Source organism: Streptomyces sp. NPDC053665, assembly GCF_055585285.1.
Genome location: NZ_JBVJKK010000006.1, coordinates 1 through 55,719 on the forward strand (window position 1 = coordinate 1; position 55,719 = coordinate 55,719).

The 55,719-nt window shown below is 73.7% G+C and carries 52 protein-coding genes (1 of these 52 only partly in view); 35 read left to right on the forward strand and 17 right to left on the reverse strand.

Annotated features, from left to right (window positions below; translation table 11 throughout):
- From ACZ6ZN_RS23195 to ACZ6ZN_RS23215, 5 genes are all read left to right on the forward strand, one after another.
- Window positions 1–437, forward strand: a 437-nt coding sequence (locus tag ACZ6ZN_RS23195; protein ID WP_469648989.1) for an alpha-glucosidase C-terminal domain-containing protein, incomplete at its 5' end; no start/stop codon positions are given.
- The gene (gene treS / locus ACZ6ZN_RS23200) at window positions 434–2,152 is read left to right on the forward strand and encodes a maltose alpha-D-glucosyltransferase (protein WP_469648991.1); all 1,719 of its coding nucleotides are present in this window, start codon (window positions 434–436) and stop codon (window positions 2,150–2,152) included. The genes ACZ6ZN_RS23195 and treS, both read left to right, overlap by 4 nt.
- 28 nt (window positions 2,153–2,180) lie before the next feature.
- Window positions 2,181–3,551: a maltokinase N-terminal cap-like domain-containing protein gene (locus ACZ6ZN_RS23205; protein WP_451879191.1), complete on the forward strand. Its 1,371-nt coding sequence runs from the start codon at window positions 2,181–2,183 to the stop codon at window positions 3,549–3,551.
- Window positions 3,552–3,554: 3 nt separating this feature from the next.
- Window positions 3,555–5,762 (forward strand): 1,4-alpha-glucan branching enzyme, encoded by a 2,208-nt coding sequence (glgB, locus tag ACZ6ZN_RS23210; protein WP_469648994.1) that lies wholly within the window; start codon window positions 3,555–3,557, stop codon window positions 5,760–5,762.
- Between the two features lie 111 nt (window positions 5,763–5,873).
- Window positions 5,874–6,962 (forward strand): glutamate--cysteine ligase 2, encoded by a 1,089-nt coding sequence (locus ACZ6ZN_RS23215; RefSeq protein WP_469648997.1) that lies wholly within the window; start codon window positions 5,874–5,876, stop codon window positions 6,960–6,962.
- Between the two features lie 27 nt (window positions 6,963–6,989).
- Here ACZ6ZN_RS23215 and ACZ6ZN_RS23220 read toward each other — a convergent pair whose 3' ends face one another.
- The gene (locus tag ACZ6ZN_RS23220; RefSeq protein ID WP_398108230.1) at window positions 6,990–7,223 is read right to left on the reverse strand and encodes a DUF6480 family protein; all 234 of its coding nucleotides are present in this window, start codon (window positions 7,221–7,223) and stop codon (window positions 6,990–6,992) included.
- A gap of 151 nt (window positions 7,224–7,374) precedes the next feature.
- Here ACZ6ZN_RS23220 and ACZ6ZN_RS23225 point away from each other — a divergent pair, with 151 nt between their 5' ends.
- Complete coding sequence (locus ACZ6ZN_RS23225) at window positions 7,375–9,273, forward strand: AMP-dependent synthetase/ligase (protein WP_469648999.1); 1,899 nt, start codon at window positions 7,375–7,377, stop codon at window positions 9,271–9,273.
- 117 nt (window positions 9,274–9,390) lie between these two features.
- Window positions 9,391–9,825 carry an ATP-binding protein gene (locus tag ACZ6ZN_RS23230; RefSeq protein ID WP_333930237.1) on the forward strand — a complete coding sequence of 145 codons (435 nt, stop codon included), beginning with the start codon at window positions 9,391–9,393 and terminating at the stop codon, window positions 9,823–9,825.
- A gap of 154 nt (window positions 9,826–9,979) precedes the next feature.
- Here ACZ6ZN_RS23230 and ACZ6ZN_RS23235 read toward each other — a convergent pair whose 3' ends face one another.
- Window positions 9,980–10,351: a PRC-barrel domain containing protein gene (locus ACZ6ZN_RS23235; RefSeq protein WP_398108232.1), complete on the reverse strand. Its 372-nt coding sequence runs from the start codon at window positions 10,349–10,351 to the stop codon at window positions 9,980–9,982.
- Between the two features lie 348 nt (window positions 10,352–10,699).
- Here ACZ6ZN_RS23235 and ACZ6ZN_RS23240 point away from each other — a divergent pair, with 348 nt between their 5' ends.
- The 8 genes from ACZ6ZN_RS23240 to ACZ6ZN_RS23275 all read left to right on the forward strand — a co-directional run bounded on the left by ACZ6ZN_RS23240 (window position 10,700) and on the right by ACZ6ZN_RS23275 (window position 19,920).
- The gene (locus tag ACZ6ZN_RS23240) at window positions 10,700–11,092 is read left to right on the forward strand and encodes an STAS domain-containing protein (RefSeq protein ID WP_398108233.1); all 393 of its coding nucleotides are present in this window, start codon (window positions 10,700–10,702) and stop codon (window positions 11,090–11,092) included.
- Window positions 11,093–11,356: 264 nt separating this feature from the next.
- Window positions 11,357–12,244, forward strand: a complete 888-nt coding sequence (locus ACZ6ZN_RS23245; RefSeq protein WP_398108234.1) for an STAS domain-containing protein — start codon at window positions 11,357–11,359, stop codon at window positions 12,242–12,244.
- Window positions 12,241–12,660, forward strand: coding sequence for an STAS domain-containing protein (locus ACZ6ZN_RS23250; RefSeq protein ID WP_398108235.1), 420 nt, complete (start codon window positions 12,241–12,243; stop codon window positions 12,658–12,660). Before ACZ6ZN_RS23245 ends, ACZ6ZN_RS23250 begins: the two co-directional genes overlap by 4 nt.
- Window positions 12,660–13,100: an anti-sigma regulatory factor gene (locus ACZ6ZN_RS23255; protein ID WP_451879194.1), complete on the forward strand. Its 441-nt coding sequence runs from the start codon at window positions 12,660–12,662 to the stop codon at window positions 13,098–13,100. Before ACZ6ZN_RS23250 ends, ACZ6ZN_RS23255 begins: the two co-directional genes overlap by 1 nt.
- Window positions 13,100–14,290 (forward strand): SpoIIE family protein phosphatase, encoded by a 1,191-nt coding sequence (locus ACZ6ZN_RS23260; RefSeq protein WP_469649008.1) that lies wholly within the window; start codon window positions 13,100–13,102, stop codon window positions 14,288–14,290. The genes ACZ6ZN_RS23255 and ACZ6ZN_RS23260 overlap by 1 nt, the downstream gene beginning before the upstream one ends.
- A complete protein-coding gene (locus tag ACZ6ZN_RS23265; protein WP_469649011.1) occupies window positions 14,287–16,011 on the forward strand; it encodes a PP2C family protein-serine/threonine phosphatase in 1,725 nt (574 codons plus the stop codon). The genes ACZ6ZN_RS23260 and ACZ6ZN_RS23265 overlap by 4 nt, the downstream gene beginning before the upstream one ends.
- A 217-nt stretch (window positions 16,012–16,228) precedes the next feature.
- A complete protein-coding gene (locus tag ACZ6ZN_RS23270) occupies window positions 16,229–17,599 on the forward strand; it encodes an NAD(P)/FAD-dependent oxidoreductase (RefSeq protein WP_451879193.1) in 1,371 nt (456 codons plus the stop codon).
- 83 nt (window positions 17,600–17,682) lie between these two features.
- Window positions 17,683–19,920: an FUSC family protein gene (locus ACZ6ZN_RS23275; protein ID WP_469649014.1), complete on the forward strand. Its 2,238-nt coding sequence runs from the start codon at window positions 17,683–17,685 to the stop codon at window positions 19,918–19,920.
- A 13-nt stretch (window positions 19,921–19,933) separates the two neighbouring features.
- Here the strand turns inward: ACZ6ZN_RS23275 and ACZ6ZN_RS23280 are convergent, their stop codons facing one another.
- From ACZ6ZN_RS23280 to ACZ6ZN_RS23305, 6 genes are all read right to left on the reverse strand, one after another.
- Window positions 19,934–20,368 carry a hypothetical protein gene (locus tag ACZ6ZN_RS23280; RefSeq protein WP_398108241.1) on the reverse strand — a complete coding sequence of 145 codons (435 nt, stop codon included), beginning with the start codon at window positions 20,366–20,368 and terminating at the stop codon, window positions 19,934–19,936.
- Between the two features lie 28 nt (window positions 20,369–20,396).
- Entirely contained in the window at window positions 20,397–21,230 is an 834-nt protein-coding gene (locus ACZ6ZN_RS23285; protein ID WP_451879184.1) for a DUF1206 domain-containing protein, read from the reverse strand.
- A gap of 56 nt (window positions 21,231–21,286) precedes the next feature.
- A complete protein-coding gene (locus ACZ6ZN_RS23290) occupies window positions 21,287–22,141 on the reverse strand; it encodes an ANTAR domain-containing protein (RefSeq protein ID WP_469649017.1) in 855 nt (284 codons plus the stop codon).
- Between the two features lie 105 nt (window positions 22,142–22,246).
- Window positions 22,247–22,516 (reverse strand): DUF5133 domain-containing protein, encoded by a 270-nt coding sequence (locus ACZ6ZN_RS23295; protein WP_469649020.1) that lies wholly within the window; start codon window positions 22,514–22,516, stop codon window positions 22,247–22,249.
- A 31-nt stretch (window positions 22,517–22,547) separates the two neighbouring features.
- The gene (locus ACZ6ZN_RS23300; RefSeq protein ID WP_398108245.1) at window positions 22,548–23,411 is read right to left on the reverse strand and encodes a SigB/SigF/SigG family RNA polymerase sigma factor; all 864 of its coding nucleotides are present in this window, start codon (window positions 23,409–23,411) and stop codon (window positions 22,548–22,550) included.
- A 213-nt stretch (window positions 23,412–23,624) separates the two neighbouring features.
- Window positions 23,625–24,107, reverse strand: coding sequence for an ATP-binding protein (locus ACZ6ZN_RS23305; RefSeq protein ID WP_469649024.1), 483 nt, complete (start codon window positions 24,105–24,107; stop codon window positions 23,625–23,627).
- Window positions 24,108–24,393: 286 nt separating this feature from the next.
- Between ACZ6ZN_RS23305 and ACZ6ZN_RS23310 the strand changes: the two genes are divergently transcribed.
- The 3 genes from ACZ6ZN_RS23310 to ACZ6ZN_RS23320 all read left to right on the forward strand — a co-directional run bounded on the left by ACZ6ZN_RS23310 (window position 24,394) and on the right by ACZ6ZN_RS23320 (window position 27,121).
- Window positions 24,394–24,615, forward strand: coding sequence for a hypothetical protein (locus ACZ6ZN_RS23310; protein WP_398108247.1), 222 nt, complete (start codon window positions 24,394–24,396; stop codon window positions 24,613–24,615).
- Window positions 24,616–24,884: 269 nt separating this feature from the next.
- A complete protein-coding gene (locus ACZ6ZN_RS23315) occupies window positions 24,885–26,375 on the forward strand; it encodes an aminotransferase class I/II-fold pyridoxal phosphate-dependent enzyme (RefSeq protein WP_469649027.1) in 1,491 nt (496 codons plus the stop codon).
- Between the two features lie 290 nt (window positions 26,376–26,665).
- Window positions 26,666–27,121, forward strand: a complete 456-nt coding sequence (locus ACZ6ZN_RS23320; RefSeq protein WP_398108249.1) for a cyclic nucleotide-binding domain-containing protein — start codon at window positions 26,666–26,668, stop codon at window positions 27,119–27,121.
- Window positions 27,122–27,125: 4 nt separating this feature from the next.
- On the opposite strand, the gene ACZ6ZN_RS23325 is transcribed toward ACZ6ZN_RS23320, so the two are convergent.
- Both ACZ6ZN_RS23325 and ACZ6ZN_RS23330 read right to left on the reverse strand, forming a co-directional pair.
- Window positions 27,126–28,421 (reverse strand): MFS transporter, encoded by a 1,296-nt coding sequence (locus tag ACZ6ZN_RS23325; RefSeq protein WP_469649030.1) that lies wholly within the window; start codon window positions 28,419–28,421, stop codon window positions 27,126–27,128.
- An 81-nt stretch (window positions 28,422–28,502) separates the two neighbouring features.
- Window positions 28,503–29,120: a LysE/ArgO family amino acid transporter gene (locus tag ACZ6ZN_RS23330; RefSeq protein WP_469649032.1), complete on the reverse strand. Its 618-nt coding sequence runs from the start codon at window positions 29,118–29,120 to the stop codon at window positions 28,503–28,505.
- Window positions 29,121–29,189: 69 nt separating this feature from the next.
- Between ACZ6ZN_RS23330 and ACZ6ZN_RS23335 the strand changes: the two genes are divergently transcribed.
- Window positions 29,190–30,089, forward strand: coding sequence for a LysR family transcriptional regulator ArgP (locus ACZ6ZN_RS23335; RefSeq protein WP_469649826.1), 900 nt, complete (start codon window positions 29,190–29,192; stop codon window positions 30,087–30,089).
- A gap of 24 nt (window positions 30,090–30,113) precedes the next feature.
- Here ACZ6ZN_RS23335 and ACZ6ZN_RS23340 read toward each other — a convergent pair whose 3' ends face one another.
- Window positions 30,114–30,830, reverse strand: coding sequence for a TetR/AcrR family transcriptional regulator (locus ACZ6ZN_RS23340; RefSeq protein WP_451879176.1), 717 nt, complete (start codon window positions 30,828–30,830; stop codon window positions 30,114–30,116).
- A 114-nt stretch (window positions 30,831–30,944) separates the two neighbouring features.
- Here ACZ6ZN_RS23340 and ACZ6ZN_RS23345 point away from each other — a divergent pair, with 114 nt between their 5' ends.
- Window positions 30,945–32,162, forward strand: a complete 1,218-nt coding sequence (locus tag ACZ6ZN_RS23345) for a saccharopine dehydrogenase family protein (RefSeq protein ID WP_469649034.1) — start codon at window positions 30,945–30,947, stop codon at window positions 32,160–32,162.
- Between the two features lie 102 nt (window positions 32,163–32,264).
- A complete protein-coding gene (locus tag ACZ6ZN_RS23350; protein ID WP_369194178.1) occupies window positions 32,265–32,516 on the forward strand; it encodes a WhiB family transcriptional regulator in 252 nt (83 codons plus the stop codon).
- Between the two features lie 34 nt (window positions 32,517–32,550).
- Here ACZ6ZN_RS23350 and ACZ6ZN_RS23355 read toward each other — a convergent pair whose 3' ends face one another.
- Window positions 32,551–32,994: a DUF6098 family protein gene (locus ACZ6ZN_RS23355; protein WP_398108254.1), complete on the reverse strand. Its 444-nt coding sequence runs from the start codon at window positions 32,992–32,994 to the stop codon at window positions 32,551–32,553.
- Window positions 32,995–33,144: 150 nt separating this feature from the next.
- Here ACZ6ZN_RS23355 and ACZ6ZN_RS23360 point away from each other — a divergent pair, with 150 nt between their 5' ends.
- Window positions 33,145–33,495 carry a DUF488 domain-containing protein gene (locus tag ACZ6ZN_RS23360; RefSeq protein ID WP_451879174.1) on the forward strand — a complete coding sequence of 117 codons (351 nt, stop codon included), beginning with the start codon at window positions 33,145–33,147 and terminating at the stop codon, window positions 33,493–33,495.
- 22 nt (window positions 33,496–33,517) lie between these two features.
- On the opposite strand, the gene ACZ6ZN_RS23365 is transcribed toward ACZ6ZN_RS23360, so the two are convergent.
- Together ACZ6ZN_RS23365 and ACZ6ZN_RS23370 are read right to left on the reverse strand one after the other, a co-directional pair.
- Window positions 33,518–35,191, reverse strand: coding sequence for an FAD-binding dehydrogenase (locus tag ACZ6ZN_RS23365; protein ID WP_469649037.1), 1,674 nt, complete (start codon window positions 35,189–35,191; stop codon window positions 33,518–33,520).
- Window positions 35,192–35,208: 17 nt separating this feature from the next.
- Window positions 35,209–35,880 carry a TetR/AcrR family transcriptional regulator gene (locus ACZ6ZN_RS23370; protein WP_451879172.1) on the reverse strand — a complete coding sequence of 224 codons (672 nt, stop codon included), beginning with the start codon at window positions 35,878–35,880 and terminating at the stop codon, window positions 35,209–35,211.
- Window positions 35,881–35,963: 83 nt separating this feature from the next.
- On the opposite strand from ACZ6ZN_RS23370, the gene ACZ6ZN_RS23375 reads away from it, so the two are divergent.
- The 3 genes from ACZ6ZN_RS23375 to ACZ6ZN_RS23385 all read left to right on the forward strand — a co-directional run bounded on the left by ACZ6ZN_RS23375 (window position 35,964) and on the right by ACZ6ZN_RS23385 (window position 38,728).
- Window positions 35,964–36,587: an alpha-ketoglutarate-dependent dioxygenase AlkB gene (locus ACZ6ZN_RS23375; protein WP_469649040.1), complete on the forward strand. Its 624-nt coding sequence runs from the start codon at window positions 35,964–35,966 to the stop codon at window positions 36,585–36,587.
- 120 nt (window positions 36,588–36,707) lie between these two features.
- Window positions 36,708–37,454 carry an MBL fold metallo-hydrolase gene (locus tag ACZ6ZN_RS23380; protein WP_469649042.1) on the forward strand — a complete coding sequence of 249 codons (747 nt, stop codon included), beginning with the start codon at window positions 36,708–36,710 and terminating at the stop codon, window positions 37,452–37,454.
- Window positions 37,455–37,495: 41 nt separating this feature from the next.
- Window positions 37,496–38,728 (forward strand): DUF4032 domain-containing protein, encoded by a 1,233-nt coding sequence (locus tag ACZ6ZN_RS23385; protein ID WP_469649044.1) that lies wholly within the window; start codon window positions 37,496–37,498, stop codon window positions 38,726–38,728.
- Between the two features lies 1 nt (window position 38,729).
- On the opposite strand, the gene ACZ6ZN_RS23390 is transcribed toward ACZ6ZN_RS23385, so the two are convergent.
- Window positions 38,730–39,623: a universal stress protein gene (locus tag ACZ6ZN_RS23390; RefSeq protein WP_469649047.1), complete on the reverse strand. Its 894-nt coding sequence runs from the start codon at window positions 39,621–39,623 to the stop codon at window positions 38,730–38,732.
- 182 nt (window positions 39,624–39,805) lie between these two features.
- On the opposite strand from ACZ6ZN_RS23390, the gene ACZ6ZN_RS23395 reads away from it, so the two are divergent.
- The 4 genes from ACZ6ZN_RS23395 (at window position 39,806) to ACZ6ZN_RS23410 (ending at window position 46,394) form a co-directional block, all read left to right on the forward strand.
- The gene (locus ACZ6ZN_RS23395) at window positions 39,806–41,482 is read left to right on the forward strand and encodes an NAD(P)/FAD-dependent oxidoreductase (RefSeq protein ID WP_469649050.1); all 1,677 of its coding nucleotides are present in this window, start codon (window positions 39,806–39,808) and stop codon (window positions 41,480–41,482) included.
- Window positions 41,479–42,924, forward strand: a complete 1,446-nt coding sequence (locus tag ACZ6ZN_RS23400) for an ATP-binding protein (protein ID WP_451879166.1) — start codon at window positions 41,479–41,481, stop codon at window positions 42,922–42,924. Before ACZ6ZN_RS23395 ends, ACZ6ZN_RS23400 begins: the two co-directional genes overlap by 4 nt.
- Complete coding sequence (locus ACZ6ZN_RS23405) at window positions 42,921–43,274, forward strand: UBP-type zinc finger domain-containing protein (RefSeq protein WP_398108264.1); 354 nt, start codon at window positions 42,921–42,923, stop codon at window positions 43,272–43,274. Before ACZ6ZN_RS23400 ends, ACZ6ZN_RS23405 begins: the two co-directional genes overlap by 4 nt.
- A 183-nt stretch (window positions 43,275–43,457) precedes the next feature.
- Window positions 43,458–46,394, forward strand: coding sequence for a helix-turn-helix transcriptional regulator (locus tag ACZ6ZN_RS23410; protein WP_469649053.1), 2,937 nt, complete (start codon window positions 43,458–43,460; stop codon window positions 46,392–46,394).
- A 30-nt stretch (window positions 46,395–46,424) separates the two neighbouring features.
- Here ACZ6ZN_RS23410 and ACZ6ZN_RS23415 read toward each other — a convergent pair whose 3' ends face one another.
- Window positions 46,425–47,672, reverse strand: a complete 1,248-nt coding sequence (locus tag ACZ6ZN_RS23415) for an SGNH/GDSL hydrolase family protein (RefSeq protein ID WP_469649056.1) — start codon at window positions 47,670–47,672, stop codon at window positions 46,425–46,427.
- Window positions 47,673–47,876: 204 nt separating this feature from the next.
- Between ACZ6ZN_RS23415 and ACZ6ZN_RS23420 the strand changes: the two genes are divergently transcribed.
- From ACZ6ZN_RS23420 to ACZ6ZN_RS23440, 5 genes are all read left to right on the forward strand, one after another.
- A complete protein-coding gene (locus tag ACZ6ZN_RS23420) occupies window positions 47,877–48,554 on the forward strand; it encodes an AIM24 family protein (protein ID WP_469649059.1) in 678 nt (225 codons plus the stop codon).
- 185 nt (window positions 48,555–48,739) lie between these two features.
- Window positions 48,740–49,795: a tetratricopeptide repeat protein gene (locus ACZ6ZN_RS23425; protein WP_469649063.1), complete on the forward strand. Its 1,056-nt coding sequence runs from the start codon at window positions 48,740–48,742 to the stop codon at window positions 49,793–49,795.
- A 164-nt stretch (window positions 49,796–49,959) separates the two neighbouring features.
- Window positions 49,960–50,481: a DUF3291 domain-containing protein gene (locus ACZ6ZN_RS23430; RefSeq protein WP_469649065.1), complete on the forward strand. Its 522-nt coding sequence runs from the start codon at window positions 49,960–49,962 to the stop codon at window positions 50,479–50,481.
- A 71-nt stretch (window positions 50,482–50,552) separates the two neighbouring features.
- A complete protein-coding gene (locus ACZ6ZN_RS23435; RefSeq protein ID WP_451879161.1) occupies window positions 50,553–51,512 on the forward strand; it encodes a threonine/serine dehydratase in 960 nt (319 codons plus the stop codon).
- A 338-nt stretch (window positions 51,513–51,850) separates the two neighbouring features.
- Complete coding sequence (locus tag ACZ6ZN_RS23440; protein WP_469649068.1) at window positions 51,851–53,494, forward strand: protein kinase domain-containing protein; 1,644 nt, start codon at window positions 51,851–51,853, stop codon at window positions 53,492–53,494.
- Here ACZ6ZN_RS23440 and ACZ6ZN_RS23445 read toward each other — a convergent pair.
- Entirely contained in the window at window positions 53,486–54,925 is a 1,440-nt protein-coding gene (locus ACZ6ZN_RS23445) for a serine hydrolase domain-containing protein (protein WP_469649071.1), read from the reverse strand. The genes ACZ6ZN_RS23440 and ACZ6ZN_RS23445 overlap by 9 nt on opposite strands.
- Window positions 54,926–54,998: 73 nt before the next feature.
- Here ACZ6ZN_RS23445 and ACZ6ZN_RS23450 point away from each other — a divergent pair, with 73 nt between their 5' ends.
- Window positions 54,999–55,719: the 5' portion of an LLM class F420-dependent oxidoreductase gene (locus tag ACZ6ZN_RS23450; protein ID WP_398108273.1), read on the forward strand. The gene runs 251 nt beyond the window's last position; 721 of the gene's 972 nt are visible here — the first part of the coding sequence; the start codon lies at window positions 54,999–55,001; its stop codon lies off the right edge, out of view.

Here is a 55,719-nt window from a genome sequence, read left to right on the forward strand (position 1 = left end):
CGGAGAAGTACCAGCTGCGGCCCCGCGACTGGGAGGCGGCCGAACGCGAGGGACGCAGCATCGCCCCGCTGATCACCCGCCTCAACACCGTCCGCCGGATCCACCCCGCGCTGCACCAGCTGCGCGACCTGCACTTCCACCACACCGACAACGACGCGCTCCTCGCCTACAGCAAGCGCAGCGGAGACGACGTCGTCCTGGTGGTGGTCAATCTCGACCCGCATCGGGCCCAGGAGGCCACGGTCTCGCTCGACATGCCGCGACTCGGCCTGGACTGGCACGCGTCGGTGCCGGTGCGCGACGAGCTCACCGGCGAGACCTACCACTGGGGCCGGAACAACTACGTGCGCCTCGAGCCGGGGCGGGCTCCCGCGCACGTCTTCCACCTCCAGTCCCCGCCCGCCGCGCAAGGTAACGGAGGGGCAGGAACGTCATGACCGTGAACGAACCCGTGCCGGACACCTTCGAGGACACCCCGGCCAGGGACCGGGATCCCGACTGGTTCAAGCGCGCCGTCTTCTACGAGGTGCTGGTCCGCTCGTTCCAGGACAGTAACGGCGACGGCGTCGGCGACCTCAGGGGCCTGACCGCCAAGCTGGACTACCTCCAGTGGCTCGGCGTCGACTGCCTGTGGCTGCCGCCGTTCTTCAAGTCGCCCCTGCGTGACGGCGGCTACGACGTCAGCGACTACACCGCCGTGCTCCCCGAGTTCGGCGACCTCGCCGACTTCGTGGAGTTCGTCGACGCCGCCCACCAGCGCGGCATGCGCGTGATCATCGACTTCGTCATGAACCACACCAGCGACCAGCACCCGTGGTTCCAGGAGTCCAGGAAGGACCCCGACGGCCCCTACGGCGACTTCTACATGTGGGCCGACGACGACAAGGGCTACCCGGACGCGCGGATCATCTTCGTCGACACGGAGACCTCGAACTGGACGTTCGACCCCGTGCGCGGCCAGTACTTCTTCCACCGCTTCTTCTCGCACCAGCCGGACCTCAACTACGAGAACCCGCGCGTCCAGGAGGAGATCCTGGCCGCGCTGAAGTTCTGGCTGGACCTGGGCATCGACGGCTTCCGGCTGGACGCGGTCCCGTACCTCTACGCGGCCGAGGGCACCAACTGCGAGAACCTGCCCGCCACGCACGCCTTCCTCAAGCGGGTGCGCAAGGAGATCGACGCCCAGTACCCGGACACCGTGCTGCTGGCGGAGGCCAACCAGTGGCCCGAGGACGTCGTCGACTACTTCGGCGACTACGCCGCCGGCGGCGACGAGTGCCACATGGCGTTCCACTTCCCGGTCATGCCCCGCATCTTCATGGCCGTCCGCCGCGAGTCCCGCTACCCGGTCTCCGAGATCCTGGCCAAGACACCGGCGATCCCGTCGAACTGCCAGTGGGGCATGTTCCTGCGCAACCACGACGAGCTGACCCTGGAGATGGTCACCGACGAGGAGCGCGACTACATGTGGGCCGAGTACGCCAAGGATCCCCGCATGCGGGCCAACATCGGCATCCGCAGGCGCCTGGCGCCACTGCTGGACAACGACCGGCACACCATCGAGCTGTTCACCGCGCTGCTGCTGGCCCTGCCCGGCTCGCCGATCCTGTACTACGGCGACGAGATCGGCATGGGCGACAACATCTGGCTCGGCGACCGCGACGCGGTGCGCACCCCGATGCAGTGGACCCCGGACCGCAACGCCGGCTTCTCCACCAGCGACCCCGGCCGGCTGTACCTGCCGGCCATCATGGACCCGGTCTACGGCCACCAGGTGACCAACGTCGAGGCGTCGATGTCGTCGCCGTCGTCGCTGCTGCACTGGACCCGGCGCATGATCGAGATCCGCAAGCAGAACCCCGCGTTCGGCCTCGGCTCCTACACCGAGCTGCCCTCGTCCAACCCCGCCGTGCTGGCCTTCCTGCGGGAGTACGAGGACGACCTGGTGCTGTGCGTGAACAACTTCGCCCGCTTCGCCCAGCCCACGGAACTCGACCTGCGCGAGTTCGCCGGGCGGCACCCGGTGGAGCTGTTCGGCGGGGTCCGCTTCCCCGCGATCGGTGAACTGCCGTACCTGCTCACCCTCGGGGGCCACGGCTTCTACTGGTTCCGGCTCACTCGAGTCGCATCCCGCATCGGCCGGCGACTGTGAGCGTGCGCCGACGAAAGGAGGCGTGACCATGCCGAAGACCGCATCCCTCCGCCCGGACCTCACGCGCCTGGCCGAGCCCATGGAGTCGCTCGGGGCGCTGCTGCGCGACTGGCTGCCCCGGCAGCGCTGGTTCGCCGGCAAGGACCGGCCCGTCACCGAACTCGGTCTGCTGTCGATGACCGAGCTGTTCCCGGGGTGCCTGCACCTGCTGGTGCACGCCGGGCACGCGGGGCACACCGGCGTGCCCTCGCCCGGCGGCGCGCCCCCGGCCGGCGACTGCTACCAGCTGCTGCTCGGTGTGCGCGAGCACCCGTCGCCACGGCTGGGCCGGGCGCTGATCGGGCAGGTGCAGGACGGGCCGCTGGCCGGCACGACCGTCTACGACGCCCTGCACGATCCGCGCTCCGCGCAACTGCTGCTGGAGCGGCTGCGCCGGCCGGGCACCGCGGGCCCCCTGCGCTTCGACTGCGACCCGGAGCAGGAGGTCCCCGCCGGGCTCGTGCCGCGGCTGCTGGACGCCGAGCAGTCCAACTCCTCGCTGGTGTACGGCGACGAGTACATCCTGAAGGTCTTCCGGCGCATCCAGCCGGGCGTCAACCCGGACCTGGAGGTGCCGGGCGCGCTGGCCCGCCAGGGCTGCCACCGCGTCCCCGCGCCGGTGGCCTGGTTCCAGACCAGGCACCCCTTCACCGCGACCCTGGGCGTGCTCCAGCCCTACCTCCAGGGGGCCTCCGACGGCTGGACGCTGGCCCTGGAGGCGCTGGCCGCCGGGGACGACTTCACCGTCCAGGCCCGGGCGCTGGGAGCGGCCACGGCCGAGGTGCACCTCGCGCTGGCCTCGGCGTTCCCCGTCGGGGCGCCCGGGGAGAACGCGCGCACGGCGTCGGCCATGACCGAGCGGCTGGACGCCGCCGCGCACTGCGTGCCCGCGCTCCAGCCCCACGTACCGGGACTGCGCACCGCGTTCGCCGCGCTCACCACCTGCGACCCGGGCCCGCCCGCCCAGCGCATCCACGGCGATCTGCATCTGGGACAGGTGCTGCGGGCCGGGCGCGACTGGTTCGTCATCGACTTCGAGGGCGAGCCGTCCCGGCCGCTCTCCGAACGGCGCAGCGCCCACTCCCCCGTGCGGGACATCGCCGGGATGCTGCGCTCCTTCGACTACGCCGCCCGGCAGCGCCGCCCCTGGCGCCCGGAGTGGGCCCGCCGCTGCCGGGAGGCCTACTGCGCGGGCTACGCCGCCCGCGCCGGCTGGGACCCACGCAAGAAGCACGGACTGCTCCGGGCCTACGAGACGGACCGGGCCGTGTACGAGGTGCTGTACGAGGCACGGCACCGCCCCGACTGGCTGCCTGTACCGATGGCGGCGATCGAGCGCCTCGCCGTGAGAGGAGACTGAGCCGTGGCCCTGCGAGACACCTCAATCCCGGAGCCGTCCGGCCCGGTCACGACGGCACCCGCGCCCGCCCTGAGCGCGGAGGACCGCGGGCGGCTGCTGGCGGGCGCCCACCACGACCCGCACGCCCTGCTGGGCGCCCACCCGGTGCCCGGCGGAGTGGTCTTCCGGGCGCTGCGCCCGTTCGCCCGCTCGGTGTCCGTCGTGACCGGCGGCAGGAGCGTGCCCCTGGTCTCCGAGGGCGAGGGGCTCTTCTCGGGCGTGCTGCCGCTGGCGGACGTCCCCGACTACCGGCTGCACGTGGTGTACGAGGCGGGTGAGATCGAGACGCACGACCCGTACCGGTTCCTGCCCGCGCTCGGCGAGCTCGACCTGCACCTGATCCGGGAGGGGCGCCACGAGCAGCTGTGGCAGGCACTCGGCGCGCAGCCCATGACCCACGAGGGGGTGACCGGCACCCGGTTCACGGTGTGGGCGCCGAACGCGCAGGGCGTGCGGGTGGCCACCGACTTCACCCACTGGGACGGGACGCAGTTCCCGATGCGCTCGCTGGGCGCGTCCGGTGTGTGGGAGCTGTTCCTGCCGGACGTCGGCGAGGGCACGGCGTACAAGTTCGAGATCCACTCGCGGCACGGCCACCGCTTCCTCAAGGCCGACCCGATGGCGCGCCGCACGGAGGAGCCGCCCAACACGGCGTCGATCGTCACGGCCTCGCACTACGCGTGGGACGACGCGGAGTGGATGGCGCACCGGGCGGACCGGCCGGTGCACGAGGCGCCGTTCTCGGTGTACGAGGTGCACCTGGCGTCCTGGCGGCCGGGGCTGACCTACCGGCAGCTCGCCGAGGAGCTCCCGAAGTACGTCAAGGAGATGGGCTTCACCCACGTCGAGCTGATGCCGGTCGCCGAGCACCCCTTCCACGGGTCCTGGGGCTACCAGGTGACCGGCTTCTACGCGCCGACGGCCCGGCTCGGCACGCCGGACGACTTCCGGTTCTTCGTCGACGCCTGCCACCGGGCGGGGATCGGCGTGATCATGGACTGGGTGCCGGCCCACTTCCCGAAGGACGACTGGGCGCTGGCCCGCTTCGACGGGGAGCCGCTGTACGAGCCGGGGGACGACCGCCGTGCGGAGCACCCGGACTGGGGCACCTACGAGTTCGACTTCGGCCGCACCGAGGTGCGCAACTTCCTCGTGGCGAACGCCGTGTACTGGTGCGAGGAGTTCCACATCGACGGGCTGCGCGTGGACGCGGTGGCCTCGATGCTCTACCTGGACTACTCGCGCGAGGACGGCCAGTGGGAGCCCAACGCCTACGGCGGCCGGGAGGACCTGGCGGCCATGCGGTTCCTCCAGGAGATGAACGCGACGGTCTACCGGCGGGCTCCCGGCGTGGTGACCATCGCCGAGGAGTCCACCGCCTGGGGCGGGGTGACCAAGCCCACCGACTCCGGCGGGCTCGGCTTCGGCCTGAAGTGGAACATGGGCTGGATGCACGACTCGCTGGAGTACGTCTCCCACGAGCCGGTGCACCGCAAATACCACCACCACGAGATGACGTTCTCGATGGTGTACGCCTACAGCGAGAACTACGTGCTGCCGATCTCCCACGACGAGGTGGTGCACGGCAAGCAGGCCCTGGTGTCGAAGATGCCGGGCGACTGGTGGCAGCGGCGTGCCAACCACCGGGCCTACCTGGGCTACATGTGGGGCCACCCCGGCAAGCAGCTGCTGTTCATGGGGCAGGAGTTCGCGCAGGGGGCGGAGTGGTCGGTGGAGCAGGGCCCGGAGTGGTGGCTGCTCGACGACGGCTACCACTCGGCGGACGACCACCGGGGGGTGCGCGAGCTGGTCCGCGACCTGAACGCGGTGTACCTCGAGACACCGGCGCTGTGGGAGTGCGACACCCGGCCGGAGGGCTTCCGCTGGGTGGCGGTGGACTCCGCCGACGACAACGTCCTGGCGTTCCTGCGGTACGACGCCGAGGGCAACCCGCTGCTGGCGGTCTCCAACTTCTCCCCCGTGGTCCGGCACGACTACGGGCTGTGGGTGCCGGGGGACGCCGTGGCCTGGCGGGAGCGGCTCAACACCGACGACCTGCGCTACGGCGGCAGCGGCGTCACCCGCCCGGATCCGGTGAAGCCGGAGGACGGCTGCCTGCGGATCACGCTGCCGCCGCTGGCCACCGTGTGGCTGACGCCGGACGCCGGGTAGAACTGCCTCCGTCCCGCCAGGTGTCCCACCCGCCCGCGGGGGGCACTGGGGGTCGTACCACCGGGACGTTCCGGTGGTACGACTCGACGGAGACAGAAGGGCGGGCACCAGGTGCGCACCGTGGGAGTGGAGGAGGAACTCCTCCTGGTCGATCCGGAGACCGGTGAACCGCGGGCACTGTCCGCCGCGGTCCTGGCCCGGGCGGCGCAGGACGAGGCGGGGCAGGACGTGTTCGAGAAGGAACTCCACGAGCAGATGCTGGAGTTCGCCACGCATCCGCAGTCCTCGATGGAGAGCCTGCACGCGGAGATCGTCCGCTGCCGCAAGGAGGCCGCCCGGCACGCCGGTGACATCGGCTGCACCGTGGCGGCCCTGGCCACGTCCCCGCTGCCGGTCAGTCCGGCGGTCAGCCTGAACCGCCGCTACCAGTGGATGGCCGAGCAGTACGGCATCGCCACCCAGGAGCAGCTCGTCATGGGCTGTCATGTACACGTGTCGGCGGAGTCCGACGAGGAGGGCGTCGCGGTCGTCGACCGGGTGCGCCCCTGGCTCCAGGTGCTGAAGGCGCTGAGCGCGAACTCGCCGTTCTGGCAGGGCAAGGACTCCGGGTACAGCAGCTACCGCAGCCGGGTGTGGCTGCGCTGGCCCTCCGCCGGCCCCACGGAGCTGTTCGGCTCCGCGGAGCGGTACCACCGGCAGGTCGCCGACATGGTCGCCACCGGCACGATCCTCGACGAGGGGATGATCTACTTCGACGCCCGGCTGTCGCGCAGCTATCCGACCGTGGAGTTCCGCGTCTCGGACGTCTGCCTGCACTCGGGCACGGCCGTGCTGATCGCCACACTCGTGCGCGGGCTGGTGGAGACCGCGGCCCGGGAGTGGCGGGCCGGGACCGAGCCGCTCGACCCCGGTGTCGGCCTGCTGCGGCTGGCCGACTGGCAGGCCGCCCGGTGCGGGCTCACGGGCGAGCTGCTGCACCCCGCGACCATGCGCCGCATGCCGGCCGAGACGGTCGTGCGCGCCCTGCTGGAGCACGTCGAGGAGGCCCTCGACAGCACCGGGGACCTGGAGCAGGCCCGGGCCGCCTGCGAGGAGCTGCTGCGCGAGGGGAACGGCGCCCGGGTGCAGCGCGAGCTGATGGAGCGCACGGGGAGCCTGCGGGACGTCGTCACGGAGTGCGTGCGGCACACGCAGGGGTGAGACGTCCCGGCTCGAGCGGGCGCCGGCTCAGAGGATCAGCACGAGTGCGTAGGCCAGGAAGAACGCCGCGACCAGCACGGAAACGATGATGATCACGGCCATCGGCCCCTTGGCCCACCCCTTGGTCGGGTTGTGCGTCTCCCGGGGCAGGGCCTCGGGCATGCTGCTCTCCGCGGGTGGGGTCTCGCCCGGCGGCACACCGCCGCCGGGCTCCAGACCGGTGCTGCGCTCGGGCTCGGGATCGGGACTGTAGTGACTCATGCCGACCGGGTCCCCCGATCACGCCCGGATCATCAGCGGACCCACTTCCGTATTTTCCGACCCCGAAGGGTCCTGCCTGGACTACATTCGAGCACCGCCGATGACGGTACCCGTCGGCACGGTCACACCACGTACATGTCAGGAGCAGTGCATGCGCGACCTCGCCCTCGCTCCACCTGCCGCGCCGAACCTGACCGGCGGCCTCGCCGACAGCGTCTTCGAGACGGCGGACCGCGAACCCACCCGGCCCCTGCTGGCCCGCCGCGTCGATCCGGCCTCCGCCGCCTGGGAGGAGATCACCGCGATCGAGCTGCGCGACCAGGTGGTGGACACGGCCAAGGGGCTGATCGCCGCCGGCATCGCGCCCGGTCACCGCGTGGCCATCATGGCCCGCACCCGCTACGAGTGGACGGTCCTGTGCTACTCACTGTGGGCCGTGGGCGCCGAGGTCGTCCCGGTCTACCCGACCTCCTCGCGTGACCAGGTGGAGTGGATCCTGCGGGACGCGGGCTGCGTGGCCGTGGTCGTGGAGGACGAGCAGGGCGTCATGACCGTCGGGTCGGTGTGCGCCGCGCTGCCGCTGCTGCGCCATGTGTGGCAGCTGGACGCGGGCGCGCTGGAGCAGCTGGCGGCGCGCGGCCACGACGTGCCGGTCACCACGGTGGACTCCATGCGCCGGATCGTGCTGCCCGACTCCACGGCCGTGATCGCCTACACCTCCGGGACGTCCGGCCGGCCGATGGGCTGCGCCCTCAGCCACCGCAATCTGGCCGCCCCCTGCGACACGCTGCTGGCGGGCTGGGGGCACACCGCCGCGCCCCGCGGGGAGCAGGGGTCGGTGCTGGCGTTCCTGCCCTTCTCCCATGTGTACGGGCTGATGATCCAGGGGCTGTGCGTGCGCGGCGGCCTGCTCATGGGGCACCAGGCCGATCTGAGCGGGGAGGCGCTGGCCGCGGCGCTGCGCTCGTTCCGGCCGACCTACCTCTACGCGGTCCCCTCGGTCCTGGAGAAGATCTACAAGAACTTCCTGCGCGTCGCGCAGCAGGACGGCCACGGCGCGCTGTTCGAGCGGGCCGCGGCAACCGCGCGCGACTTCGCCGCGGCACTGGAGCGCCAGCGGCTCGGCCGGGGCCGCGGCCCCGGTCTCGACCTGCGGTTGCAGCACGCCCTGTACGAGCGGACCGTCTACCGGCGGCTGCGGGCCGCCCTCGGCGGGAGGGTGCAGCGGGCCACGTCCGGCGGCTCGCCCCTCAGCCGCGACCTGTCCCTGTTCTACGAGGGCATCGGCGTCTACGTCCACGACGGGTACGGCCTGACGGAGACGGCCGGCGGGGTCACGATGCAGCCGCTCGGCCGGGAGAAGTCCGGAACCGTGGGGCAGGCCCTGCCGGGCACGGAGATCCGCGTCGCCGAGGACGGCGAGATCCTGGTGCGCGGGCCGTCGGTGTTCCAGGGGTACGTGTGCGACGACGCCGCGACCCGGGCCGCCCTGCGCGGCGGCTGGCTGGCCACCGGCGACCTCGGGCGGCTGGACTCCGAGGGCTACCTCACGATCACCGGCCGCAAGAAGGACGTCATCATCACCAGCAGCGGCAAGAGCGTCGCCCCGGCCGCCCTGGAGCAGCGGCTGCGCATGCACCCCCTCGTCCACCAGGCGGTCGTGGTGGGCGACAACCGGCCCTGCGTCGGCGCCCTCATCACGCTGGACCCGGACTTCCTGGCCCACTGGCGCGCGGCACTGGCCCTCCAGGGCGAGCTGCGCGAGGCCCGGGAGGAGAACGCGCTGCGGGAGGAGGTCGCGCGGGCCGTGGCCGCGGCGAACAGCTCCGTCTCGCCGTCGGAGTCGATCCGGGTGTTCCGGGTGCTGCCCGAGCCGTTCGACGTGACGAACGGGCTGCTGACCCCCTCCATGAAGCTGCGCCGCGACGAGATCGTGCGGCACCACGCGTCCGAGATCGACGCGATGTACGAGTCGCGCAGGCGCCCGGGGCGGCAACCCACCAGGGACGAACCGTCACATTGGGACGATACGGACAACGTGTTCCGCTGAGCGGGGTGGCGAACGCGTAGCCCTCGCCACCATGGGAACACGCGACAGTGGCGACGCACGAGAAAGGACGACTGCCCTGACGACAGCCCTTGCTGACGCCCGGGCCGGAAAGGCGATATGTCAACCGAGCCGCGTGGAGACGACGCCCTGACCTCCGAGGAGATCCCCAGCCGCACGAACAGCTTCGTGGGCGAGCCGCACGACGTGACGGGTGCGCGCCTCGCAGCGGAGGAGTTCCTGCGTGATCTGGCACGCTCCTCCCCGCCCTCCGCTCCCGAGTACTGGGACGACATCCTGCTGGTGGTGACGGAACTGGCCGCCAACGCGGTCCAGTACGCCCCGGGTCCGTTCGCGCTGCGGATGCGCCGGACCTTCGACGGCGTGCACGTGGTCCTGCACGACACCAGCACCACCGAACCCGCCCCACGCCCCTTCGATCCCCGCAGTGGCGGCGGCGGCATCGGCTGGCACCTGATCCACACCCTGTGCGACCAGGTCAGTGTGGTGACCGACGACAGCGGCAAGGACGTGCACGTCTTCCTGCCGTGGTGAGGCCGGTCGCCGCCCCCTGCGCCCCGGACCCGGCGAGCGGTGGACGGACGGCACACGAGAAGGGAGCGCCCGGCTCGCGCCGGGCGCTCCCTTTAAGGACCGCGCTCCCTGCCCGCAGGTGGCCGGTCAGGGGCGCGAGGCGCCCGTGACCGGCTCAGACCGCGGTCGTCTCGCGCGGCGGCAGCCGGTGGTAGTAGTCGCCCACGGCCGTCAGGTACTGCGGGTCCCGCGTCTCGCTGTCGGTCTCGAAGCGGGGCGCCTCCTTGGCGTCGGCCCTGCTGCAGGCCAGTGTGATCTTCCGGCCCTCGGTGTCCACGCCCGTGACGACTCCGGCCGGCACCAGGACGCTGCGGCCGAAGACCCAGACCCCCGTGTCGACGACGAGGTGCCGCATGCCGTGCGGGGCGTCCTCCCGGTCCACGTGCCCGATCGTGCCGTCGGTCGCCGCGACGCTGAACCCGGTCAGGTCCTGCCCCTCGGTGTGGGCGCTGCCGGGTGCGTACGACCAGATTCTGTCGATGGCCACGCTGCTCCATCCTCCCTGGCGGTGTGCGGATCGCGGGGCGGCGGCGGACGCCTTCCGCCCGTCCTGCCGTCCCACAGCGGCAATTACCCTCCTGGCGCACGCGCATTCGGTGATCGGGTCGGCAACCCGGGCGTCTTCCGCCGGGTGATCCCGAAAGCCGTGCACATCACGCAGGCATGCATCGGGGATTGCCGGGTATTCGCGGGGCGCGGTGGGATCCGAGCCCTGGTGCGGAAGGAGGCGCATGACAGACGGCACCCGAGTCCGGAGAACGACCGGCATCCCCGCGCACCGCGGTCACCCCAGGCGGTGACCGACCCCAGGCCGTAGCACTTGTTGGAGGTACCCGTGCCCCTCGCCCAGAACCCGCTGTCCGTGGAAGTCGAACTGCCCCGGGAGGACGTCGCCCTGATCACGGTCGACGGCTACCTGGACGTCGACACCGCGACCGAGTTCCAGGCCCATCTGGCCAACCAACTCCACCACGGCCGACGTCACTTCCTGCTGGACCTCGCGTCCGTGCCGTTCATGGACTCGTCGGGGATGAACATCATCCTGCGCGTCTACCAGGAGACCCGTAAGACCGAGGGCAGCGTGCACGTCATCAGCCCGACGCCCGCCGTGCGGCGCATCCTCGATCTGACCGGCGTGAGCATCACCGTGCCGATATCGGAGAGCGTCGACGAGGCGCTGGCCCGGGTCGACGCGGGACCGTCGGTCCCGGAGGAACCGGAGCTCTGACCGACCGGGCACCCCTCGGGCACGGCACCGGCGCGGGCCGGTCGGCCGGTGCCCGGATCGGTGCGCCCGAACGTCGTCACCGGCGCGTCGCCCGCCGGTCCAAGAGGTGGCCGACGGCCGCTCCCCCGAATCGGACCGCTTGCCCCGGATCAGGTGTCGTACGAGGTCGGCGCGTGGTTAGAGTTGTCGCCCGGCAAGTGTCACAGCGCCGTCCCGATCACTGCAGCGGGGCGGCCGGCGCAACGCGGATGAGGAGAGAACCAGGTGCCGGAGCACGAAGCGGACGGACAGCTCGCCACGCCGACCGACGAGGTACGGGACTTCCTGCACCGCCGGCGTGAGCAGATCGCCCAGCGGTGGGCGGACGAGCCTGTGTTCCGCACCGTGTTCACCGTCTCGCGCGACGAGGCGGTGGAGGCGGGCAAGGTGATCGTGGAGGCGCTGGCCCGGGTGGCCGACTCGGGCCAGGTGGAGAACCCCGACGCCGCGGGCTTCAGCGGGGTGCGGGAGCAACTGGCCCGGATGGGCGCGGCCCGCTCCCGCGCCGGGCTGTCCGGCACCCAGGTGTCCGGTGAGCTGGCCGCGCTGCGGCCGCCCGTGGAGAACCTGCTGGCCGCCGATCTGGAGCAGGCACCACCGGAGCACCTGCGGGCGTCCTCCACCGCGCTGACGGTGCTGATGGGCACCCTGCGGCTGGTGGCGATGCAGGCGGCCCTCAGCGAGTCGCAGGCACTCAGCGACCGGCAGCGGCTGCAGCTGATGGAGGTGGCCACCCCCGTCATCCGCCTGTGGGACGGCATCGTCGCCGTGCCGCTGATCGGCACGCTCGACAGCGCCCGCAGCCAGGTGGTGATGGAGACACTGCTCAACGCCGTCGTCGACGAGCACGCCCGGTTCGCGATCCTCGACATCACCGGTGTGCCGACGGTGGACTCCCTGGTCGCCCAGCACCTGATGAAGACGGTCGCCGCGGCGCGCCTCATGGGCGCCGAATGCATCGTCTCGGGTATCCGGCCGGCCATCGCCCAGACGATCGTGCACCTCGGTCTCGACCTGGACGTCATCACCCGCGCGAGCCTCGCCGACGCCCTGGGGTACGCCCTGCACCAGCTGGGCGCCGACATCGTGACCCGGGGCGCGGTCAAGCGGTGAACGACGTTCACACCCGCCCCGCCGCGGGCCACGTACCGGTGCTCCGGCTCGGTGACGTGCTGCTCGTCACCCTCCAGGGAGACCTGTACGACAGCACGGCGCAGCAGTTGCAGCAGGACCTCGCGGAGACCATCTCCCGCACCGGGGTGCGCGGCGTCCTGATCGACATCTCCGGCATCGAGATCGTCGACTCCTTCCTGGGCCGGGTGCTGGCCGAGATCGCCGCGCAGGCCGAACTGCTCGCCGCGCGCACGGTGGTGGCCGGTATGCGTCCCGCCGTCGCCATCACCCTCGTGGAACTGGGCCTGTCGCTGCCGGGGCTGGGCACGGCGCTCAGCACCGAGGCCGGCATGGAGCTCCTCACGGGGCGGCCGGCGCGGGCCCGCGCCGGCGGTCCGCGTCAGGAGAGTCCGTGATGCACACCGCCGCGGGCGTCGATGCCTGCCTGCCCATCCGGTCCGACATGGACCTGGTGTGGGTGCGACAGCACGTGCGGCAGGCCGCCGCCCTGCTCGGCTTCGGCCTGGTGGAGCAGACCAAGCTGGTCACGGCGGCCAGTGAGCTGGCCCGCAACACGCTGGTGCACGGCGGGGGCGGGCAGATGAAGGCGACCCGCGTCAGCAGCGCGGGCGCCCAGGGCCTGCAGCTGGCCTTCAGCGACGAGGGGCCCGGCATCGCCGATCTGGACCTGGCACTGAGCGACGGCTACACCTCCGGCGGCGGACTCGGGATGGGGCTGAGCGGCGCCCGGCGCCTGGTGCACGAGTTCCACGTGGACAGCACACCGGGGGCCGGCACGACGGTACGGGTGACCTGCTGGGTGGCGCAGCCGCCGCGTCCGCGCGAGGAGGCCTGATGCCCCGCGTGTGGGACGTCCCGGTGCGCGACTGGACACGGGTGCACGACGCCCGGCTCGCCGCCGAGGGCGCGGCCGCGCTGGCCGGGCTGGACGAGCGGCGCGCCGCCGCGGCGGCCCTGGTCGCGACCGAGCTCGCGACGAACCTGCTGAAGCACGCGGAGGGCGGCCGGCTGCTCGCCGAGGTCGTGCCCGCCCCGGCGCCGTCGCAGGAGGGCGGGCAGTCCCACGTCGTGCAGCTCGCCGCGATCGACCACGGCCCGGGCATCGGCGACGTCCCCGCGGCCCTGCGCGACGGGTTCTCGACGACCGGCTCGCTCGGCGCGGGCCTGGGCACCTGCCGGCGGCTCGCCGACGACTTCGCCCTGCACAGCACGCCGAACAGTGGCACGGTCGCGGTGGCCCGCCTGGGCGCGGCCCCGCGGGGCGCGGACGCCGTACCGGGGGCCCGGGGCCACGGGCCGGAGCCCTCTGTACCGACGCCGGACGAGGGAGGTGCGCCCGGCTCGGTCCCCGGAACCGGCGGGGAGCGGCCCACCCCCGCCCCGGCCGGCGGGCGTGAACGTTTCGCTTCCCTCGCCGGCGTGCGCGCGGGAGGCCTGAACATCCCGTACGGCGGCGCGGAGCACTCGGGCGACGCCTGGGCCTGGGCGCGGGCCGGGGACGCGGTCACCCTGATGCTGGCGGACGGTCTCGGGCACGGTCCGGAAGCCGCCCGGGCCTCCACCGCCGCCGTCACGGCCCTGCACCTGTGCGCCCACCTGTCCCCCGCCGACGTGCTGCGGCGGCTGCACGACGCCCTGCGGGGCACGCGCGGTGCGGCGGTCTCCCTGGCGCGGCTCGACCTCGGCACCGGGCGGCTGCGGTTCGCCGGGATCGGCAACGTCGGAGCCCGGCTGCGCACCGGCGGCACCTGGCGCCACCTGCTCGCGCGGCCCGGCATAGTCGGCGTCCACCGGCCCACCACCCTCCGCGAGGAGGAGGCCGACTGGACGGGCGATCCCCTGCTGGTCCTGCACACCGACGGGCTGCCCAGCCGCTGGGCCCCGCCGCCCGGAGCCGGCCTGCCGGCGGCCGACCCGGCCGTGACGGCCGCCGTGACGATACGTGACGCGAGCAGTCCCGCCCGCCCGGTGCGGGACGACACCGCCGTGGCCGTGCTGACTCCGACCCCGCCGGAACTCCCATGAAGCGCACTTGGCAGATCACCACCGTCACCGATGCGGCCCGCGCGCGCATCGCCCTCGCGCGCCTGGCCGCCGCCCACGGCGTGCCCACCGTGGAGCGGACCCGGCTCGCGGCCGACCTCAGCGCACACCTGCGGCAGTGCCTCACCAAGGGCGGCACCTGGCGGCTCACCCTGAACCCGGCGGACGACGGCGCCGGCAAGGGGCTGCTGCGCGCCGTCGTCGTCCCCTCGCCGGAGGCGTGCGCCGCGGGCGAGCCCCCGTGGGAGGTCACCGTCCCCTGCCCCGAGAGGCCCCGTGCCGCCGACGACGACGTCGCCGAGGACCCCGCCGCCCTGGCGGAGGCCCTGCTCGGCGCCGACGAGGACACGGCCGTGGTGCTGGACAAGCTCACCGAGCAGGAGGACCTCGTGTCCTTCCACCGCGAGGAGCTGCACCAGACCAACCAGGGCGTGCTGGCCCTGCACGCCGAGCTGGACGCGGCGGGCAGGGCCCAGCGCGAGGCCTTCGCCGCCGAGCGCCGCGCCCGCAACGAGGCGGAGAGCGCCCGCCGCCGGCTGACCTTCCTCGCGGACGCCAGCGCCGTGCTGACGGCCTCGCTCAACCACGAGGAGATCGTGCGCCGGCTGCCCGACCTGCTGGTGCCCGAGTACGCCAGCAGCGTCGACGTCTGGCTCTTCGACCAGGAGGAGGACAAGGACCGCGCGGCGCCGCACCCGGCCGCGGCCGTCGCCGCCGCCCGGACCGGGCGTCCCCAGTACGCCGCCGACCACCCGGGCGAGCTGCCCGGTGTCGACGACCATCCCCCGACGGCGCTGAACCCGGGGCGCCCGCTGCTGTGCGTGCCGCTGCCGACCCGGCGGGCGCCGCTCGGGGTGCTGACGCTCTCGCCGCCCGGGGCGCGTTGGGACCCGGACGACGCGGTCATGCTGATCGAGCTCACCCGGCGGGCCAGCATCGCGATCGACAACGCCCGGCGCTTCGAGCACAACCGGGACATCGCCGAGACCCTCCAGCGGGCGCTGCTCACGGACCTGCCCGCCACCGAGGGCCTCAGCCTGGCCGCGCGGTACCTGCCCGCCACGCACGGCCTGAACATCGGCGGTGACTGGTACGACGCCTTCCCGCAGCGCGACGGCGGTCTCATCACGGTCATCGGCGACGTGACCGGGCACGGACTGCGGGCCGCCGTCATGATGAGCCAGCTGCGCACCGCACTGCGGGCGTACGCCGTCGACGGCGACAGCCCGGGCCGGCTGCTGACCCGGCTGCACCGGTTCCTGCACCATCTCCAGCCGGACCTGTACGCCACGGCCGTCATCGCCCGGTTCCACCCGGACGAGCCCACCCTGACCTGGGCCGCGGCCGGGCACCCGCCGCCGGTGCTGCGCCGGGCCGACGGGACGGTGCAGATCCTCGACGCCAAGCCCGGCGCCATGCTCGGCATCCCGCTCACCCAGGAGATCGACGACCACACGGTGCGCCTGTCGCCCGGCTCGACCCTCGCCATGTACACCGACGGGCTGGTGGAGCGCCGGGCCCAGGGCATAGACCCGGGGATCGGTCGGCTGGCCGAGGCGCTCGGCCGGTTCCGCTCCGAGGAGCTGGACGCGGACCTGGAGGACTCGGCGGACCGGATCCTGCACCCGCTGCTGAGCGACTCCGAACGGGACGACGACGTGTGCCTGCTGCTGTGTCACGTCCGCGGGGACGGCGCCCGCTGAGCCGTCTCCCTGCGGCCCCGGAGCGCACACGTTCCGCCTCCCTCCACGGTGCTTTTCGGCCACCGTGCGGGCATGGTGGTGATCGGCACGTTCGTCTGCCTGCCCCGTCCGGCTGGCGCACCGGCGCCACACGCGGTGGGATCGAAAGGGTGCGAACCGGCGATCCAGGGGCAGTCGAATGGCGTTCGAGGCAGACCGCCTGGAGCCGCAGAAAGGGATGAACACCGTGACACGACCCAGGATCCTGGTGGTGGGCGCTGGCTTCGCCGGCGTGGAGTGCGTCCGCCGTCTGGAACGGAAACTCTCCCCCGACGAGGCGGACGTCACCCTGGTGACCCCCTTCGCCTACCAGCTCTACCTGCCGCTGCTCCCCCAGGTCGCCTCCGGCGTGCTGACACCGCAGTCGATCGCCGTGTCCCTGCGCCGCAGCAAGCGGTACCGCACGCGGATCATCCCGGGCGGCGCGATCGGCGTGGACCTGAAGTCCAAGGTCTGCGTCATCCGCACCATCACCGACGAGATCGTCAACCAGCCGTACGACTACATCGTGCTGGCGCCCGGCAGCATCACCCGGACCTTCGACATCCCGGGCCTGACGGACCACGCGTTCGGCATGAAGACCCTGGCCGAGGCGGCGTACATCCGGGACCACGTCATCTCCCAGCTGGACCTGGCCGACGCGAGCCAGGACCCTCAGGAGCGGGCCTCGCGGCTGCAGTTCGTGGTGGTGGGCGGCGGTTACGCCGGCACCGAGACCGCCGCCTGCCTGCAGCGCCTCACGCACGCGGCGGTCCGGCGCTACCCGCGGCTGGACCCCAAGCTGATCAGGTGGCACCTGATCGACATCGCGCCGAAGCTCATGCCGGAGCTGGGCGACAAGCTCGGCCGCAGCGCGCAGGACATCCTCCAGCGCCGCGGCATCGAGATCTCCCTGGGCACCTCGATCGCCAAGGCGGGCCCCGAGGAGGTCACCTTCACCGACGGGCGGGTGATCCCGACCCGCACGCTCATCTGGACGGCCGGTGTCGTCGCCAGCCCGCTCATCGCCACGCTCGGCGCCGAGACCGTCAAGGGGCGGCTGGCCGTCGGCGCCGAGATGAACCTGCCCGGCGACGACGGGGTGTTCGCGCTCGGCGACTCGGCGGCCGTGCCCGACCTGGCCAAGGGCGACGGGGCCGTGTGCCCGCCGACCGCGCAGCACGCGCTGCGGCAGGGCAGGCACGTCGCCGACAACGTCATCGCGTCGCTGCGCGGCCAGGCACTGACGCCGTACGTGCACAAGGACCTGGGGCTGGTGGTCGACCTGGGCGGCACCGACGCCGTCTCCAAGCCGCTCGGCGTCGAGCTGCGCGGCCTGCCCGCCCAGGCCGTGGCCCGCGGGTACCACTGGTCGGCCCTGCGCACCAACGTCGCCAAGACGCGGGTGATGACCAACTGGCTGCTCAACGCGGTCGCCGGTGACGACTTCGTGCGCACCGGCTTCCAGGCCCGCAAGCCGGCGCGGCTGAAGGACTTCGAGTACACGGACGCCTATCTGTCGCCCGAGCAGGTGCGCGAGCGGATCGGCGGTGCCACCCGGCAGGAGTAGACCGGGCCGGTCGGGACCTTCCGCCGCCGGCATGACATGCTGTAAAGCGGATCTTGGTCTGAGTCGGGAGAGAGTGCGACGGCGTGAGGGCAGCGGGACGCTCGGTGCGGACACGACTGCGGGACCGGGTCGCGGCGTCCGACCCCGGGCTGCTGCGCCTGACGGCGGGGCTGCGCACCGTCGGCGCCATCGCCCTCACCCTGGCGCTGCTGTCCCTGCTGGGCGCCGATGTGCACCTGCTCGTGGCCGGGGCCATCGCGGCGATGGTCGCCACCTTCGCCATCCGGGAGAAGCAGCTCGGCCCGCAGGCGGTGACCCTGGCCGTCGGGCTGCCGGTGGCGCTGGCGTCGGTCTCCCTGAGCGCGGTGCTCTCCACGCGCCCGGTGGCGGGCGACGTCTTCTTCGTCGTGCTGATCTTCTGCGCGGTGTACGGCCGCCGTTTCGGTGACCGGGGCACCGCGCTCGGGCTGATCGGCTTCCAGGTCTACTTCCTGTCCCTCTTCGTCGGCGCGACCCTCACGGGTCTGCCGGAGTTGTGGGGCGCCATCGCGCTGGCCTTCGCCTCCAGTGCCATCCTGCGCTTCGCCGTCGTGCCGGCGACGCCGGCGTCGGTCCTGGTGCGGCTGCGGCTCGCCTTCCGGGCCCGGCTGGCCCAGCTGGTGGCCGCGCAGCTGGAGCTGCTGGACGCGGGCGCGGACGACATGGACAAGGCGCTGGAGGCCGTGCGCGAGGGCACCGCGCGGCTGCACGAGACGGCCATGATGATCCAGGGGCGGCTGGAGGAGGGCACCCCGGACGAGTCCGCGGCGCGGCTGGTGCAGCGCCGCATCGCGGAAGCCGAGATCGCCGCCGAGCGGCTCGGGCTGCTGCTGCTGACGGCCCGCAGCGCCGAGCGGGCCGACACCCTCACCCTGCACCTGCCGGGCGCGCCCGCCCCGTCGGTGACCGTGCCCGCCGTCCCGGACGAGTCCACCGTCACGCTGCGCCGCGATCTGCGGGCGCTGCACACCCTGGTGCTGCGGGGCGGGGACGCGGGGACCGGGCTGGCGCAGGTGCGCAACCGGCTCCTCGGCTACCGCGACGAGGAGAACCTGCCGCCCGCCTCCGCCGCCGTCCAGGACGTCTTCCGCGGCATCGGCGAGGCCGCCCGTGCCGTGCTCGGGCTGCGGATCGCGCTGGACGGTCCGCAGGACGAGTCGGACGACTCCCCCGCCACGGCCCGCTCCCGCGAGGAGCTGGACGCCGAGGAGGCGGCACTCGACGGCGGCGCCGAGGAGAGCGCCCAGGAGGAGCAGACCGGGCTGCGCCGTCCCACCACGCGGGCCGCCGTGCAGGTCTCCGTCGGGTCCTCGCTGGCGATCCTGGGCGGTGAGCTGCTGTCCACGCAGCGCTGGTACTGGGCGGTGCTGACGTGCTGGATCGTCTTCATCAACACGTCCTCGACCGGCGAGATCCTGGTCAAGGGCTACCGGCGGCTGCTGGGGACGGTGTTCGGCGTCGTGGCCGGCATCGTGCTGGCGGGCCTGGTCGGCAACCACACCTGGACGGCGTTCGCCCTGGTGCTGGTGCTGATCTTCGCGATGTTCTACACGGCCCCGCTGTCGTACACGCTGATGTCCTTCTTCGTCACGGCGATGCTGGGGCTGCTGTACACGCTGCTGCACACCTACAGCCTCGACGTGCTGGTGCTGCGGATCGAGGAGACGGCCCTGGGGGCCTTCTGCGGCGTGGTCGCGGCGGCGCTGGTGCTGCCGGTGCAGACCGACCGGCGCACCAACGAGCTGCTGGAGACCGTCCTGGAGCGGCTGTCCGACGTCACGCAGGCGGCCGTGGCGCAGCTCAGCGGCGGGCCGGCGGACGGCCTGCTGGACAAGGCGCGCGACCTGGACCAGGCGCTGGCCGATCTGCGGGCCGCCACCCAGCCGCTGACCCATCCGGTCACGCCGCTGCGCAGCCGCCGCGACACGGCCCGGTACGTGGTGGCCCTGCTGGAGACGTCCGCGTACCACGCGCGGACCCTGGCGGCGACCGCCGAGCTGCTGCCGACGCATCCGTCGATCGCGGCGGACCCGCGGCTGCGGGGGGCGGCGGGGCGCACCGTGCGCAACATCGAGGCCATCGCGGCCCGGGTCGCGGACGAGCGCGCGCAGGCGCTGGTGGAGACCGGCCCGAGCATCGCCTCGCTGCTGGGCTCGGACGCCGGCACACCGCGCTACGGCCGGATCACCGACCGCGTGCTGCGGCACCTGGAACGGCTGGACGAGGCCGTGGTGGGCCTCGCCCGGCCGCTGGGGGTACGGGTGGGCCCGCCTCCGGCGTGAGGCGGGCCGCGGTTCAGAAGTCGGTGGGCAGTCCGCTCACCTCGGCGATGCCGCGCAGCTCCTCGGTCTGGCGGTGCCGCTCCTTGATGTAGTCGGCGATCTCGCCGAGCCGGACGGGGTCGGAGGCCGTGGAGGCGTCCGTGACGATCCTGACCGGGCCGGTGTCGTCGACCTCCAGTTCGATCACCTCGTTGTCCAGGCGGCCGGTGACGGCCGTGGCGATGACGAGGGCCACCTCGTCACGGACCTCCTGCGGCAGTTCGTCGTCGGTCCCGGAGTCGAGCGCGAAGTCCAGGCTGGACAGGCGTTCCTCGTCGATCGCCTGGAGCACCGGTTCCACCGCGCGCATCAGGAGGCTGTAGTCCTCCGTGTCCATCCGGATGCGCAGGAGGTCCAGGTACACGTCCACGGGACGGCCATCACCATGCGGAATCTCGGAATCGCTCATTGGCCTCGTGTTCCCCGTTCGGCGCGGCTCAGACGCGCCGATAGCGGGCCATGGCGAACGAGAACACCCCGAAGAGCACCAGCCCGACCGCGACGATCACCAGCAGCCAGGGGCCGAGCGGGGTGTCGGCGAAGGTCCGCAGGGTGTCGTCCAGGCCCTTGGCCTTGTCCGGCTCGTAGTCGACGGCGGCGCGGACGGCGAAGACTCCGGCCGCGGCGAACACCAGGCCGCGGGCCACGCCGCCGGCCACGCCGGTGACGTCCACGAACTGCCGGGTGCGGCGACTCATCTGCCCCATGCGCATCTTGTCGTGGTACTTGCGCATCGCGGCCCGTACCCCGATCCAGCCGCCGGCCGCGACGACGGCGATCCCGGCCGCGCCGACCAGCCACTGGCCGCCGGGCATCTCCATGACCTTGGCGGTGGCGTCGCGGGACTGCTGGTCGCTGGATCCGCCGCTCTGGTGGCGGGTGGCCGCGAAGGACAGCACGGAGTAGGCGACGAAGGAGTAGAAGCAGAAGCGGACCGCGGACAGCAGCCGCTTGCGGGGGCTGCGGCCGTCCTTGCCGACCGAGCCGAACAGCACCTCGGACAGCCGCCACAGCGCCATGCCCACCAGGCCGATGCCCAGCGCCCACAGCAGGACCGCACCGAAGGGCTTCTGGGACAGTTCCGCGAGGGCACCGCCGCGGTCGGCCTGCTTGCCCGTGTCGCCGAAGGCGATCTGCACGGCCAGCGCACCGACCAGCAGATAGATCACGCCCCGGGCGCTCAGGCCCGCCCGCGCCGCCCCCTCGGTCACCGAGCCGCGCGCCATGCGCCGGGCCCGGAACCCGTTCTGTGCCATCGCACTCGTGTTCATCTCGACCTCCCGGAGGTGCGGATGCCCCCGGTCGGGGGCCACACACCCGGGCGACGTCAGGAGCGGCGCAACCGCGCGCCGCGGGCGGTGCGCCCGAGGGCGTGCAGGTACTCCAGCGCGTCGAGGACGACCGTACGGTCGTGCCAGGCCAGCCAGCGGCCGGCCTGGCCGCCCAGGGAGTCCAGAGCCTTGAGCTGGGCGGTGGTCAGCCCGGTCAGGGGACGGTCCATGTGCGCCGAGACCATGCCGACGCACAGCCCGGACGCGGTCGTCAGGGGCACGCTGTGGCACGCCCTGCTGCCGGCCTCCAGGATCGCCAGCCTTGCCGGTTCGGTGAACACCGGGGCGCTCTCCACGTCACGCACCGTCACCTGGGAGACGTCGCGGGCGGCGTGGGCGCAGGAGGTGCCGTCCTCCCCGACATGGGCGAAGAAGTCGACGAACCGGGCCGTGAGCCCGGTGTGCTCCTCCATGCGCAGCCCGCCCCGGGCCCGGTCGGCGAGCTGGACGTTGCCCATGGACGTGCCGGTCACCGTCAGGGTGTGCCCGAGCACGGCCTTCAGGACCGCGCCGCGGCTCCCGGACTCCCGGTGCGCGGTGGTGAAGGTGAGCTCCGGCGGGGGCTGCCGGACCCGCCGGGGGAACCACAGCTGCTGCCCGGCGTCGGGCCGGCCCACGGTGACCAGGGTCTCGGCCAGGGCGCGCAGCTTGACGTTGTGGCGCTGGGACGCCCGCTGCATCAGGGCGAAGGCGCTCTCCGCGTCGGCCAGGCCGTACCGTTCCTGGAGCATGCCCTGGGCCTGGGAGATCAGCGGGTACACACGGGCCCGAGCCCGCAGATCGCGCACTTCGGCGCGCAGCCGCTCCAGCTCGTCGTCGTCGCCGGCGGCCGGCCGTCCCGCTGAGGACATGGCTCTCCCTCGCTCCGGGCATGGGCGGGCCCGGCCGCGGCTGCCGCCGTCGGCCGGGCCCCTTGCTCAGGCTCGCCTTCCCCGCCGTGTCAGGCGCACACGTGGTCAGGCGCTGCCGGCGGCCGACACGCGTGCCTCGGCGGCCGCGGGAGCGGGAATCGTCTCCCGGGCCGGAACGGACGCGGCCGCGAGCCACTGGTGGGCGGCTTCCAGGGCGCGCCGCACGTCCCGGGTGCCGGTGGTCACGCACAGCGTGTACGCCAGGTCGCGTGCCCGCGGGTTCGTCTCGACGGGACCACGGCCGGCGTGTGCGGCGGTCAGCGCCTCGTACTCGTCGACGAGACGGCGCAGCACGGCGGGGTTGGGCCTCAGCATGGTTCGTTGCTCCTCGGTGGGGGTGGGTGGGTCAGACCGTGGTGGAGGGGCCGCCGGTGCCCCGCTTCCCGGTCCGCTGTCCCAGGACCTCGTCACGCACGCGCGCGCAGCTGCGGCTGATGAGGCGGGACACGTGCATCTGGGAGATGCCGAGCCGGTCGGCGATCCGGCTCTGGGTCATGTCCTCGAAGAAGCGCATGTAGAGGATGGCCCGTTCGCGCTCGGGCAGCCGGCGCAGGCCTTCCTTGGCGGATTCGCGGTCGATCACGATGTCGTACGACGAGTCCGCCGCGCCGAGGGTGTCGGCGAGGCTGTAGCCGTCGTCGTCCGTGGAGAGTTCGGCGTCCAGCGACAGGGTGCTGAAGCTCTCCAGGGCCTCCAGCCCGGCACCGACCTCTTCCTCGCTCAGGCCGGTGTGGCGGGCGATGTCCGCCACGGAGGGCTCGGGGCTGCCGGGGTTCTGGGTGAGTTCACGCCGTGCCACCCGCACCTTGTTGCGCAGTTCCTGCACGCGGCGGGGCACCCGCAGGGCCCACATGCGGTCGCGGAAGTGCCGCTTGACCTCACCGGTGATGGTGGGGACGGCGTAGCTCTCGAAGGCGCCCCGGCTCGGGTCGAAGCGGTCGATGGCCTTGACCAGGCCCAGGGCGGCCACCTGGCGGAGGTCCTCGAGGGACTCGCCGCGGTCGCGGAAGCGACCGGCGATGCGGTGGGCCATGGGCAGCCAGAGGGTGACCAGTTCGTCGCGGACGGCGTCCCGCTCGGGGCCTTCCTCCAGTTCCGCCATCCGGGCGAACAGGGCCGCGGTGTCGGGTGCGTCGTCGTGACGCCGCCGGGTGGAGGTGGCCGTCGTTTCGGGCGTGCCGGGACGATGGGTGGGCGTATCGATGAGCATGCGGATTCGCTCCTGAACGGTCGTTTCAGGGATTGACCGCGGGAGGAACGCTGCCGGAACGCCGAAGAGGGCCTCCGGGGCAGCCGTACCGCTCCCGCTGGCGCGCCTCCGGTCCGAAGCACGAAACTGCGTCTGCCCCTACCCCGGGGCAGCAAACTCCACTTTGCCGAAGAATCCGGAATCCCGCTTTGCACACCTATCGGCGGGAACGGTTCACGGCCTGCCGGACGAGGTGCGGCGGGAGGGGTCCTCGGCCTGCCGGACGAGGGGGACGACGGCGGTGATGCACTTGCCGCCGGCGGGCAGGTCGGACACCCGGACGTCGCGGGAGAGCCGGCAGACGATCGGCCAGCCGTGTCCCCCGTGTTGAGTGCGCCCCTGCGGGTCGGTGCGCGGTACGGCCGCGGGCAGCCGGTCGCTGCGGTCGCTCACGGAGAGCCGCACGCGGGCGCCGTCGACGTCCACCTGGAAGTCCGTGACCCCGCCGCCGTGCAGGATCGCGTTGCTGGTCAGTTCCGAGGCGACGAGCAGCGCGTCCGAGAGGGCGTCGGCGTCGCAGGGGGTGGGGGTGGCACGGCAGCGTTCGGCCACGGCCCGGCGCACGGCCAGGCGGGCCTCGGCGGGTTGGCGCGGCCGGGTCCGTTCCGCCCCCGGCGGCTCGGAGAGGTAGAGGTCGGTCATGTGCTCGTCGCACATCCTGCAGCTCCCTGGTCGATGCGGACGGAAGCGGGATCCGGACCGCGCCCGGTGTCCGTCCGGCGCATCGGGGGGTCCTCGGGTCCACCGCTTCCTGCTGCCTGCCGCGGCCGTCGGGGGTGCGCCCCGGAGCGCCGCGGGTCTCCTTGTCCGGCTCACCTCTCGCCGCACCTGCAAACCTCGGCACCGCCCGAAAGACCCCGTTGGTCCCGGGTCCGGTCCCGTGAACGCCCCGGACGGCCGCAGCCGGTGCCATCCCGGGGCGTTCACGGGGTAGGCGGTGGTCATGACCGATGTGGTGGATTCCGACGAACTGCTGCGGCGCATCCAGCGTGCGAGGACGTGCGCGCTGGAGGAGGAGCGGGCGTGGCGGGCCAGGAGCGAGGAACTGGACGCGACCGATCCGCAGGGAGCCCGGGACGCGGCCGTGCGGCGGATGTCATTCGAGGCGGTGGCGCGGGTGCTGGAGGAGATCGTGGCGCCGGGCCGGCACGCCGCCGACGCCTGACCCGGCACCGGACGCCGGGCACCGGGTACCGGACGCCGGGCGCCGGGCGCCGACCACCGGGTCGACCCGCCGCGGGGTCCGGACCGTTACCCGGGCTGCGGCCGTTCGAGTGACGGCACGGCCCGGGACGGGCACGCCCGGCTGCGCCGGGCGTCCGGGCGGCAGCCCGGCACACCCGCGTCCCGTGAACGGCGGGCACCGGCCCGGCACCAGCGCGCGGCCCGTGAGCCGGGCGGATTGCCCGCGGCCGGGTCGGGAACCAGGTGCGCATGACAGTCGACCACAGCCGAGCCCCCGTTCTGGAAGCCCTCGACGCGTACCGCAGGAAGGGACATCTGTCGTTCACGCCGCCCGGGCACAAGCAGGCGCGCGGTGCGGATCCGGAGGTCCGGGAGATCCTCGGGGACGCGGTGTTCCACGGGGACGTGCTGGCGTCGGGGGGCCTGGACGACCGTCTGACGCGCGGCCGCGTGCTGGAGCGGGCGCAGGAGCTGATGGCCGACGCGGTCCACGCCGAGCACACGTTCTTCAGCACGTGCGGCAGTTCCCTGTCGGTGAAGGCGGCCATGCTGTCGGTTGCGGGCCCGCACGAGAAACTGCTGGTCGGCCGGGACGCCCACAAGTCGGTGGTGTCGGGCCTGATCATCTCGGGCATCGAGCCGGTGTGGGTCGAGCCCCGCTGGGACGCGGAGCGGCACCTGGCCCATCCCCCGTCGGCCGAGGAGTTCGAGCGCGCCTTCGCGAGGCACCCGGACGCGCGCGGGGCGCTGGTCACCAGCCCGACGCCCTACGGCGGCTGTGCGGACCTGCGGGCGATCGCCGACGTGTGCCACCGGCGCTCGCGGCCGCTGATCGTGGACGAGGCGTGGGGCGCGCACCTGCCGTTCCACCCCGGGCTGCCCTCCTGGGCGATGGACGCGGGCGCCGACATCTGCGTGACCAGCATCCACAAGATGGGCAGCGGTCTGGAGCAGGGTTCGGTCTTCCACCTGCAGGGCGATCTGGTCCCGCCGGAGCTGCTCGGCATGCGCGCCGACCTGCTGGGCACGACCAGCCCGTCGGTCCTGATCTACGCCGGTCTGGACGGCTGGCGGCGGCAGATGGCGCTGCGCGGCGAGGAACTCATGGGCGGCGCGCTGGAGCTCGCGGCCGAGGTGCGCGCCGCCATCGAGGAGATCGACGGGATGCACGTCGAGGACCGCGCGGACTTCTGCGGTCCGGGCCTCGCCGACGACTTCGATCCGCTGCCCGGCGTCATCGACCTGTCCGGTCTGGGCATCACGGGCTTCCAGGCCGCCGACTGGCTGCGCGAACACCGGCAGATCGACGCGCACCTGGTGGACCACCGCCGTATCGGCATGCAGATCACCCACGCCGACGACCGGGACACCACCGGGGAACTGCTGGAGGCGCTGACCGACCTGGCCCGGGCCGCTGGGGATCTGCCGCGGGCACCGAGGGTGGAGGTGCCCTCGCCCGCGGGTCTGCGGATGGAACAGGCGCTGCTGCCGCGTGACGCGTTCTTCGGCCCGGCACAGGCCGTGCCCCTGGAGGAGGCGGCCGGGCGGATCGCCGCGGAGATGATCACGCCGTACCCGCCGGGGATCCCGGCGGTGCTCCCCGGTGAGCGCCTGACCGAGCCCGTGCTGGCCTACCTGCGCAGCGGGCTGGACGCGGGCATGCACCTGCCCGATCCGACGGACCCGACGCTGCGGACGGTCCGGGTGCTCGACGAGCGGGCGCAGCGGCCCGGAAAGTGAAACGGGTCACGCAACCGGGTTTCGGCTACGCACGAGCGCGCCAAATGGTTTAGCGTTCATTCATACGTGGTGACGAGGTGGACCCCGCCGTCCTTCGTGCATCACCGTGAACTGCCCTGGCTGGTTTCCCCCGTCCAGCCAGGGCTTTTTCATGCCCGGACGCGACCGGCCCCGGCTGCGGCGGCCCCGGATCCGGGAAGTCGCCGACGCCGAGGTGCCCCCGTTCCCCCGAGCGGCTGAAATGGGCATAGGGACAGCACCCCAGTCGACCGCCCGGCGAGGAGCCCCGCATGACCAAAGCGATCAAACTCCTGACCGCCCTGCCCCCGCCCCAGCGGCACCACCTGATGGAGCTCGCCCGGGAGGTCTCCTTCCCCGAGGACGCCCGGATCTTCGAGGCCGGCGGCACGGCCGACCGCTTCTGGGTCATCCGCTCCGGCGCGGTCTCCCTGGACCAGCAGGTGAACTCGCTCCAGCGGGTCACCGTCGCGAGCCTCGGCGCGGGCGACCTGCTCGGCTGGTCGTGGCTGTTCCCGCCGTACGTCTGGGACTTCGGCGCGGTGGCGTTCAGCCCGGTACGGGCCTACGAGTTCGACGCGGAGGCCGTCCTGCGACTGGCCGAGGAGGATCCGCAGCTCGGGCTGACGCTGGTGCGCAACGTCGCCGAAGTGCTGGCGCACCGGCTGGAGATGACGCGGGGCAAGCTCATGGAGCAGTACACCCTGCACCGGCGCGGTGCCCTGTGAGCCGTCAGACGCGGTAGCGCCGCAGCGCCGGGACGGCGGCGGCCAGCACCAGCATCGCGGCGACCACCAGCAGCCCGCCGCCCGCGACGGCGGTGCGGGGGCCGAAGGCGGAACCGGCGGTGCCGTGCAGCACGTCGGCCAGACGCGGCCCGCCCGCCACGACGACGGTGAACACGCCCTGCATGCGCCCGCGCATCTCGTCGGTGGCGGCGGACAGCAGGATCGCCCCGCGGAAGACCATGGACACCATGTCGGCCACGCCCGCGAGCGCGAGGAACGCCACCGCGACCCAGAGGCTGCGGCTGAGCCCGAACCCGGTGATGGCCGCACCCCAGGCCACGACCGCGCCGATGACCATCCAGCCGTGCCGCCGGGCCCGGGAGAAGGTGCCGGAGAACAGCCCGCCGAGCACGGCCCCGACGGGGATCGCGGCGAACAGCAGCCCCAGCGCGACGCCCTCGCCGTAGGGCGCGTACGTCTGGGCGGCGAGCTGCGGGAACAGGGCGCGCGGCATGCCGAACACCATCGCCACGATGTCGGCCAGGAAGGACAGCAGCAGCACGGCGTGGCCGGAGATGTAACGGAATCCGGCAACGATCTCGCGCAGGCCCGCACGGCGCTCGGAGGCGGTGCCCGACAGGGGCGGCAGCGCCGGCAGCCGGTACACGGCCCACACCGTGACGCACAGGGCCAGGGCGTCGATGAGGTAGAGCTCGGGCAGCCCGACGACGGGTATGAGGGCGCCGGCCAGCAGCGGGCCCGCGACCTGCCCGGTCTGCATCACGGTCGAGCCGAGGGCGCTGGCCGCGGGCAGCTCGTCCTCCGGTACGAGCCGGGCGATGGAGGCGCTGCGGGCGGGCGCGTTGAGGCCCCAGAACGCCTGCTGCATCGCCAGCAGCACCATGAGCGCGGCCACCGACTCCAGCCCGGCGAGGGCCTGGAGCCAGAACAGCAGCGAGGTGAGGGCGATGCCGCTGTTGGTGATCAGCAGCAGCCGGCGCCGGTCCATGGTGTCGGCGATCGCCCCGCCCCACAGCGCGAACACGATCAGCGGGACCAGGCCGGCCAGGCTCGCGGCGCCCACCCACGCCGAGGAGCCGGTGATGTCGTAGATCTGCTTGGGCACGGCGACGGCGGTGAGCTGGCTGCCGACGGCGGTGACGATGGTGGAGCTCCACAGCCGGCGGTAGGCGGGGCGGCGCAGCGGGCGGGTGTCCATGGCCCAGCGTCGCCAGCCGCGCCGCCGGGAGGTGCCGGCTCCCGTGTCCCGCTCTTCGGTCGTGCTCTCGCTCGCGTCCACGCGCCGCTTCCTCGATGCTCGCTACATCTTTCTGGCCGGGGATCACTATCGCACCGGTCGCCGGATCCGCGGCGGCCGGTGTCAGCTTCCGGCGAGGAGTACGGCCCCGAGCACGATCATGGTGGCGGCGACCAGGGCGTCCAGGACGCGCCAGGCGGCCGGCCTGGCCAGGAACCGGCCGAGCAGCCGGGCGCCGAAGCCCAGGGCGGTGAACCAGCACAGGCTGGCGAGCACGGCCCCCAGGCCGAACGTCCAGCGCAGGGAGCCGTGGTCGGCGGCGACGGATCCGAGGAGGAAGACGGTGTCGAGGTAGACGTGCGGGTTCAGCCAGGTCATGGCCAGGCAGGTCAGCACGGCCCGGCGGGCGGAGCCGGCCGCCTCCCCCTCCGCCCGCAGCGCCCCGCCGCCGGGCCGGATCACCCGCCGCGCGGCCAGCGCCCCGTAGCAGAGCAGGAAGGCGCCGCCGATCCAGCCGACCGCCCGCAGCGCGCCCGGCCACGCCACCACCACCGCTCCGACACCGCCGACGCCGAGCGCGATGAGCAGGGCGTCGGACAGGGCGCAGATGCCGACCACGGCGAGGACGGCCTGGCGGCGGATCCCCTGGCGCAGCACGAAGGCGTTCTGGGCCCCGATGGCGACGATGAGGGACAGTCCGGTGCCGAATCCGGCGGCGCCGGCGGTGAAGGTGCTGGTCATGGCGCTGACGCTACGTACCGGATCTCTGCGGGTCCAGCTAAGGATTCTTACGTATCGTTAGCACACGTGATGATGACGGATCTCCCCCTGGATCAGGTGCGCACGCTGCTCGCGGTGGTGGACGAGGGGACGTTCGACGCGGCCGCCGCCGCCCTGCACGTGACGCCGTCGGCGGTCAGCCAGCGCGTGAAGGCACTGGAGCAGCGCACGGGGCGGGTGCTGCTGCTGCGGACGAAGCCGGTGCGGGCGACGGAGTCGGGCGAGGTGCTGGTGCGGCTGGCCCGCCAGGTGGCGCGGCTGGAGCACGACGCGTACACGGAGCTGGGACTCAGCGGCGGCGGGGAGCCGACGCGGGTGTCGGTGGCGGTGAACGCGGACTCGCTGGCGACCTGGTTCCTGCCCGTCCTCACGCGGGTGCCGCAGGAGGCGCGGCTCTGTTTCGAGCTGCGCCGCGAGGACGAGGACCACACGGCCGCCCTGCTCCGCGAGGGGGTGGTGATGGCGGCGGTGACCTCGTCGGCGGACGCGGTGCCGGGCTGCTCGGTGCGCTCGCTGGGGCGCATGCGCTACCTTCCCGCGGCCTCGCCGGAGTTCGCCGCGCGCCATCTGCGCGCGCCTCTCGCGCAGGTGCTCCCTCGGGTCCCGGTGGTGGTCTTCGACCGGCGGGACGACTTCCAGGACGGGTTCGTCCGCCGGCTCACGGCCGGCCGGAGCGGCGCGAGTGCGCTGCGGCAGTACGTGCCGACCTCGGAGGGGTTCGCCGAGGCGGTCGCGGCCGGGCTCGGCTGGGGCCTGGTGCCCGAGGCCCAGGCGGCGCCCCTGCTGCGGGACGGGCGGCTCGTGGGCATCGCGCCGGACCGGGCCGTGGACGTCCCGCTGTACTGGCAGCTGTGGAAGCTCGACTCGCCCGCGCTCGCACAGGTCGCCCGGACGGTGACGGCGGTCGCCGCCGAGGCCCTGCGGCCCTGAGACGCCCGGGCCGGGATGATCCCGCTAGGCCTCTTCCTCCCGGCAGGCGTCCAGGCGGGCCTGTGCGCTGTCCAGCAGCATCTCCAGGGCCGTCGGGTAGGCGCTGGTGACCATGCGGGTGGCGAGCAGGGGTGCCGCCTCGGCGATGCGGGGATGCGTGGCGGCGGGCAGCCGGGCGTAGGTCGAGCGCCACATCTGCTCGTCGGAGCGCAGCGAGTCGGCGGGCAGCGCGAGGGACGCGGCGTCCAGCGCGGCCAGTCCGAGCGTGGTGTCGATGAAGGCGTGGTAGACCCGCACCGCCTCGGGCAGCGGGAAACCCGCCGTGCGCAGGACGTCCAGCAGCGCCTCGTCGGCGGCGATCTCACTGGCCCGGCCGGAGACGCGGCTCGCGGTGAGCACCGCCGCCTGCGGGTGCTCGACGTACGCGGCGTGCACCCGCAGCCCGAAGGAGCGCAGGTCGGCCCGCCACTGCCCGGTGCGCCGCCAGCCGTCGAGCGCCTGGCCGATCAGGGCGTCGCCGATGGCGAGCGTGAGGTCGTCCATGCCCCGGAAGTACCGGTAGAGCGTGCTCGGGTCGGCGTCCAGGGCCAGGCCCAGTCGGCGGGCGGTCAGGCCCGCGCTGCCGTGCTCGCGCAGCATGCGCAGCGCGGTCTCGACGATCAGCTCCTCGGACAGCACGGTCCCGCTCTTGGTGGGCCTGCGCCGGCGGCGCTCGCCCTCGGGTACCACGGGCTTGGGCACGGTGCTGCTCCCTTCCGGGTCGCCTTATGCCAACGCCATTGACCTTAAGGCACGGGGCGGCGTTGTATCGGTCCCACAGCGCGTCACGTTCTTCGCGAATAGGGAGTTTCTGTCATGCGTGTTCTGCTCGTGGGTGCCGGCGGCGTGGGCGGTGCGATCACCCGGATCGCGGCCCGGCGGCCGTTCTTCGAGGCCATGGTGGTGGCCGACTACGACCCGGCCCGCGCCGAGGCGGCGGTGGCCGCGCTCGGCGGGGACGCCCGTTTCACCGCGGAGCAGGTCGACGCGGGTGACGAGGCGGCCGTCGCCCGGCTGCTGGCATGGCACCGCTGCGACGTCCTGCTCAACGCCACCGACCCGCGCTTCGTGATGCCGCTCTTCCGTGCCGCACGCGCGGCCAACGCTACCTACCTCGACATGGCGATGTCCCTGTCCCGTCCGCACCCCGAGCGGCCCTACGCGCAGGTCGGGGTGAAACTGGGCGACGAGCAGTTCGAGCAGGCGGCCGACTGGGAGAAGGAGGGCCTGCTGGCGCTCGTCGGCATGGGGGTGGAGCCGGGCCTGTCCGATGTGTTCGCCCGCCACGCCGCCGACGAACTCTTCGACGAGATCGAGGAGATCGGCATCCGGGACGGCGCGAACCTGACCGTCGACGGGTACGACTTCGCCCCCTCCTTCAGCATCTGGACCACCATCGAGGAGTGCCTCAACCCGCCGGTGGTCTACGAGAGCGACCGTGGCTGGTTCACCACCGAACCCTTCAGCGAGCCCGAGGTGTTCGACTTCCCCGAGGGCATCGGTCCGGTCGAGTGCGTGAACGTGGAGCACGAGGAGGTGCTGCTCGTGCCGCGCTGGGTCGACGCGCGCCGGGTGACCTTCAAGTACGGCCTGGGCCGGGAGTTCGTCGAGACGCTGAAGACGCTGCATCTGCTGGGGCTGGACCGCACCGAGCCGGTGACCGTGCCCGGGCCGGACGGCCCGGTGGCCGTCTCGCCGCGGGACGTGGTCGCCGCCTGCCTGCCCGACCCGGCGACCCTCGGCGAGCGGATGCACGGCAAGACGTGTGCGGGCACCTGGGTGCGCGGGATCAAGGACGGCGAGCCGCGCGAGGTGTACCTCTACCACGTGGTGGACAACCAGTGGTCGATGACCGAGTACGGCTCGCAGGCCGTGGTGTGGCAGACCGCCGTCAACCCCGTGGTCGCGCTCGAACTCCTCGCCACCGGCGCCTGGTCGGGCACGGGTGTGCTGGGTCCCGAGGCGTTCCCCGCCCGCCCCTTCCTGGACCTGCTGACGGCCTACGGCTCCCCGTGGGGCATGCGCGAGCAGTGACGGTTCGTCCGCCGGTCCCGGTTTCACCACGCGTCGACAGGTGACCCGAACAGAAGCGAGCATCCAGAACTGCACATCTCTACCGCGATGCAGGTGACTTCGATGGACAACTGGCGCAACCACGCTTCCTGCCGGACCGAGGACCCCGAGCTGTTCTTCCCGATCGGCACCTCCGGCCCGGCCCTGTTGCAGACCGAACAGGCCAAGGGGGTGTGCCGGCGTTGCCCGGTGCAGGAGCAGTGCCTGCAGTGGGCACTGGACACCGGGCAGTCCATCGGCGTGTGGGGCGGGACCAGCGAGGACGAGCGCCGTGCGCTGAAGCGGCGCGCGGCGGCCCGCCGCCGCTCCGGCTGAGTCCCTCCCTCCCCTCTCCTCCCTCCCCTGGGGGTCAGCTGCGGCGCAGCGTCCCCCAGGGGTTCTCCTGCCGGGCGACCTCCGCCTTCGCCTCGTCGATCACCCGCCGGTCGATCCGGCACAGCGGCCGGGCCTCGACGACCAGGGGTTCGTTGTCCGGCCCGCGGGCCGCCTCCCGCCCCGCGAGCACCCAGGGCTGCACCCCCGGACCCTTCTCGTGCGGCAGATGGGCGTAGTCGAACAGACGGCGCGCCACCCACAGGCGGACCGGGCGGTCCTCCCACCACTCCTCCACACCGAGCGGGTTGGCGGACAGACCCGGCATCTGCACCCCGGTCAGGTCGTCCTTGCTGGACACTCTGCGCAGATCGGTCTCCGGGCCGCGGGACCAGCGGACGTACAGGCCGTCGTGCCGTTCGACCAGTTCGGCGAGTTCGTCGAGTGTGCGCACGACCGGCAGGTCGTCCCTCGCGCTCATGCCGTGACCTCCTCGTTCGGCGCCGTCGGCGGACGGAGTACCCGCCGCGCGTGCGCGGAATCCGCCGTCTCGCGCCGGGCGGTGCCGTCCGCCGGACGGGGTTAGGCTCGCGGCACCTCCACCGCCGCGAGCCACCGAGAGGAGCCGGCCATGAGTGTCCGTGTGCGCCGTGTCTACGACCCCGCCGAGCCGGAGGACGGGACCCGGGTCCTGGTCGACCGGCTGTGGCCGCGCGGACTGGCGAAGGACCAGGCACGGGTCGACGCGTGGCCGAAGGCGCTCACCCCGTCGACGGAACTGCGCCGCTGGTACCACGCGGGCGAGGGCGGCTACGAGGAGTTCGCCGAGCGGTACGAGGCGGAACTGGCCGCCGACGAGGCCGCCGAGGCGCTCGACGATCTGCGTGCCCTGGTCCGCAAGGGCGACGTGACCCTGCTGACCGCGTCGAAGACGCCGGAGCAGAGCCACGCCACCGTGCTGACCCGCCTCCTCGACGACTGAGGAGGCGGGCGGCCCGCGTCCGTCAAGCGGTCTGCTTCGCCGCCGCGCGGCCCGCGGCCCGGCCGGAGAACAGGCAGCCGCCGAGGAAGGTGCCCTCCAGCGCGTTGTAGCCGTGCACTCCCCCGCCGCCGAACCCGGCGACCTCCCCTGCCGCGTACAGGCCCTCGATCGGTGTGCCGTCGGCTCCCAGGGCGCGGGAGTCGAGGTCGGTCTGGATGCCGCCGAGGGTCTTGCGGGTGAGGACGCGCAGCCTGACGCCGATCAGCGGGCCGGCCGCCGGGTCGAGGATGCGGTGCGGGGTGGCGACCCGGCCCAGGCGGTCGCCGATGTAGCGGCGGGCGTTGCGGATGCCCTGCACCTGGGCGTCCTTGGCGTAGGGGTTGGCGATCTGCAGGTCGCGGGCCTCGATCTGGCGCTTGATGTCCTCGGCGTCGAGCAGCGGCTCGCCGGTGAGGCGGTTCATCTTCTCCACCAGCTGCTCGACGCTCGGCGCGGTGACGAAGTCGGCGCCGTTGCGCACGAAGGCGTCGACCGGTCCGGGCGCGCCCTTGCCGAGGATGCGTTCCTTCAGGAATCCGGCGCGGTCCTTGGCGGTGATGTCCGGGTTCTGCTCGGAGCCCGACAGCGCGAACTCCTTCTCGATGATCCGCTGGGTGAGGATGAACCAGGAGTGGTCGTACCCGGCGATGTCCTCGGTGGTGCGCAGGTGCTTCAGGGTGCCGAGGGTGTCGTAGCCGGGCAGGTACGGCCCGGGCAGACGGCGGCCGCGGGCGTCGAACCACATCGAGGACGGCCCGGGCAGGATGCGGATGCCGTGGCCGGGCCAGATCGGGTCCCAGTTCGCCAGGCCCTCGGTGTAGTGCCACATGCGGTCGCGGTTGACCAGGCGTACGCCCGCCTCGGCGCTGATGTCGAGCATCCGGCCGTCGACGTAGGCGGGGACGCCGGTGACCATCTCCCGCGGCGGGGTGCCGAGGCGTTCGGGCCAGTGGCGGCGGACGATGTCGTGGTTCGCCCCGATGCCGCCGCTGGTGACGACGACGGCCTGGGCCGTGAGTTCGAACGCGCCGACGGCCTCGCGGCTGGAGGCGACGCCGCGCGGCGAGCGGTCCTCGGCGAGGGCCGTGCCGCGCACGCCCGTGGCGGCGCCGCCCTCGACGACCAGGGCGTCGACCCGGTGGCGGTGGTGGAAGGTGAGCAGCCCGTCCCGGGCGGCCTGCCGGGCGTGGCGCACGAAGGGCTCGACGACGCCGGTGCCGGTGCCCCAGGCGATGTGGAAGCGGGGGACGGTGTTGCCGTGGCCGTGCGCGGTGAGGTCGCCGCGCTCGGCCCAGCCCACGGTGGGCAGGAACGTGATGCCGTGGCCGGCGAGCCAGGACCGCTTCTCCCCCGCGGCGAACTCCACGTAGGCGCGGGCCCAGCGCACCGCCCAGGAGTCCTCGTCGTCCAGCCGGTCGAAGCCGGCGCTGCCCCGCCAGTCGCTCCACGCCAGGTCGAAGGAGTCCTTGATGCCCAGGCGCCGCTGTTCCGGCGAGCCGACGAGGAACAGCCCGCCGAAGGACCAGAACGCCTGGCCGCCGAGGTTGGCGGCGTTCTCCTGGTCGACGAGCGCGACCCTCCTGCCCCTGCTGGTCAGTTCGTGTGCCGCGACCAGGCCGGCGAGGCCCGCTCCGACGACGATGACATCGGCGTCCATGGCGACCGTTCCCTTCTTCAGTCCTGCGCGTGGTCCGGGGTGCCGCTGCCGTCGGTCAGCAGGGCCGTGAGCAGTTGCTTCAGCCAGGCCCGGGCGCGCTCGGCGTCCCGGTCCAGCAGCAGTTGGACGGTGACGCCGTCGTACGCCGCGACCACGGCCTGGGCGGCGCCGTCGGTGCCGCCGAGGACGGCGGGCAGCGGGGTGTGGCCGCGGGCTCGGGCGAGGCGGTCGGCGATGGCCTGCCGCAGCCGGGCGCGGTGCCGCAGCAGGCTGTGCGCCACCTCGGGGTCGCGGGCCGCGTGCACGAGGAAGTCCGTCTTGACCAGCAGCCAGTCGCGGTCCAGGAGCAGCACGTCGGTCACGCGGTCCACGGCGGCCGGCACGTCCAGGCCCTCTCCGTCGAGGGCCAGGGCCCCGGCCACCTGTTCGGCGATGAGGTCGGCCCGTTCCTCGTAGAGCGCGAAGAACAGCTCGTCCAGGCTGGAGAAGTTGGAGTAGAAGGCGCCCCTGCTGTACCCGGCGGCGTCGCAGATCTCCTCGATCGAGACGTGCCCGAAGCCCTTGGCCGCGAAGACGGCGAAGGCGGCCTCCAGGAGCCTGGCGCGGGTGCGCACCCGGCGCCGGGTCACGCGGCCGGTGGTTGCCTGCACGGTCGGCCTCCTTTCGATACAGGAATGTATTCGATACATCGCTGTATCGAAAGGGCCCGGAGCGAGTGGGTCGACCCCTCCCCCAATGGAACATCTTTTCGAATAGGAGGTACGCTGCAGACATGCACCTCCAGGGCTCCCTCTTCGACCAGACCGACGAGCTGCGCCTCGGTCCGCTCGACGGAATCCGCCGCACCGGGCTCGGCGCCGGTGCCTGGCTCGACGTCCTGCCCGGGTGGCTCTCCGGCTCGGACGCGCTGTTCGAACAGCTCGCCGCCGAGGTGCCGTGGCGGGCGGAGCGCCGCCAGATGTACGACCACGTCGTCGAGGTGCCCCGGCTGCTCGCGTACTACGGCGCGGACGACCCGCTGCCCCACCCGGTGCTGGCCGAGGCGCGGAACGCGCTGAGCGCCCATTACGGCGAGGAGCTGGGCGAGCCGTTCACCACGGCGGGCCTGTGCTACTACCGCGACGGCCGGGACAGCGTGGCCTGGCACGGCGACCGGATCGGGCGCGGTGCCCGCGAGGACACGATGGTCGCCATCCTGTCCGTCGGAGCACCGCGGGACCTGCTGCTGCGGCCTCTCGGCGGCGGCGGGAGCACCGTGCGGCGCCCGCTCGGCCACGGCGACCTCGTCGTCATGGGCGGGTCCTGCCAGCGCACCTGGGAGCACTCGATCCCCAAGAGCACCCGGGCGACGGGACCGCGCATCAGCATCCAGTTCCGCCCCCACGGCGTGCGGTGACCCGCCCGCCGCGACCGGTCCGGCCCCCTCGGCCCCACCCGCCGCCCGCGCCCGCGCCGGGGTCTGCTTTCCTGTCCCCCGACAGGACCGGCGGCCACACCGACACAGGGCGGGGCGATCATGCGGGCGGACGTGCAGCACGTCGCGGACGGCACCTACCTGGTGCACGGCTCGAACACGAACTGGGTGATCCTCACCGACGGGGACGCCGCCACGCTGATCGACACCGGCTACCCCGGCGACCGTGAGCAGGTCCTCGCCTCGCTCGCGCAGGTGGGCAGCGCACCGGAGGCCGTCGCGGCCGTGCTGATCACCCACGCGCACAACGACCATCTGGGCTCCGCCGAGCACCTGAGCACCGCGTACGGCACGCCCGTGCACCTGCACGACGCCGAAGTGCCGCACGCGCGGCGGGAGTTCCTCCACCAGGTGACCGTGGGCACGGTGCTGCGCAACGGGTGGCGGCCGGGCGTGCTGCCGTGGGCCGTACACGCGCTGCGCTCGGGCGGCACCGCCCACGTCCCCGTCACCGCCCCGCGGGCCTTCCCGGACACCGGCGCGCTGGACGTCCCCGGGCGGCCCGTCCCGGTGCACACCCCGGGCCACACCGACGGGCACTGCGCGTACCACGTGCCGGGCACCGGGGTGCTGATCTCCGGCGACGCCCTGGTCACCGGGCACCCCACCGCGCGCATCCGAGGGCCGCAACTGCTGCCGGACATGTTCCACCGCGAGCGCCCCCGTGCCCTGGCCTCCCTCGACACGCTGGCGGACCTGGACGCCGAGGTGCTGCTGCCCGGCCACGGCCCGGTGCACCGCGGTCCGGTGCGCGACGCCGCTCTGAGGGCCCGGGAACTGGCCCTTTAGAGTGAGGCCACGATCGGCGGCGAGACGAGGACGAGCGGCCCATGGCACTGCAGATCAGCGCGACCAACCCGGAGCACCCCGCGCTCCTGCTGGAACTGCCGTGGGACGTCCCCCTGGAGGAGTGGCCGGCGGAGTACCTCGTGCCGCTGCCCCGCGGCATCTCCCGGCACGTCGTGCGCTACGCGCGGGCCGGCGACGAGGTGATCGCCGTGAAGGAGCTGGCGGAGCGGCCCGCCCTGCGCGAGTACGAGCTGCTGCGCGACCTGGACCGCATCGGGATCCCCGCGGTGGACCCGCTGGCCGTGGTCACCGGCCGCATCGACACGGACGGGGCCCCGCTGGAGAGTGTCCTGGTCACCCGGCACCTGGGCGGCTCCATGCCCTACCGCTCCATGTTCGAGACGACCATGCGCCCGGCCACCATGCACCGGCTGATGGACGCCCTCGCCGTGCTGCTGGTGCGGCTGCACCTGGCCGGATTCGCCTGGGGCGACTGCTCGCTGTCCAACACCCTCTTCCGGCGCGACGCGGGCGCCTACGCGGCCTACCTCGTGGACGCCGAGACCGGTGACCTGCACCCCCAGCTGAGCCCCGGGCAGCGGGAGTACGACCTCGATCTCGCCCGGGTGAACATCAGCGGGGAACTGCTGGACCTGGAGGCGTCCGGGGCCCTGCACCCGTCGGTGGACCCGATCGAGTTCGGCACGGAGATCTGCGCCCGCTACCGCGGCCTGTGGGACGAGCTGACCCGCACCTCGGTGTACCCGGCCGGCAAGTACCACTACATAGAACGCCGCATCCGCCGCCTGAACGACCTCGGTTTCGACGTCGCGGAGATGCAGATCGAGCACGCCTCCAACGGCGACAGCGTCACCTTCGTGCCCAAGGTGGTCGACGCGGGGCACCACCAGCGCCAGCTGCTGCGCCTGACCGGGCTGGACACCGAGGAGAACCAGGCCCGGCGGCTGCTGAACGACCTGGAGAGCTGGATGGCCACCCAGGACGACTACGACCCCGCGGACCCCCTCGCCGCCCGGCCGGAGGTCCTCGCCCACCGCTGGGTGCGGGAGGTGTTCCGCCCCACCGTGCGGGCCGTGCCGCCCGGACTGCGCGGCGCCGTGGACCCGGCGGAGATCTACCACCAGCTCCTGGAGCACCGCTGGTACCTGTCCGAGCGGGCCCAGCAGGACATCGGCCTGGACACGGCCGTCGCGGACTACATCGAGAACGTCCTGCCGGCGGCGGACGAGACCCCGCCGCCGGCGCAGGGCTGAGCTACTGGGCCGGCGCGGTGTGCGGCACCACCGCCACCGGGCAGTCCGCGTGGTGCAGCACCCCGTGTGCGACCGAGCCGATCCGCGCGCCGACGGCCGTGCGGCGCGCCCGGCGGCCGACGACCATCAACTGGGCCGTCCCGGCCACCGACAGCAGCACCTGGCCCGCGCTGCCCATCTCGACGTGCTCCACCACCGGCACCCCCGGGAACCGCTCCCGCCAGGGCCGCACCGCGTCGGCCAGGGCCTTCTTCTCGTACGGCTCCATGCCCCCGGCCTCGTCGAGCAGCTTCAGGGAGCCGGGGCTGTAGGTGAACAGCGGCGGCAGCGTCCAGGCGCGGACCACGCGGACGGTGGCCCCGCGCGCGGCGGCCGTCTCGAACGCGAAGCGCAGTACCTCCGCGCTGTCCTGCGGCTCGCCCTGCTGGCCGACGACGATCTCGCGCCCGGCCGCCTCGCCCGACGGCTGGTCGGCGGCCCGCACCAGCACCACCGGGCGGGTCGCCCCGGCGATGACCTGCTGGCCGACCGAGCCGAGCAGGAAGCCGACGATCGGGCCGTGCCCGCGGGAGCCGAGCACCAGCGTCTCGGCGCCGGACGCGGCGGCGATCAGGGCGCCGACGGTCTCGCCCTGCACGACGTCGACGGTCGTCCTCAGGCCGGGGTGCCGCTCGGTGACGGCCGCGGCGGCCTCGTCGACCGCGCCGCGCACCCACGCCGCCTGGCGGTCCGCGTCCCCCTCGAACCCCGGCGGGAGCGCCTCCCGGTCCTCCACCCGCCAGGCGTGCACCACATGCAGCGGCCGGTCGCGCCGTACCGCCTCGCGGGCCGCCCAGCCGAGGGCCGCGAGGCTCTCCTGCGATCCGTCGAGCCCTGCGGTGATCGGGCGTGTCATGCGGCTGCCTCCTGGAACGGTCGTCGGGCGATGCCGATCAGTCTCCCCCACCCCGCCGCCGCCGCGTGGAGCGGATCTCCGTATCGGAGCGCGGGGCGGCGATCGAACATACGATGGGCGAAGGTCGGCGCGGTGCCCCGGGAGCTCCGCGCCGTGAGTCGACCGCCCGGCGTGGGGGACGCATGACACAGGCCGCCGAAACGGCGCGGACCGTCATCATGACCGTCGACGACGATCCGGGGGTCTCGCGGGCCGTGGCCCGCGACCTGAGGCGGCGCTACGGCGCGACGTACCGGATCGTGCGGGCGGAGTCCGGCGAGTCCGCGCTGGACGCGCTGCGGGAGCTGAAGCTGCGCGGCGACCTGGTCGCGGTGATCCTCGCGGACTACCGCATGCCGCAGATGAACGGCATCGAGTTCCTCGAACAGGCGCTGGACGTCTACCCGGGCGCCCGCAGGGTGCTGCTGACGGCGTACGCGGACACCAGCGCGGCGATCGACGCGATCAACGTCGTCGACCTCGACCACTACCTGCTCAAGCCGTGGGACCCGCCCGAGGAGAAGCTGTACCCGGTCCTGGACGACCTGCTCCAGGCGTGGCGCTCCAGCGACTTCCGGCCCGTGCCCGCCACCAAGGTCGTGGGACACCGCTGGTCGGCCCGCTCCTCCGACGTGCGCGAGTTCCTCGCCCGCAACCAGGTGCCCTACCGCTGGTACTCCTCCGACGAGCCGGAGGGACGGCGGCTGCTGGCCGCGGCCGGCGAGGACGGACTGCGGCTGCCCGTGGTCGTCACGCCCGACGGGACGCCGCTGGTGGAGCCGGAGCCGGTCGACCTGGCCGCGCGGGTGGGCCTGGCGACCACGCCGACCGCCGACTTCTACGACCTCGTGGTGATCGGCGGCGGCCCGGCCGGACTCGGCGCGGCCGTCTACGGCGCCTCCGAGGGGCTGCGGACCGTACTGGTGGAGCGGTCCGCGACCGGCGGACAGGCCGGGCAGAGCTCCCGCATCGAGAACTACCTGGGCTTCCCCGACGGCGTGTCGGGCGCGCAGCTCACCGACCGGGCCCGGCGGCAGGCGGCCAAGTTCGGCGCCGAGATCCTCACCGCGCGCGAGGTGACGGCACTGGAGGCCAACGGCGCGGCGCGGATCGTCCGGTTCTCCGACGGCTCGGCGGTCGCCGCGCACAGCGTGATCCTCGCGACCGGCGTCTCCTACCGGCAGCTGGCCGCCCCCGGCTGCGCGGACCTGACCGGCTGCGGGGTCTACTACGGATCGGCCCTCACGGAGGCGCCCGCCTGCCAGGACCAGGACGTGTACATCGTCGGCGGCGCCAACTCCGCCGGGCAGGCGGCGATGTACCTCGCGCGCGGCGCCAAGTCCGTGACGCTGCTGGTGCGCGGGGAATCGCTCACGGCGTCCATGTCGCACTACCTGGTGCAGCAGATCGAGGAGTCCCCGAACATCCAGGTCCGCACCCGTACGGTCGTCGAGGAGGCGCACGGCGACGGGCACCTGGAGCGGCTCACCTTGCGTGACGTGGACAGCGGCGCCTGCGAACAGGTCGACGCGCAGTGGGTGTTCGTGTTCATCGGCGCCGCCCCGCTGACCGACTGGCTGGACGGGACGGTGCTGCGCGACGAGCGCGGGTTCATCCTGGCCGGGCCGGACCTGACGCCCGACGGGCGCCCGCCGCTGGACTGGGAGCTGGACCGGCCCCCGTACCACCTGGAGACCAACGTGCCCGGGGTGTTCGTGGCGGGCGACGCCCGCTCGGAGTCCGCGAAGCGGGTCGCGTCCGCCGTCGGAGAGGGAGCCATGGCCGTGATGCTCGTCCACCGGTACCTGGAGCAGTCGTGAGCGGCCGGGCGGCGCCCTGCGACCCGCAGGAGATCGGCGCGCTGTTCCTGTTCGAGAAGCTCTCGCCGGAGCAGCTCGGCCGGCTGTGCGCCGAGGGGCGGGTGGAGCGGTTCGAGCCCGGGCCCGTGTACACCGAGGGCGAGCCCGCCACCTGCTTCTACGTGATGCTGGAAGGCACGGTCGTGCTGTACCGCCGGGTCGGCGCGGACGACGTGGAGGTGACCCGGACCTCCCAGCGCGGGGTGTACGCGGGGTCCATGCAGGCGTATCTGGGCGACCGGGTGCGGCAGGTCTACAACAACTCGATGCGCGTCACCGAGCCGACCCGGTTCTTCGTGCTGCCCGCCGACACGTTCGCGGGCATCATGCAGGAGTGGTTCCCGATGGCGGTGCATCTGCTGGAGGGGCTGTTCTTCGGCTCGAAGAACACCCAGGCGATGATCGGCCAGCGTGAGCGGCTGCTGGCGCTCGGCTCCCTGTCCGCGGGACTCACGCACGAGCTGAACAACCCGGCCGCCGCGGCGGTGCGGGCCACGGCGACCCTGCGCGAGCGGGTCGGCAAGATGCGGCACAAGCTGGCGGTCATCGCCCAGGGCTCGTACTCCCCCGAGGTGATGGCGAAGCTCATCGACATCCAGGAGCGGACCGCCGAACGCGTCGCCAAGGCCCCGGTGCTCAGCCCGCTGGAGGCCGCCGACCGGGAGGACGAGCTGACCGACTGGCTCGACGACCGGGGCCTGCCGGAGGGCTGGCGGATCGCCCCCACGTTCGTGCAGGCCGGCCTCGACGTGGACTGGCTGGAGCAGGTCGCCACGGCGGTGGACGAGGACATGCTGCCGAGCGCGGTCGGCTGGCTCAACTACACCGTCGAGACCGAGCTGCTGATGGACGAGATCAGCGACTCCACCACCCGCATCTCCCACCTGGTCGACGCGGCGAAGCAGTACTCGCAGCTGGACCGGGCGCCCTTCCGCCACGCCGACGTGCACGAACTCCTCGACTCCACCCTGCTGATGCTCTCGGGCAAGATCGGCCGGGACATCGAGGTGGTCAAGGAGTACGACCGGACGCTGCCGAGCATCCCGGCCCACCCGGCGGAGCTCAACCAGGTGTGGACGAACCTCGTCGACAACGCGGTCGCCGCGATGAACAGCGCGGGCGGGCACGGGACGCTGACCGTGCGGACGGCCCGGGAGAACGACCGGCTGCTCGTGGAGTTCCGCGACACCGGCGTGGGCATCCCGGCGGAGCACCGCGAGCGGATCTTCGACCCGTTCTTCACGACGAAACCGGTGGGCGAGGGGACCGGGCTGGGGCTCGACATCTCCTGGCGGATCGTGGTCAACAAGCACCACGGCAGCATCCAGGTGGAGTCGGAACCGGGGGACACGCGATTTCAGGTGCTGCTGCCGCTGACAGCGGCGGAGGAGGAGTCGGCATGAGCGAGGCGAACGGCATCGACCCGGGTGTGCCGCCGAGCGGCAGCGGGTGCGCGGAGTGCGACACGGCCGGGGGCTGGTGGTTCCACCTGCGGCGGTGCGCGCAGTGCGGGCACGTGGGGTGCTGCGACAGCTCCCCCGCCCGGCACGCCACGGCCCACTTCCGGGAGACCGGGCACCCCTTCGTGCAGAGCTACGAGCCGGGTGAGACCTGGTTCTGGAACTTCGAGACGAACGAGCTGTACGAGGAGGGGCCCGAACTGGCCGCGCCGGTGAGCCACCCGGACGACCAGCCCGCGCCGGGCCCGGCCGGACGGGTCCCCGCGGACTGGGCGAAGGTGCTGCGCGGGTAGCTGCGTCCGGGTACCTCCCCGTCGTGTCGGTCGTGTCGGTCTCGTCGGTCGTCCCTGGTCGCCGCCTCGGTCGTGTCGGTCGTCCGGCGGAGGACCGTCCCTGCCCGGTCGTGCCCGCGGCCGGTCGTGCCCGCGGCACGATGGCGCCACGCCCCGTGTCCTCGGCGAGAGAGAGTTGGTTCCGTGCCCCAGGCTTCATCCCTCGCGCCCGTGGTCGGCCGCGACGCCGAACTCGCGCGCCTGTCCGGGGTGCTGGAGCGTGCCCGCGCGGGTGAGGCGCGGGCGGTGCTGCTCGCCGGGGACGCCGGTGTCGGCAAGACCCGGGTGCTGGACGAGGCCGGGAAGCGGGCCGCCGAGGCCGGTATGACCGTGGTCACCGGGCACTGCGTGGACCTCGGTGACGTGGGCCTGCCCTATCTGCCGTTCACCGAGATCCTCGGTGTGCTCGCCGCCGACCCGCGGTTCGCGGACGCCCTGGCCGCCCATCCGGTCGTGGAGCGACTGCTGGGCGCCGGGACCGACTCCGTGCGGGACGTGGACGGCCGGCTGCGGCTCTTCGAGGGCATGGCGGGGCTGCTGGCCGACGTGGCCGGCACCGCCCCGCTGCTGCTCGTGCTGGAGGACCTGCACTGGGCCGACCAGTCGTCGCGGGACCTGCTGCGCTTCCTGCTCGGCCGGGGCGTGCTGCGGCGGCGGCTCGCGGTGTTCGCCTCCTACCGGGCCGACGACCTGCACCGCCGGCACCCGCTGCGGCCGCTGCTCGCCGAGCTGGTCCGGCTGCCGGTCGTGGAGCGGCTGGAGCTGCGGCCGCTGACCGACCCGGACGTGGACCGCCTGGTGCGGGCGCTGGAGCGGCAACCCCTGCCGGACGCCACCGTGCGGCGGATCGTGGAGCGGGCCGAGGGCAATGCCTTCTACGCCGAGGAACTGCTCGCGGCCACCGGCTCCGGCTCCGGCGGGGTGCCGAGCGGGCTGGCCGACGTGCTGCTGATCCGGTTCGAGCAGCTGTCGGACACCGCGCAGCAGGTGCTGCGGACCGCCGCCGTCGCCGGGCGCCGGGTCGAGCACGACCTGCTGCGGGAGGCGGTCGGGCTGCCCGAGGCGGAGCTGGAGTCCGCCCTGCGCGAGGCGGTGGGACGGCAGTTGCTCGTCGCCGGGGACGGCGACACCTACTCCTTCCGGCACGCCCTGGCCCGTGAGGCCGTCTACGCCGATCTGCTGCCCGGGGAACGGGCCCGCCTGCACGGGGCGTTCGCGCGTCTGCTCGCCGGGCGGGGACGGCCTGCCGAGAGCGCCGCCGAACGGGCCCACCACTACCGGGAGAGCCACGATCTGGCGGAGGCGCTGGCCGCCTCGCTGGAGGCCGCCGACCACGCCCAGCGGGTGGGGGCGCCGGCCGAGGAGCAGCGGCATCTGGAGACGGCCCTGGACCTGTGGCCCGCCGTGCCGCCCGAGGCGCGGCCGGCGGGCGCGGCCGTGGGGCGGGTGCCGCTGACCCTGCGCGCCTCCGCGGCGGCCGCGCACGCCGGGGAGCTGCACCGGGCCGTCTCGCTCTCCCGGTCGGCGCTGGCGGACCTGGGGCAGGACGCCGACTCCGAACTCGCCGCGCGGGTGCGCTACACGCTCGCCGGGAACCTGCTGAGCGTGGACAGCCTGACGACGGCGTTCGCCTACAGCAGCGAGGCCCTGGCGATGATCCCGGAGGACCCGCCCTCGCGCACCTGGGTGTGGGCGGCGGCCACCCATGTCATGGCGGCCCGCTACATCGGGGAGAACGACACCGCGCTCGAGGTGGCCCGGCGCGCGGTGGAGGTGGCCGAGCGGCTGCACGTGCTCGACGCGCAGGCGGACCTGCTGATCTCCCTGGCCGGGTTCGACCCGGGCGGGCGGCGGGGCGCGCCGGGCCGGGAGCGGCTGCTGACCGCCCGGGACCTCGCTGTGCGTTCGGGCAACGCCGCCGTGGAGCTGCGGGCCCTGTTCAACCTCGCCATGGGCTGCTACGAGAACGGGGAACCGGCGGAGTGCCTGCCCTGGCTGACGGAGGGCCAGGACCGGGCCCGGCGCACCGGTCTGCTGTCGTCGCCGTACCCGCTGGAGATGCGGTACCTGCGGCTGGTGGTGCTGCACGTGCTGGGCCGCTGGGACGAGTGCGTGCGGGCGGCCCGCGCCGACGCCGAGGTGCTGCCGGCGGCCGGCGGGTACACGGTCGGGCCCGCGCTGTCCGTGGCCGTGGCCCGCGGTGACCTCTCGGCCGCCGAGCGGGCGCGCGCCCTGCTCGAGGGACCGTTCGACTGGATGGCCACCCTGGTCGCGGGTCTCGTGCTGACCGACGCGGCGGCGCTGCGCCGGGACCCCGGGGAGGCCGTGCGGTGGGCGCGGTCCACGGTTGCGGCCCTGACCGACGAGGCGGGCACCCGTCCCGACGCGGCGGTCCGGCTCGCCGCCCTGGCGCTGGCCGCGGTGGCCGACGCGGCCGCCGAGTCGCGGCTCACGGGTGACGCGGCCGGGGAGCGCCGCTGGGTGGACACGGCGGCGGAACTGGTCGAACTGGCCCGGGACGTCGCCGGGCACGGCGAGGACGGCGCGCCGCAGGGCCCGGAGGGCCAGGCGTGGCTGGCCCGTGCCGAGGCGGAGTGGGTGCGCGCCGGGTCTGGGCCCGATCCGGCGTCCTGGTGCCGGGCGGTGGCGGCGTTCGGCTACGGCGACGTGTACGAGCAGGCACGCTGCCGGGTGCGGTACGCGGAGGCGCTGGTCGCGGCCGGACGGCGTGAGGAGGCGGCGGCGCAGGCGCGGGAGGTGCGCGAGATCGCCGTCCGGCTCGGTGCGGTGCCGCTGCGCGAGCAGGTGGACGCCCTGGTGCGGCGCGGCCGGCTCGCGGACGCGCCGGACGCGGCCGGCCGGGCCGGCGCGCTCACCGCGCGCGAGCAGGACGTGCTGCGGCTGCTCGCCCTGGGCCGCAGCAACCGGCAGATCGGCGAGGAGCTGTTCATCAGCGGCAAGACGGCGAGCGTCCACGTCTCCAACATCCTCGCCAAACTGGGCGCCTCCAGCCGTGGCGAGGCGGTGGCGGTCGCCTACCGGGAGGGCCTGATCACGCCGCAGCCGTCGCAGCCGGGGTGAGGGCCGCGCTCCCGCCGGTCCGGGCCCGCGTCAGCCGGTGCGGCATTCGAGGCTGTCGAGGTCGACCGCGTCGGCCAGCGCCTTCATGCCCTTGTCGTTGGGGTGGATGTGGTCTCCGCTGTCGTAGGCGGGCAGCAGCCGCTCCGGGTCGGAGGGGCTGCGCAGGACGCGGTCGAAGTCGGTCACGGCGTCGAAGGCGCCGCTGTCGCGGATGAAGGCGTTCACCTTCCGGCGCACCGCTTCCGCTGCGGGGTCCCATTCGGGCCAGCCCTTGAAGGGGGCGACGGTGGCGCCGACGACGCACTTCCCGGCGGCGTGCGCCCGTTCGACCAGGGTGCGGTACCCGGCGATCAACTGGGCGGCGGTGGGGGCGGGTTCGGCCTTGATGTCGTTGACGCCCTGGAAGAGGAGGACGGTGCGCACGCCCGGCAGCGACAGCACGTCCCGGCTCAGGCGGTTGAGGGTGCTCGGCCCGGGGCCGTCACTGAGGACGCGGTTGCCGGGAATGCCCTCGTTGGCGACGCCCTCGATCGTGCCGGTGCTGGATCGCGCCAGCCGGCGGGCGAGGTGGTCGGGCCAGCGGCGGTTCCGGTCGGCCGTGGAGTGCCAGCCGGCGGTGATGGAGTCGCCGAGGGTCGCCACGGCTGCCGCGCCCCTGCGGGGCCGTACGGTGACGGCGTCGAGGTAGAACCAGGCGCCGGTGCGCCGCGTCCAGTGGGTCGCGCTCTCCTGCGCGGTGTGGGCGCCGTCGCTGACGTACGACGTCTGCATGGCCGCCGCGTGCCCGGTGAGCGGGCCGCCGGCCCGGGTGACGCGCAGGCTGACGGCGAGGTCGCGTCCGGCGGGGACGTGCCCGGGCAGCGGGTCGCTGAGGACGAGGCCGCCGGCCGGGACGGTGACGGTGCTCGCGCCGCCGAAGGTGAGGGGCCGGTTGCTGCCGGGCACGAGGGCCGCCCCGTCCCGTCGCAGGCCCGCGTGGACGGCGCCGAAGGTGACGGGCCGGTCGCCGAAGGCGTTCGACAGCCGCACCCTGAGGCCGCTGCCGCCGACGCTGGTGTGCACCACGAGCCGGTAGCCGCGGTCCCCGCGGGCCGCCTCGCCGACGCGGTGGGCGGATGCCGCCCAGGTGACGACGCCCTGGCCGGATGCGGCCGGCGCGGCGGGCGGACGGGTCGGCCGGGCGCCCGCCGGGCCCGTGTCCGTCCCGCAGCCCACCGCGACGCAGCAGGACAGGGCGGCGAGGACGGCACGTCGTCGGGGGCGTGCGGTGCGGGGCATGGTCGGCGCTCCTTCGGCCGGTCGGTGTGCGAACTGGGTCACGGGGCGGTCCCGCGCGGTCACCGGGCCGCCGGGCCTCCCGGGCCGCCCCGGAGCACGCCACCGTAGCCGTGCGGTCGGGGACGAACCCGTCGCGTACCCCGGGCCCCGGGGCCCCACGCCACGATCTTGGCGGAGGGGAAGGGTCCGGGTGAGGATGCCGGGATGAAGGGTGACCTCTTTTCCAGTGAGCACATGGTGCAGCCGGCCGTCGCGCCGGGCATGACGGTCGAGAACGCCAAGTGCATCCGGTACACGGTGAACGGCGAGATGCTGGCCCGCCAGGGCGCGATGATCTCCTACCGCGGCAACCTCCAGTTCGAGCGCAAGGGCCAGGGCGTGGGCGGCATGCTCAAGCGGGCGGTCACCGGTGAGGGACTTCCGCTGATGGCGGTGCGCGGGCAGGGCGAGGCGTGGTTCGCGCACGAGGCGCAGAACTGCTTCGTCGTCGACGTCGAGCCCGGTGACGAGTTCACGGTCAACGGCCGCAACGTCCTGTGCTTCGACGCCACGCTGTCGTACCGCATCTCCACCGTGAAGGGCGCCGGCATGACCGGCGGCGGACTGTTCAACAGCGTCTTCACCGGGCAGGGCAGGCTGGGGCTGGTCTGCGAGGGCACCCCGCTGGTCATCCCGGTGTCGCCGCAGTACCCGGTGTACGTCGACACCGACGCCGTCGTGGGATGGACGGCGGGGCTGCAGACGTCCCTGCACCGCTCCCAGTCCATCGGCTCGATGCTGCGCGGGGGTTCGGGCGAGGCCGTGCAACTGATGCTCCAGGGCCAGGGGTTCGTCGTCGTGCGGCCCAGTGAGGCGACGCCGCAGAAGGCAGGGCAGCACTGACACCGCGTGGAGTGATCTGCGCCTCACGGACAACCTGTTCCGTCCGGCCGGCGTCTTGACCGGCGACAGACGATGCCCTGGCCCCGGTGGCCAGGGCTGGTTTCCGCCCCGCTATACGCTCCGCGTATACGCTTTGTGTATACACGGTGTGTAGAGACGGTGTGCACACGGACCGAAAGGCATCGATGTACGGCAAGGCATTCGCCCCCGAGTACCAGGGCGCCCTCACGAACCTGTCCGTCAACGCGTCCCTCACCGACGTCCTGGCGGCCGGCACCGCGCAGCTGGAGGCCGCCGAGCGGGCCGGGAACCCCGGGGAGGCCGCGCGCTGCGGCCTCGCGGTGGCGGAGGCCCACCGCCGGCTCGGGCAGGTCCGGGAGGCGGACCGGGCCTGGAAGGCCGGCTACCGGGCGGCCCGGCAGGCGCAGGACGCGGGGGCGATGGCCTGGGCCCTGTGGAGCGGGGGGACGCTGGCCCGCCAGCGCGGCGCCTTCGCCCTGGCCCGCCGGCTCCTGCACCTCGCCGCCGAGCTGGGCGACCGCGGCGGGGACGCCGTCGTACGCGGCTACTCCCTGGCCGGGCTGGCGGAGACGGGCCGCATCCAGGGCGACTACGACGCCGTCGGCCGGCTGCACGAGCAACTGCTCGCCGAGGCCCGGCGGCGCGGTGAGGCACGGCACACCGTGTGGGCGCTGGAAGGCATCGCGCAGATGCAGCGCAACACCGGCGCGTACGACTCGGCGTACGCCCTGTTCGAGGAGGCGGCCGGGATCGCGGCCCGCGCCGAGGACCGGCGGGGCCACGCCTGGGCCCTGCGCGGGATGGCCGACGTGGTGTCCGCGCGCGACGGGGACACCGAGCGGGCGCTGGACCTGCTGAGCGAGGCCGAGACGACCTGCCGCGCGATGCGGCTGTCGAGCGCGCTCGCCTACAACCACAAGATGCGCGGCAACGTCCTGTACCGGGCCGGGCGTTACGAGCAGGCGCGGGCGTGGTACGAGCAGGCGCTCGCCGGGTTCCGCGAGATGGGCGAGGCGCGCGGCGAGGCCCTGTCCCGCCTCGGCCTCGCCAAGTCCCTGGCCCGGCTCGGGCGCGACCGGGCCGAGACGGCGGCGGAACTCGCCGATCTGGCGGCCACGGCGGAGCGCATGGGCCTCGGGCACACCGGCGCGATGGTGGCCCGGGCCCGCGTGGAGCTCGGCATACCGGCGCAGGCCCCTGTGGCGGAGCCGGTCCGCTGACGGCCGTCGGGGGGTGACGGGGCGGTGCGGAGGCCACGTGGACGCGGAAAACGCAACGTCGACAGGTTCCGCGGGGGCGGCTACCTTCAGCTGGCCTGCCGCGATCGCCCATGACCGCTGGAGGGTTCCTCCGGATCCCACCCCCTCACCGACCGGGGAGACGCATGCCCACGCTCGCTCTGTACACGTTCGGAGTCCTGACGTCTCCCCTCGCCGACCCCGGACCGCGCATGCGCGCGTTCTACGACCGGGGCGAGGCCGTGTACCGGACGATCGGCCGGCACCCCGGATACATCTCCCGTGCCGAACCGGCGGGCGGCGACCGGGGCCTGCTCTTCGAGGCGGACTGGGGCGCGTGGGGGCGCTTCGCCGCACCGAGCTGGTACGTCAAGGGCCGGACGGCGGAGACGACCGCCCTGGCCGCGACCCTCTCGCTCTGGAGCGGCCTGCGCCACGCCTTCGACGCCGTCTACGGCGGTCTGCACCGGGAGGCCCTGAGCAGGCGCCACGAGTGGTTCGAGCGGACAGGACACCCGAGTCACGTGCTGTGGTGGGTCGCCGACGGCGTGACACCCACCTGGCGGGAGGGGGTGGCCAAGCTGGAACACCTCCACGACCACGGCTGCGCACCGCACGCCTTCACGTTCCACCGCGCGTTCACCCCGCAGGGCACTCCGGTCGATTGACCCGGCGCCCCTTCCCGGGTCAGGGTGCGTCACGGCGCTCACTCGCAACCCGCGCCGGAAGGATGGCTGCCGTGATCGGCATCCCGGAGTTGGAAGCCGCGGCCGACCGGATCGCCGGGCACGTCGTGCACACACCGACCGTGGACAGCCCGGGGCTGTCGGCGCTGCTCGGTGCCCCGGTCACCGCGAAGCTGGAACTGCTCCAGCGCACCGGCTCGTTCAAGGCGCGCGGCGCAGCCGCGAAACTGCTGTCGCTGAGCGAGGCCGAACGGGCCGCCGGGGTGGTGGCGGTCAGCGGCGGCAACCACGGGATCGCGCTCGCGGTCATGGCCGCCGCCCTGCACGTGAAGGCCACCGTGGTGATGCCCCGCTCGGCGCCCGCTCGCGCCGTGCAGGTGGCGGAGGAGGCCGGGGCGTCGGTGCGGCTGACCGACGACATGGCCGGCGCGTTCGCCCTCATGACCCGGTTGCAGCAGGAAGGGCTGACGCTCGTCCACCCCTTCGACGACCCGGTGGTGCTGGCCGGCCAGGGCACGGTGGGCCTGGAGTTCGCCGCCGACGCCGGCGACCTCACCGACGTCCTCGTCAGCGTCGGGGGCGGGGCGCTGATCTCCGGCGTGGCCGCCGCGTTGCGGGCGCGCAGGCCCGGCGTGCGGGTGTGGGGCGTGGAGACCGAGGGCGCGCAGGCGATGTCCGAGGCCCTGAAGGCGGGCGGTCCGCTGCCCGTCGCCCTGTCCTCGATCGTCTCCACGCTCAGCGCCCCGGCCGTGTCGCAGCTGACGTACGACCATGTCTCCGCCCTGGTCACCGAGGTGCTGGTGGTGCCGGACCGGGAGGCGGTGCGGGGGGTGCTGGAGCTGGCCGACCACGCCAAGGTGTGGGCCGAACCGGCGGCCGGCTGCCTGCTGCCCGCCGCGCGGCAGGTCCTCGACCGGGTGGGCGAGGGCGCGCGGCTGGGGCTGGTGGTGTGCGGGGGCAACGCGACCACGCGGGACGTGATCACCTGGTCGGAGCGCTTCGGGCTGCGCTGAGATCCCGCTCCGGGCCGCTGTTTCTGCCGCCGAATTCGGCGGCGGAATCACCGGCCCGGGCCGGGAAAGCTCGGCATTTACCGGCGGTTACCGGAGGCCGGAGCTGTTTCGGTGAATCCGGTGACGCGGGGAGGAAATCCGGGCGCCGGTCGAGGTCCGCCGTCGCCCGAGGTGGGCCGCCCGGAAGCGGCGAGACGACCTTCTCTCGTACACCTGCTCGGGTGAATTGAACAAAGGACAGGAATGGGCCCGGAGTTGCGATCGGATTGAACACCGGCGGCCCCGCTCGCCGTACCCCTGGAAAAGGGTGAGAGCCAGGTTTCCAGCGAGGGATGGCCATGGGCAGGGCGCACGTCTCCACACACCAGTTGGTCGCCGGCCGCTACCGGCTGCTCGAGATCGTCCAGCGCGAGACCAACCGCATCTGCTGGTACGCCGAGGACCTGGGCGCCGGGGAGATCTCCCGCCCCTGCCTGGTCACCCAGACCGGGCTCCCGCCGGGGGCGCCGGAGGACGAACGCCGGGCCGCCGCACGCCTGTTGCGCACCTCGGAGGCCATGGCGCTGCTGTGCCCGGGCCGGATCGCCGCGGTCGTCGACGCCGTCGAGGAACCCGGCACCCTGTGGACGGTCAACGAGTGGATCGACGGCACGCCCCTCGCCGAACTCCTGGCCGAGCAGGGCACGTTCAACTACGTGCGCGCCGCCCGCATCGCCCTGGACCTGCTCGACGTGCTGGACGCCGCGCACACCGAGGGCATCACCCACGGGGAACTCAGCCCCGGGCAGGTCTTCGTCCGGGAGGACCAGTCGGTCGTGGTCACCGGCTACGGACTGGCCGGCGCGACCCTCGCCCCCCGGCTGACGGCCCCCGCCTACGCCTCCCCGGAACAGGCCCGCGACCAGCGCATCGGCCCCGCCGCCGATCTGTGGACGCTCGGGGCGCTGCTGTACACGATGGTCGAGGGGCGCCCGCCGTTCCGGGACCGGGGACGCCCGGAGACCACCCTGAAGGCCGTGGACCGGCTGCCGTTGCGCACCCCGGTGCGCGCGGGTCCGCTCACCCAGGTCGTACAGGGGCTGCTGCGCAAGGACTCGCGTGAGCGGCTGAACCGCACGGTGGTCCGCGAGGCGCTGACCCGCGCGCTCAGCGGCGCCGGCGAGGCGGCCGCGGCCGCCGTACCGGCTCCCCGGCTGCGCGGGGTGTACGCCGCCGTGCGGCCCGGCGGCCCGGCCTGGCACCGACGGACCATGGTCGCGGGTACCGCCCTCGCTCTCGTCACGGTCACGGTCGCCGTCCTGGCCGTGACCCAGGGCCTGCCCGGGGGCGATCCGGGCGGGGACGCGGCCGACGCACCCGCCCCGCCCCCGGCGTCGGCCGCGACGCCGGGCGACGGCACCGGTCCGGACAGCCCCGCCCCGTCCGGTCCGCCCGCTCCGACACGGGCCCCCTCCCCCGCCCCCGGCGCGACGTCCCCGCCCTCCGCACCCCCGCCGTCCGCTCCCGCCACGGCCCTGCCGCCCGGTTTCCAGCGCTACCGGGCGCCGGAGGGCTTCTCCGTCGCGCTCCCCGAGGACTTCGAGCGGCTGGACACCGACCGCCAGGGCGACCTGGCGTACCGGGTGGTCTTCGGCGCCGACGGCGACGAGCGCACCCTCGCCGTCACCTACAGCGCCCGCGTCGGTCCCAACCCGGTGGCGGTGTGGCGGGACGACGTCGAACCGGACCTGCGGCGCTACGGCGGCTACCGCAGGATCGGCGGGATCCGCGCGACCACCTACCAGGGGCGGGAGGCCGCCGACATGGAGTGGACGGCGGACGCCGGCGGCACCCGGGTCCACACCTTCGGCCGCGGCTTCCTGCTGGGCGGCGGCGAGGGCTTCTCGCTGCGCTGGACGACACCGGACGCCGACTGGCGGGACCGGCGGAACCAGGAGGCGCTGCGCACCTTCCTGAGGACGTTCCGCCCGGGGTCAGTGTGAGCCGCGCGGCGCCCGCAGGGAGGTGAGCGGTCCCGGGTGGAGCGGTTGCGTGTGCCAGCGCGCGGTGACCGTCCCGTCGGCCGGGGAGCAGGTCACCGCCAGACGGTGCGGGGTCTCCAGGAACAGCACCTCGACCGCGAGCGCGCCGGTGTCGCTCCAGCCGCCGCTGACGGCCGTCGGGACGGGCGCCTCGGCGACGGTCCACCCCGGTGCCCCGATCCGCAGGTCCAGCCGGTCGTCGCGGTCGCGGCCCGTGAGGGACAGCGTCCAGCCCCGCTCGTCCCGCGCCACCGAGGCCGCCCGGACCGGCCCGGACCCGTCGGCAGCGCGGAACCGCGCGGTGTCCCGGTCCCCGGCCGGTCCCGGTGGTGCGCTCCTGCCCGGGGCGGGCGGCAGCGCGAGGCCGGCGAGGCGTTCGCGCAGCTCCGCGTCGGCGGCCTCGCGGCCGGGCAGCGGCTCGGGGCCGAAGGCGGGCAGCAGGTGCTTCCAGACGAGGTCGAGGTACTGCTGCATCTGCTCGGTGGCGGAGGTCGCGGCGATCACGGCGTCCTGCTCGGGCAGGACCAGGCAGAACTGGCCGTACGCGCCGTCGCCCCGGTAGCCGTGCCGGGAGGTCCAGAACTGGTAGCCGTAGCCCCGGTCCCAGTCGTCGCGGTCCGCCGTCCCCATGGTCCCGGCGGTCGGGATCCGCGGACGGGCCGCCCGGGCGGCCCATCCTTCCGGCAGCAGCCGCTCACCGTCCCAGAGGCCGTCGCGCAGGTACAGCTCCCCGAGCCGGGCGACGGCCTCGGTCGTGGCGTGCAGGCCGCTGAAGCCGATCTCCCGTCCGGTGCGGTCCCGCCGCCACACGGCCTCTCCCACGCCGAGCGGGTCCAGCAGGCGGGGCCGCAGGTACGCGGTGAGCGGCTGCCCGGTCACCCGCTGCACGAGGGCGGCCAGCGTGTAGGTGGCGGGCTGGTTGTAGGCGAAGACCGTGCCCGGGTCGGCGTCCGGAGGCACCAGCAGGAACCCGCGCACGGGCTCGGCGGGGTCCCGCGCGTACGCCTCGTGCAGCGTCTCGTGGTCGTGGCCGCTCGCCATGGACGCCACGTGCCTCACGAGGACGGCCCGGCTGCGCGGGTCGGTGATGTCCGCCTCGAACTCGGGGAAGTAGGAGATCACCGGGGCGTCGAAGTCGAGCAGGCCCCCGGCCTCGGCCAGGGCGGCGGCGGTCCCGGTGAAGCTCTTGCTGAGCGAGTACAGCAGCTGGGGGCGGGCCGGGGTGTACGGCGCCCACCAGCCGGCGGCCACCACATGGCCGTGGCGCACGATCATCAGGCTGTGCGGCTCGATCTCGGGGGCGGCCTCGAGGGCGTCGAGGAAGGCGTGGACACCGCAGGCGTCGACGCCCTGGGCCGCCGGGCCGGAGGGGGACAGCGGGACAGGACTCATGGGGGCCATCCTGCCCGCGCCCCGCGGTCCTGATCGGCCGTTTTCCCGGCCGCTGTCAGGGGACCCGGAGGACATGGTGCAAATCGGATACACGATGATGACCGAGCAGGCCGGCCCCCGCGACCTCGTGGACCACGTGGTGCGCGCCGAGGAGGCGGGCTTCGACTTCTCGGTGACCTCGGACCACTACTTCCCCTGGCTGCGCTCCCAGGGCCACTCGCCCTACGCGTGGGCCGTGCTCGGAGCGGCCGCCCAGGCCACCTCGCGTATTCCGCTGATGACGTACGTGACGTGCCCGACGTTCCGCTACCACCCGGCGGTGGTGGCGCAGAAGGCGGCCACGGTGCAGTTGCTCTCGGAGGGCAGGTTCCGGCTGGGACTGGGCTCGGGCGAGAACCTCAACGAGCACGTGGTGGGCGGCGGCTGGCCCTCCGTCGACGTGCGGCACGAGATGTTCGAGGAGGCCGTGGAGATCATCCGCGCCCTCTTCCAGGGCGGCCACGTCAACCACCGCGGCACGCATTTCGACGTGGAGTCCGCGCGACTGTGGGACCTGCCGGAGGAGGCGCCGCCCATCGGCATCGCCGTCTCGGGCGAGCGGTCGTGCGAACTCGCGGGCCGGCTCGGCGACCTGGTCATCGCCACCGAGCCCAAGGCGGGCCTGCTGGAGGCGTTCGACCGGCACGGCGGCGAGGGCAAGCCGCGCGTGGGGCAGCTGCCCGTCTGCTACGACCCGGACCGGGACGCGGCCGTCAAGCGCGCCCACTCCCAGTTCCGCTGGTTCGGCAGCGGCT

Coding starts and splice junctions, on each gene's coding strand:
- treS (WP_469648991.1), top strand. CDS start 434: ATGACCGTGAACGAACCCGTGCCGGACACCTTCGAGGACACCCCGGCC.
- ACZ6ZN_RS23205 (WP_451879191.1), top strand. CDS start 2,181: ATGCCGAAGACCGCATCCCTCCGCCCGGACCTCACGCGCCTGGCCGAG.
- ACZ6ZN_RS23220 (WP_398108230.1), bottom strand. CDS start 7,223: ATGAGTCACTACAGTCCCGATCCCGAGCCCGAGCGCAGCACCGGTCTG.
- ACZ6ZN_RS23225 (WP_469648999.1), top strand. CDS start 7,375: ATGCGCGACCTCGCCCTCGCTCCACCTGCCGCGCCGAACCTGACCGGC.
- ACZ6ZN_RS23230 (WP_333930237.1), top strand. CDS start 9,391: ATGTCAACCGAGCCGCGTGGAGACGACGCCCTGACCTCCGAGGAGATC.
- ACZ6ZN_RS23255 (WP_451879194.1), top strand. CDS start 12,660: ATGCACACCGCCGCGGGCGTCGATGCCTGCCTGCCCATCCGGTCCGAC.
- ACZ6ZN_RS23260 (WP_469649008.1), top strand. CDS start 13,100: ATGCCCCGCGTGTGGGACGTCCCGGTGCGCGACTGGACACGGGTGCAC.
- ACZ6ZN_RS23265 (WP_469649011.1), top strand. CDS start 14,287: ATGAAGCGCACTTGGCAGATCACCACCGTCACCGATGCGGCCCGCGCG.
- ACZ6ZN_RS23270 (WP_451879193.1), top strand. CDS start 16,229: ATGAACACCGTGACACGACCCAGGATCCTGGTGGTGGGCGCTGGCTTC.
- ACZ6ZN_RS23280 (WP_398108241.1), bottom strand. CDS start 20,368: ATGAGCGATTCCGAGATTCCGCATGGTGATGGCCGTCCCGTGGACGTG.
- ACZ6ZN_RS23285 (WP_451879184.1), bottom strand. CDS start 21,230: ATGAACACGAGTGCGATGGCACAGAACGGGTTCCGGGCCCGGCGCATG.
- ACZ6ZN_RS23290 (WP_469649017.1), bottom strand. CDS start 22,141: ATGTCCTCAGCGGGACGGCCGGCCGCCGGCGACGACGACGAGCTGGAG.
- ACZ6ZN_RS23295 (WP_469649020.1), bottom strand. CDS start 22,516: ATGCTGAGGCCCAACCCCGCCGTGCTGCGCCGTCTCGTCGACGAGTAC.
- ACZ6ZN_RS23300 (WP_398108245.1), bottom strand. CDS start 23,411: ATGCTCATCGATACGCCCACCCATCGTCCCGGCACGCCCGAAACGACG.
- ACZ6ZN_RS23305 (WP_469649024.1), bottom strand. CDS start 24,107: ATGTGCGACGAGCACATGACCGACCTCTACCTCTCCGAGCCGCCGGGG.
- ACZ6ZN_RS23310 (WP_398108247.1), top strand. CDS start 24,394: ATGACCGATGTGGTGGATTCCGACGAACTGCTGCGGCGCATCCAGCGT.
- ACZ6ZN_RS23315 (WP_469649027.1), top strand. CDS start 24,885: ATGACAGTCGACCACAGCCGAGCCCCCGTTCTGGAAGCCCTCGACGCG.
- ACZ6ZN_RS23320 (WP_398108249.1), top strand. CDS start 26,666: ATGACCAAAGCGATCAAACTCCTGACCGCCCTGCCCCCGCCCCAGCGG.
- ACZ6ZN_RS23330 (WP_469649032.1), bottom strand. CDS start 29,120: ATGACCAGCACCTTCACCGCCGGCGCCGCCGGATTCGGCACCGGACTG.
- ACZ6ZN_RS23335 (WP_469649826.1), top strand. CDS start 29,190: ATGATGACGGATCTCCCCCTGGATCAGGTGCGCACGCTGCTCGCGGTG.
- ACZ6ZN_RS23345 (WP_469649034.1), top strand. CDS start 30,945: ATGCGTGTTCTGCTCGTGGGTGCCGGCGGCGTGGGCGGTGCGATCACC.
- ACZ6ZN_RS23350 (WP_369194178.1), top strand. CDS start 32,265: ATGGACAACTGGCGCAACCACGCTTCCTGCCGGACCGAGGACCCCGAG.
- ACZ6ZN_RS23355 (WP_398108254.1), bottom strand. CDS start 32,994: ATGAGCGCGAGGGACGACCTGCCGGTCGTGCGCACACTCGACGAACTC.
- ACZ6ZN_RS23360 (WP_451879174.1), top strand. CDS start 33,145: ATGAGTGTCCGTGTGCGCCGTGTCTACGACCCCGCCGAGCCGGAGGAC.
- ACZ6ZN_RS23365 (WP_469649037.1), bottom strand. CDS start 35,191: ATGGACGCCGATGTCATCGTCGTCGGAGCGGGCCTCGCCGGCCTGGTC.
- ACZ6ZN_RS23370 (WP_451879172.1), bottom strand. CDS start 35,880: ATGTATCGAATACATTCCTGTATCGAAAGGAGGCCGACCGTGCAGGCA.
- ACZ6ZN_RS23375 (WP_469649040.1), top strand. CDS start 35,964: ATGCACCTCCAGGGCTCCCTCTTCGACCAGACCGACGAGCTGCGCCTC.
- ACZ6ZN_RS23380 (WP_469649042.1), top strand. CDS start 36,708: ATGCGGGCGGACGTGCAGCACGTCGCGGACGGCACCTACCTGGTGCAC.
- ACZ6ZN_RS23385 (WP_469649044.1), top strand. CDS start 37,496: ATGGCACTGCAGATCAGCGCGACCAACCCGGAGCACCCCGCGCTCCTG.
- ACZ6ZN_RS23390 (WP_469649047.1), bottom strand. CDS start 39,623: ATGACACGCCCGATCACCGCAGGGCTCGACGGATCGCAGGAGAGCCTC.
- ACZ6ZN_RS23395 (WP_469649050.1), top strand. CDS start 39,806: ATGACACAGGCCGCCGAAACGGCGCGGACCGTCATCATGACCGTCGAC.
- ACZ6ZN_RS23405 (WP_398108264.1), top strand. CDS start 42,921: ATGAGCGAGGCGAACGGCATCGACCCGGGTGTGCCGCCGAGCGGCAGC.
- ACZ6ZN_RS23415 (WP_469649056.1), bottom strand. CDS start 47,672: ATGCCCCGCACCGCACGCCCCCGACGACGTGCCGTCCTCGCCGCCCTG.
- ACZ6ZN_RS23420 (WP_469649059.1), top strand. CDS start 47,877: ATGAAGGGTGACCTCTTTTCCAGTGAGCACATGGTGCAGCCGGCCGTC.
- ACZ6ZN_RS23425 (WP_469649063.1), top strand. CDS start 48,740: ATGTACGGCAAGGCATTCGCCCCCGAGTACCAGGGCGCCCTCACGAAC.
- ACZ6ZN_RS23430 (WP_469649065.1), top strand. CDS start 49,960: ATGCCCACGCTCGCTCTGTACACGTTCGGAGTCCTGACGTCTCCCCTC.
- ACZ6ZN_RS23440 (WP_469649068.1), top strand. CDS start 51,851: ATGGGCAGGGCGCACGTCTCCACACACCAGTTGGTCGCCGGCCGCTAC.
- ACZ6ZN_RS23445 (WP_469649071.1), bottom strand. CDS start 54,925: ATGAGTCCTGTCCCGCTGTCCCCCTCCGGCCCGGCGGCCCAGGGCGTC.